General features: G+C 36.0%; 53 protein-coding genes and 1 other RNA gene (1 of these 54 running past the window's edge). 31 read left to right on the forward strand and 23 right to left on the reverse strand.

The window, feature by feature from the left end:
- Nucleotides 1-77 precede the first annotated feature (77 nt).
- The 6 genes from ACY2RS_RS11500 (at nucleotide 78) to ACY2RS_RS11525 (ending at nucleotide 5,907) form a co-directional block, all read left to right on the forward strand.
- Nucleotides 78-656 carry a hypothetical protein gene (locus tag ACY2RS_RS11500; protein ID WP_490098804.1) on the forward strand — a complete coding sequence of 193 codons (579 nt, stop codon included), beginning with the start codon at nucleotides 78-80 and terminating at the stop codon, nucleotides 654-656.
- Between the two features lie 135 nt (nucleotides 657-791).
- Nucleotides 792-1,310 carry a GNAT family N-acetyltransferase gene (locus ACY2RS_RS11505; protein ID WP_490098805.1) on the forward strand — a complete coding sequence of 173 codons (519 nt, stop codon included), beginning with the start codon at nucleotides 792-794 and terminating at the stop codon, nucleotides 1,308-1,310.
- 42 nt (nucleotides 1,311-1,352) lie between these two features.
- Nucleotides 1,353-1,760, forward strand: coding sequence for an MFS transporter (locus ACY2RS_RS11510; protein ID WP_490098806.1), 408 nt, complete (start codon nucleotides 1,353-1,355; stop codon nucleotides 1,758-1,760).
- Nucleotides 1,761-1,885: 125 nt separating this feature from the next.
- Nucleotides 1,886-3,715: a PLP-dependent aminotransferase family protein gene (locus ACY2RS_RS11515; protein ID WP_490098807.1), complete on the forward strand. Its 1,830-nt coding sequence runs from the start codon at nucleotides 1,886-1,888 to the stop codon at nucleotides 3,713-3,715.
- 115 nt (nucleotides 3,716-3,830) lie between these two features.
- Nucleotides 3,831-5,447: a class I SAM-dependent methyltransferase gene (locus ACY2RS_RS11520; RefSeq protein ID WP_490098808.1), complete on the forward strand. Its 1,617-nt coding sequence runs from the start codon at nucleotides 3,831-3,833 to the stop codon at nucleotides 5,445-5,447.
- Nucleotides 5,448-5,559: 112 nt separating this feature from the next.
- On the forward strand, nucleotides 5,560-5,907 hold the full coding sequence (locus ACY2RS_RS11525) for a hypothetical protein (RefSeq protein ID WP_490098809.1): 348 nt from the start codon (nucleotides 5,560-5,562) through the stop codon (nucleotides 5,905-5,907).
- A gap of 52 nt (nucleotides 5,908-5,959) precedes the next feature.
- On the opposite strand, the gene ACY2RS_RS11530 is transcribed toward ACY2RS_RS11525, so the two are convergent.
- Complete coding sequence (locus ACY2RS_RS11530) at nucleotides 5,960-6,439, reverse strand: hypothetical protein (protein WP_490098810.1); 480 nt, start codon at nucleotides 6,437-6,439, stop codon at nucleotides 5,960-5,962.
- 344 nt (nucleotides 6,440-6,783) lie between these two features.
- On the opposite strand from ACY2RS_RS11530, the gene ACY2RS_RS11535 reads away from it, so the two are divergent.
- Complete coding sequence (locus tag ACY2RS_RS11535; RefSeq protein WP_490098811.1) at nucleotides 6,784-8,334, forward strand: NAD(P)H-hydrate dehydratase; 1,551 nt, start codon at nucleotides 6,784-6,786, stop codon at nucleotides 8,332-8,334.
- Between the two features lie 91 nt (nucleotides 8,335-8,425).
- Here the strand turns inward: ACY2RS_RS11535 and ACY2RS_RS11540 are convergent, their stop codons facing one another.
- A complete protein-coding gene (locus ACY2RS_RS11540; protein ID WP_490098812.1) occupies nucleotides 8,426-9,454 on the reverse strand; it encodes a TlpA family protein disulfide reductase in 1,029 nt (342 codons plus the stop codon).
- A gap of 115 nt (nucleotides 9,455-9,569) precedes the next feature.
- Here ACY2RS_RS11540 and hutH point away from each other — a divergent pair, with 115 nt between their 5' ends.
- Nucleotides 9,570-11,075, forward strand: a complete 1,506-nt coding sequence (gene hutH, locus ACY2RS_RS11545) for a histidine ammonia-lyase (protein ID WP_490098813.1) — start codon at nucleotides 9,570-9,572, stop codon at nucleotides 11,073-11,075.
- A 339-nt stretch (nucleotides 11,076-11,414) separates the two neighbouring features.
- Here hutH and ACY2RS_RS11550 read toward each other — a convergent pair whose 3' ends face one another.
- From ACY2RS_RS11550 to ACY2RS_RS11565, 4 genes are all read right to left on the reverse strand, one after another.
- Complete coding sequence (locus ACY2RS_RS11550) at nucleotides 11,415-11,783, reverse strand: hypothetical protein (protein ID WP_490098814.1); 369 nt, start codon at nucleotides 11,781-11,783, stop codon at nucleotides 11,415-11,417.
- Nucleotides 11,784-11,869: 86 nt separating this feature from the next.
- Entirely contained in the window at nucleotides 11,870-12,193 is a 324-nt protein-coding gene (locus ACY2RS_RS11555; protein ID WP_490098815.1) for a TraR/DksA family transcriptional regulator, read from the reverse strand.
- Nucleotides 12,186-12,578 (reverse strand): hypothetical protein, encoded by a 393-nt coding sequence (locus tag ACY2RS_RS11560; protein ID WP_490098816.1) that lies wholly within the window; start codon nucleotides 12,576-12,578, stop codon nucleotides 12,186-12,188. The genes ACY2RS_RS11555 and ACY2RS_RS11560 overlap by 8 nt, the downstream gene beginning before the upstream one ends.
- 87 nt (nucleotides 12,579-12,665) lie before the next feature.
- On the reverse strand, nucleotides 12,666-15,221 hold the full coding sequence (locus ACY2RS_RS11565; RefSeq protein ID WP_490098817.1) for an ATP-dependent Clp protease ATP-binding subunit: 2,556 nt from the start codon (nucleotides 15,219-15,221) through the stop codon (nucleotides 12,666-12,668).
- 261 nt (nucleotides 15,222-15,482) lie between these two features.
- Here ACY2RS_RS11565 and gyrA point away from each other — a divergent pair, with 261 nt between their 5' ends.
- Both gyrA and ACY2RS_RS11575 read left to right on the forward strand, forming a co-directional pair.
- The gene (gene gyrA / locus ACY2RS_RS11570) at nucleotides 15,483-18,029 is read left to right on the forward strand and encodes a DNA gyrase subunit A (protein ID WP_490098818.1); all 2,547 of its coding nucleotides are present in this window, start codon (nucleotides 15,483-15,485) and stop codon (nucleotides 18,027-18,029) included.
- Between the two features lie 67 nt (nucleotides 18,030-18,096).
- Complete coding sequence (locus ACY2RS_RS11575; protein ID WP_490098819.1) at nucleotides 18,097-19,362, forward strand: tetratricopeptide repeat protein; 1,266 nt, start codon at nucleotides 18,097-18,099, stop codon at nucleotides 19,360-19,362.
- Nucleotides 19,363-19,432: 70 nt separating this feature from the next.
- Here ACY2RS_RS11575 and ACY2RS_RS11580 read toward each other — a convergent pair whose 3' ends face one another.
- A complete protein-coding gene (locus ACY2RS_RS11580) occupies nucleotides 19,433-20,182 on the reverse strand; it encodes a C40 family peptidase (protein WP_490098820.1) in 750 nt (249 codons plus the stop codon).
- 14 nt (nucleotides 20,183-20,196) lie between these two features.
- Nucleotides 20,197-21,375, reverse strand: coding sequence for an acetyl-CoA C-acyltransferase (locus ACY2RS_RS11585; RefSeq protein ID WP_490098821.1), 1,179 nt, complete (start codon nucleotides 21,373-21,375; stop codon nucleotides 20,197-20,199).
- A gap of 154 nt (nucleotides 21,376-21,529) precedes the next feature.
- On the opposite strand from ACY2RS_RS11585, the gene ACY2RS_RS11590 reads away from it, so the two are divergent.
- From ACY2RS_RS11590 to ACY2RS_RS11630, 9 genes are all read left to right on the forward strand, one after another.
- Nucleotides 21,530-23,575: an HD family phosphohydrolase gene (locus tag ACY2RS_RS11590; RefSeq protein ID WP_490098822.1), complete on the forward strand. Its 2,046-nt coding sequence runs from the start codon at nucleotides 21,530-21,532 to the stop codon at nucleotides 23,573-23,575.
- Between the two features lie 95 nt (nucleotides 23,576-23,670).
- The gene (gene pyrR, locus ACY2RS_RS11595) at nucleotides 23,671-24,216 is read left to right on the forward strand and encodes a bifunctional pyr operon transcriptional regulator/uracil phosphoribosyltransferase PyrR (RefSeq protein ID WP_490098823.1); all 546 of its coding nucleotides are present in this window, start codon (nucleotides 23,671-23,673) and stop codon (nucleotides 24,214-24,216) included.
- 1 nt (nucleotide 24,217) lies between these two features.
- Nucleotides 24,218-25,156: an aspartate carbamoyltransferase catalytic subunit gene (locus ACY2RS_RS11600; protein ID WP_490098824.1), complete on the forward strand. Its 939-nt coding sequence runs from the start codon at nucleotides 24,218-24,220 to the stop codon at nucleotides 25,154-25,156.
- On the forward strand, nucleotides 25,146-25,481 hold the full coding sequence (locus tag ACY2RS_RS11605; protein WP_490098825.1) for a ribonuclease Z: 336 nt from the start codon (nucleotides 25,146-25,148) through the stop codon (nucleotides 25,479-25,481). Before ACY2RS_RS11600 ends, ACY2RS_RS11605 begins: the two co-directional genes overlap by 11 nt.
- 174 nt (nucleotides 25,482-25,655) lie before the next feature.
- Complete coding sequence (locus ACY2RS_RS11610) at nucleotides 25,656-26,561, forward strand: ribonuclease Z (protein WP_490098826.1); 906 nt, start codon at nucleotides 25,656-25,658, stop codon at nucleotides 26,559-26,561.
- Between the two features lie 145 nt (nucleotides 26,562-26,706).
- The gene (gene pdxH / locus ACY2RS_RS11615) at nucleotides 26,707-27,351 is read left to right on the forward strand and encodes a pyridoxamine 5'-phosphate oxidase (protein ID WP_490098827.1); all 645 of its coding nucleotides are present in this window, start codon (nucleotides 26,707-26,709) and stop codon (nucleotides 27,349-27,351) included.
- A 23-nt stretch (nucleotides 27,352-27,374) separates the two neighbouring features.
- Nucleotides 27,375-27,860 carry a SixA phosphatase family protein gene (locus ACY2RS_RS11620; protein ID WP_490098828.1) on the forward strand — a complete coding sequence of 162 codons (486 nt, stop codon included), beginning with the start codon at nucleotides 27,375-27,377 and terminating at the stop codon, nucleotides 27,858-27,860.
- 4 nt (nucleotides 27,861-27,864) lie between these two features.
- Complete coding sequence (ppk1, locus tag ACY2RS_RS11625) at nucleotides 27,865-29,955, forward strand: polyphosphate kinase 1 (protein WP_490098829.1); 2,091 nt, start codon at nucleotides 27,865-27,867, stop codon at nucleotides 29,953-29,955.
- 1 nt (nucleotide 29,956) lies between these two features.
- Complete coding sequence (locus tag ACY2RS_RS11630) at nucleotides 29,957-30,868, forward strand: Ppx/GppA phosphatase family protein (protein ID WP_490098830.1); 912 nt, start codon at nucleotides 29,957-29,959, stop codon at nucleotides 30,866-30,868.
- Between the two features lie 66 nt (nucleotides 30,869-30,934).
- Here ACY2RS_RS11630 and ACY2RS_RS11635 read toward each other — a convergent pair whose 3' ends face one another.
- The gene (locus tag ACY2RS_RS11635) at nucleotides 30,935-31,516 is read right to left on the reverse strand and encodes a MiaE family protein (protein WP_490098910.1); all 582 of its coding nucleotides are present in this window, start codon (nucleotides 31,514-31,516) and stop codon (nucleotides 30,935-30,937) included.
- Between the two features lie 39 nt (nucleotides 31,517-31,555).
- A complete protein-coding gene (locus ACY2RS_RS11640) occupies nucleotides 31,556-33,427 on the reverse strand; it encodes a DNA polymerase III subunit gamma/tau (protein ID WP_490098831.1) in 1,872 nt (623 codons plus the stop codon).
- Between the two features lie 93 nt (nucleotides 33,428-33,520).
- On the opposite strand from ACY2RS_RS11640, the gene rnpB reads away from it, so the two are divergent.
- Nucleotides 33,521-33,840: RNase P RNA component class A (rnpB, locus tag ACY2RS_RS11645), an RNA gene on the forward strand.
- On the opposite strand, the gene ACY2RS_RS11650 is transcribed toward rnpB, so the two are convergent.
- From ACY2RS_RS11650 to ACY2RS_RS11665, 4 genes are all read right to left on the reverse strand, one after another.
- Nucleotides 33,837-34,208, reverse strand: a complete 372-nt coding sequence (locus tag ACY2RS_RS11650; RefSeq protein WP_490098832.1) for a hypothetical protein — start codon at nucleotides 34,206-34,208, stop codon at nucleotides 33,837-33,839. The two genes, rnpB and ACY2RS_RS11650, sit on opposite strands and share 4 nt — an antisense overlap.
- A 94-nt stretch (nucleotides 34,209-34,302) precedes the next feature.
- On the reverse strand, nucleotides 34,303-34,836 hold the full coding sequence (locus tag ACY2RS_RS11655; RefSeq protein ID WP_490098833.1) for an RsmD family RNA methyltransferase: 534 nt from the start codon (nucleotides 34,834-34,836) through the stop codon (nucleotides 34,303-34,305).
- A 2-nt stretch (nucleotides 34,837-34,838) separates the two neighbouring features.
- Nucleotides 34,839-35,660: a DUF3822 family protein gene (locus ACY2RS_RS11660; protein ID WP_490098834.1), complete on the reverse strand. Its 822-nt coding sequence runs from the start codon at nucleotides 35,658-35,660 to the stop codon at nucleotides 34,839-34,841.
- Nucleotides 35,629-36,315: a hypothetical protein gene (locus ACY2RS_RS11665; RefSeq protein WP_490098835.1), complete on the reverse strand. Its 687-nt coding sequence runs from the start codon at nucleotides 36,313-36,315 to the stop codon at nucleotides 35,629-35,631. The genes ACY2RS_RS11660 and ACY2RS_RS11665 overlap by 32 nt, the downstream gene beginning before the upstream one ends.
- A 122-nt stretch (nucleotides 36,316-36,437) precedes the next feature.
- Here ACY2RS_RS11665 and ACY2RS_RS11670 point away from each other — a divergent pair, with 122 nt between their 5' ends.
- From ACY2RS_RS11670 to ACY2RS_RS11685, 4 genes are all read left to right on the forward strand, one after another.
- A complete protein-coding gene (locus tag ACY2RS_RS11670) occupies nucleotides 36,438-37,868 on the forward strand; it encodes an ATP-dependent DNA helicase (RefSeq protein WP_490098836.1) in 1,431 nt (476 codons plus the stop codon).
- Between the two features lie 594 nt (nucleotides 37,869-38,462).
- On the forward strand, nucleotides 38,463-39,206 hold the full coding sequence (gene kdsB, locus ACY2RS_RS11675) for a 3-deoxy-manno-octulosonate cytidylyltransferase (protein WP_490098837.1): 744 nt from the start codon (nucleotides 38,463-38,465) through the stop codon (nucleotides 39,204-39,206).
- Nucleotides 39,199-39,747, forward strand: a complete 549-nt coding sequence (locus tag ACY2RS_RS11680; RefSeq protein WP_490098838.1) for a GNAT family N-acetyltransferase — start codon at nucleotides 39,199-39,201, stop codon at nucleotides 39,745-39,747. Before kdsB ends, ACY2RS_RS11680 begins: the two co-directional genes overlap by 8 nt.
- A gap of 27 nt (nucleotides 39,748-39,774) precedes the next feature.
- Nucleotides 39,775-40,311 (forward strand): 1-acyl-sn-glycerol-3-phosphate acyltransferase, encoded by a 537-nt coding sequence (locus tag ACY2RS_RS11685; protein WP_490098839.1) that lies wholly within the window; start codon nucleotides 39,775-39,777, stop codon nucleotides 40,309-40,311.
- A gap of 130 nt (nucleotides 40,312-40,441) precedes the next feature.
- On the opposite strand, the gene ACY2RS_RS11690 is transcribed toward ACY2RS_RS11685, so the two are convergent.
- The gene (locus ACY2RS_RS11690; RefSeq protein WP_490098840.1) at nucleotides 40,442-41,158 is read right to left on the reverse strand and encodes a YebC/PmpR family DNA-binding transcriptional regulator; all 717 of its coding nucleotides are present in this window, start codon (nucleotides 41,156-41,158) and stop codon (nucleotides 40,442-40,444) included.
- Between the two features lie 236 nt (nucleotides 41,159-41,394).
- On the opposite strand from ACY2RS_RS11690, the gene ACY2RS_RS11695 reads away from it, so the two are divergent.
- Entirely contained in the window at nucleotides 41,395-42,948 is a 1,554-nt protein-coding gene (locus tag ACY2RS_RS11695; protein WP_490098911.1) for a DEAD/DEAH box helicase, read from the forward strand.
- 391 nt (nucleotides 42,949-43,339) lie between these two features.
- Here ACY2RS_RS11695 and xerD read toward each other — a convergent pair whose 3' ends face one another.
- Nucleotides 43,340-44,242: a site-specific tyrosine recombinase XerD gene (gene xerD, locus ACY2RS_RS11700; RefSeq protein ID WP_490098841.1), complete on the reverse strand. Its 903-nt coding sequence runs from the start codon at nucleotides 44,240-44,242 to the stop codon at nucleotides 43,340-43,342.
- Nucleotides 44,243-44,366: 124 nt separating this feature from the next.
- On the opposite strand from xerD, the gene ACY2RS_RS11705 reads away from it, so the two are divergent.
- From ACY2RS_RS11705 to aroQ, 3 genes are all read left to right on the forward strand, one after another.
- The gene (locus ACY2RS_RS11705) at nucleotides 44,367-44,969 is read left to right on the forward strand and encodes a porin family protein (protein ID WP_490098842.1); all 603 of its coding nucleotides are present in this window, start codon (nucleotides 44,367-44,369) and stop codon (nucleotides 44,967-44,969) included.
- 99 nt (nucleotides 44,970-45,068) lie between these two features.
- Nucleotides 45,069-45,578, forward strand: a complete 510-nt coding sequence (locus tag ACY2RS_RS11710; protein WP_490098843.1) for a hypothetical protein — start codon at nucleotides 45,069-45,071, stop codon at nucleotides 45,576-45,578.
- Between the two features lie 72 nt (nucleotides 45,579-45,650).
- On the forward strand, nucleotides 45,651-46,070 hold the full coding sequence (gene aroQ, locus ACY2RS_RS11715) for a type II 3-dehydroquinate dehydratase (RefSeq protein ID WP_490098844.1): 420 nt from the start codon (nucleotides 45,651-45,653) through the stop codon (nucleotides 46,068-46,070).
- Nucleotides 46,071-46,125: 55 nt separating this feature from the next.
- Here the strand turns inward: aroQ and ACY2RS_RS11720 are convergent, their stop codons facing one another.
- The gene (locus ACY2RS_RS11720) at nucleotides 46,126-46,569 is read right to left on the reverse strand and encodes a hypothetical protein (RefSeq protein WP_490098845.1); all 444 of its coding nucleotides are present in this window, start codon (nucleotides 46,567-46,569) and stop codon (nucleotides 46,126-46,128) included.
- A gap of 75 nt (nucleotides 46,570-46,644) precedes the next feature.
- On the opposite strand from ACY2RS_RS11720, the gene ACY2RS_RS11725 reads away from it, so the two are divergent.
- A complete protein-coding gene (locus tag ACY2RS_RS11725) occupies nucleotides 46,645-47,322 on the forward strand; it encodes a DUF2461 domain-containing protein (RefSeq protein ID WP_490098846.1) in 678 nt (225 codons plus the stop codon).
- Between the two features lie 53 nt (nucleotides 47,323-47,375).
- On the opposite strand, the gene ACY2RS_RS11730 is transcribed toward ACY2RS_RS11725, so the two are convergent.
- The 4 genes from ACY2RS_RS11730 to ACY2RS_RS11745 form a co-directional block, all read right to left on the reverse strand.
- Nucleotides 47,376-48,674, reverse strand: coding sequence for an OmpA family protein (locus ACY2RS_RS11730; RefSeq protein ID WP_490098847.1), 1,299 nt, complete (start codon nucleotides 48,672-48,674; stop codon nucleotides 47,376-47,378).
- 88 nt (nucleotides 48,675-48,762) lie between these two features.
- Nucleotides 48,763-49,167, reverse strand: coding sequence for a glyoxalase (locus tag ACY2RS_RS11735; RefSeq protein ID WP_490098848.1), 405 nt, complete (start codon nucleotides 49,165-49,167; stop codon nucleotides 48,763-48,765).
- Nucleotides 49,168-49,440: 273 nt separating this feature from the next.
- Entirely contained in the window at nucleotides 49,441-52,536 is a 3,096-nt protein-coding gene (locus tag ACY2RS_RS11740) for a WD40/YVTN/BNR-like repeat-containing protein (RefSeq protein WP_490098849.1), read from the reverse strand.
- A gap of 121 nt (nucleotides 52,537-52,657) precedes the next feature.
- Nucleotides 52,658-53,413 carry an outer membrane lipoprotein-sorting protein gene (locus ACY2RS_RS11745; RefSeq protein WP_490098850.1) on the reverse strand — a complete coding sequence of 252 codons (756 nt, stop codon included), beginning with the start codon at nucleotides 53,411-53,413 and terminating at the stop codon, nucleotides 52,658-52,660.
- 379 nt (nucleotides 53,414-53,792) lie between these two features.
- On the opposite strand from ACY2RS_RS11745, the gene ACY2RS_RS11750 reads away from it, so the two are divergent.
- On the forward strand, nucleotides 53,793-54,179 hold the full coding sequence (locus ACY2RS_RS11750) for an acyl-CoA thioesterase (RefSeq protein WP_490098851.1): 387 nt from the start codon (nucleotides 53,793-53,795) through the stop codon (nucleotides 54,177-54,179).
- Between the two features lie 101 nt (nucleotides 54,180-54,280).
- Nucleotides 54,281-55,168: a DUF72 domain-containing protein gene (locus ACY2RS_RS11755; RefSeq protein WP_490098852.1), complete on the forward strand. Its 888-nt coding sequence runs from the start codon at nucleotides 54,281-54,283 to the stop codon at nucleotides 55,166-55,168.
- A 251-nt stretch (nucleotides 55,169-55,419) separates the two neighbouring features.
- Here ACY2RS_RS11755 and ACY2RS_RS11760 read toward each other — a convergent pair whose 3' ends face one another.
- A complete protein-coding gene (locus tag ACY2RS_RS11760) occupies nucleotides 55,420-57,318 on the reverse strand; it encodes a RecQ family ATP-dependent DNA helicase (RefSeq protein ID WP_490098853.1) in 1,899 nt (632 codons plus the stop codon).
- On the reverse strand, nucleotides 57,318-57,671 hold the 3' portion of the coding sequence (locus ACY2RS_RS11765) for an AAA family ATPase (protein ID WP_490098854.1). It continues 186 nt past the right edge of the window; the window shows 354 of its 540 coding nt (coding positions 187-540); its start codon lies off the right edge, out of view — the gene reads right to left on this strand; it ends in the stop codon at nucleotides 57,318-57,320. The genes ACY2RS_RS11760 and ACY2RS_RS11765 overlap by 1 nt, the downstream gene beginning before the upstream one ends.

Genomic DNA, 57,671 nt, shown 5'->3' on the forward strand with positions numbered 1-57,671 from the left:
AAAACACCAAATATGGTATATAAATTAACAGCGTAAAATCAATTTTAACCTGTAGCCATATTTCAGGACAAGACATTATGAAGAAAATTGTATATCTTACTATTATAGTTTTATCAGTTCTATCTTGTTCTAAAAAACCAAAATATTGTTCACCTATTAAAGCTGTTGAACTCTTAAAAAATCACCCAAGAATTGTTGATTCTAGGACTGAAACAGGATATTATGAGATTTCTAACGAAGATGATAAATCAATATATTTAGGTTATAGAACACTAAACCTAAAATTGGAACGAACTTTAAACCCTTTTTATATTACTGATAAAGAAAAGTTTTATTCCATTCTTCAGAAAACTTCTGATATTGATATTTGGAAAGCAAAGTCTATTGTCAAAAATTGGTATTTAGAAAAATATCCTGAATTAAATTATGACTCTATAAAAACAAGTCAAACTATTAACATTAATTTTTTTCATAATAAAACTACTGATAAATATGATGCAAGATGTATTGGTTGGATAGATTTTTATTATCAAAAAATGGAAAAATCTACAGAACCGAGTATAGATAGTGTTATGAATAATTACAGCTTAAAAAAGTTAGACTATAAGTCTTTGATAAAAGATGGAAAAAATATTGATTGGATAAAAAGCGAATAAAAACTTCTGCTAACAAAGTAACGCTTCCAATATTTAGTGAATTATCGAGTAACATAGGTAGGATATTTCAGTTTTATTAAATAATACTAGGTCCAAGTATGTTGGCTTACTAAGTAGTTGATTTAAAGTATAACTATGGAAAACAAATTTCCAACACTAAAAACTGAGCGCATTTTATTACGCGAAATAACCAATGAAGACCTTGGACATATTTTCAACGGACTTTCTAACCCTAAGGTTATCCAACATTACGGAATTAGTTTTGACAGCCTAGAAGCTACAAAAGAACAAATGTGCTGGTATGCAGATAAAAAACAGATGTGGTGGGCCATTTGTGCTCTTGATAATAAAACCTTTTACGGAGCTGGCGGACTTAATGATATTGATACTACAGAAAAAAAAGCAGAAATTGGGCTTTGGCTATTACCAGATTTTTGGGGCATGGGAATCATGAACGAAGCAATGCCTTTGATATCAAATTATGGATTAAATCAATTCAACTTAGACCGAATTGAGGGATTTGTTGATACCAAAAACGACAAGTGTAAAAAAGCAATGTCTAAACTCGATTTTCAACTCGAAAAAACAATGAAAGACTGTGAAATTAAAAACGGAACATTAATCAGTGTCGATGTGTATGTAAAGACAAAATAAATTAAGAAAGGAAGTACGCACAACAAATAAACATTAAAAAAAATGACAGAAAAATTAAAAGCAATAAAAATAATACATCTTTCTATTGTTGCGGGAATGATTATCGTTTATGTACTACTCGGAGATTTAATTACCTTAGAATTTTTGCGTGTACCAGAAATAAAAACTTCGGATTTGATGTATATCATGCTACCTATTTTGGCTGTTATTATAGGAAATTTCATATATAAATATAATATTAAAAATGCGGATAAAGACCTAAGCCTTGAAGAGAAACTACCTGCATATCAAACCGCTACTATCATTCGTTTGGCCATTTTAGAAGGTGCCGCTTTTATCATTTTATTCTTACAACCAAAACTTGTCCTTTTAGGTATCTTACTTATTGGGTATATGATTTATGTAAGACCTACTGAGGATCAATTTAAAAGGGATTTTGAAAAAATGTAATACGAAACCTTTACTTTTCTCCACACTAAAAATTTACAAAAGGCACTCAGATCTCTTCCGTTAAAAAATCTAAAAATAGTATATTGCAAGCTCACTATTTTGGCAATTACAAATAAGAGATTACAATGCTACAGTACCTAACAGAAGTTTTAGAAAATATGCCAACAGGTTGGTTGAATGTCACCACCCATAGGCTTGATATTTATGATGAAAGTCAAGCCAAAAAGCAGTTTTTAGAACAGTTTGAAGATTTGTATGCTTCAAAAACAACGAGTACTGCTGCCTTAGATGCATTGCCCACTGCTTACGATTATATTCGGTTAGGGCATCCGCTTTCCTGTGTGTTAGAATGGAGCATTGCTAAATTGCAACAACTACAACCCGAAAATGTCATTAGCTTTTCATCGCAAACCATGCCTTTGTTGGCAATACTTAGAACAAATGTACTTGAAAATAGAAATACGAGATTACTCTATACAGATACATTGCCTCCCAACTTTGATGCTAGCATTGTAAAAGATGTATATGGATATCAATTTGAGTTAGAAAAAGTTGCGTCACTTGAGCAAGTTTCAGATTTTGAAGGCAGTACGGTTTATATCTCTCAACAGGATAAAGTGGAAGTAGTAGATTTTAATACTTCCATAGACTTCTACATTCAAACCTATACAGATTTAGGTAGTGTTTTAATGATACAGGACACCGTTGCGAGTCATTATATTTCAGCAATACAACACGTGCGAAGACGAGAGACCATTGCCATGACACCAGCCAACTGTTTGGTAGCGCTGCAATCACTTATCAAAGAGGTTACAATTTTAGTGCATACTAACGATGTAGCATCGAACAAGACAGGTGTGTTAGCTTCTGTAAAAGAAATTACCCATACCATAACCAAACCTCTTGTGGGTTCTAGCGGACTCTCCATACAATACGCTATTATGATGGGCTTGGTGCACGATGCGCAGATACATCAGCCAGGAAAGGCCATTAAATTCGTGGTACCGTCCAATTGTTATGGAGGAACAAACGATCAAGCACGACGTGTTGCGGCAGTTATGGAAAATGTTGCTGTGGTAGATTTGCTTGTAGATGGTGACAATGATATGGTGCAAAGTATCGATGTGGTATTAACAAAGATTGCAGACCAAGATGCTGTTCCGTTTATTATTGCCGAAATCCCAACCAACCCAAGAGTGGAGGTGCCTAACCTTCATGCCTTGAAAGAAACCCTTTCTAAAAAACGACACACAACTACAGGAACTCCTGCGATTGCACCCGTGTTTATTTTGGATCAAACTTTTTGTCCAAATATCAACTTTTTAGGAGTAGGCGCTATTTTATCTGAAGTGAAGGCCTTGTCGTATGCTAGTGGATCTAAATTTCCTAGCGGCGGTAAATGTACAGCGGGCTATGTGGTGGCTAATGAGAAAGCTGCCAACGTAATGCCAGCAATAGAAATGCATCTCACACTTTGCGACAATGAGGCCACAGGGTTACAATATGAAATTTTAGCACAACAATTGCCATCGATGAATCAACGTATTGCTGCGGCCTATAAAAACACTCGCGAGTTTGTGAATTTCATAGAAGCAATATTGCCAGAAGCAAAGATTAATTTTGTTTCTGAAGCATTGGCAGCAGAAGGATTTACACCTTCGGTATTTTCGTTAGATCTTCCTTCTAAAGGCGCAACTGCCCAAGAGAAGGAAACTCATAAGAGAGCTTTAAATCATAAACTCATCAATGCTATGATTACTAACATACCCAATGAGAGTAAGTATTGTGTGAGTTATGGTCAATTAAAAGGCTGTTATTGGACCATTCCTGCAACGTCAACACAAGGAACTACCAAAGAAGGCGATAAAGATTATATTGCGCGCGTTTCCCTTTCTGGTGTAATGGATCTAGCACTTCATAAAAAAGTCTTTTCAGATTTTGTGGCAAGCATGTAGGTCTTTTTATTCTGAAATTTTTTTGGCATGGTACATTGGTTAAATTATACTAACTTAGTAAGCACGTTTCAGTTACCTTAGAAAATTTTAAACTGAGACTTCTTATTTTGTTTGTATGAATGTAAACCAAAAAGCAGCCTTACGAAGTACCTTGTTTCGTCATTTAGACGGTATTGTCATTGCACCAACTGCATATACTTTAAAAAAACACGGTGTTACCGATTATATTCTCGAACATAAAAAAGTAACCTTACAGGACCTTGCTGAGAAGTTTAATGCCAATGACGGTTATTTAAATGTTGGCTTACGCGGGCTCTGTTCTCAAGGATGGTTGATACAACATGTAAATAATAAAACCAGTGCTGTTAGCTACCAAATTAATGAGGCTTCACCTATTGCCTTTGGCTACTTTGACTTGTATAAAGATGTCGTTGAATTGCTTCAGCTCTCTGAAAAATACCATCCAAGAAAATTCGAAATGGAGCCCTTTCTGGTTTTGGAGGGAATTTATAAAAAATATAAAAACCACTACGGAATTACCTTTTCTGAAAACAAATTTCAAAGCAATATTGAAAAACAGATTTTAGCCCATATAGAAGGGGTGATACTAGGTCCTACTATTGTTCATTTGGGGATTACGGGAATGTTTCATAAATACTTTATGGAATCTAGATTTAGATCTGAGGAGTTTCATATCAACCATAAAGAATTTGATAGATTATTGAACATGTTAGCCGAGATGGGTTGGTTTACCATTAAAAAAGGAGCCTATCAGTTTACCGATCTTGGTTTGTTTTTTGCCAAAAGAGCAAGTGCCTATGGGGTAACGGTATCGTATATTCCTACCCTCAGAAAATTAGACGACCTAGTTTTTGGCAATCCTTTAGTGCTAAGAAATGGTGCCGAAGGCGCAGATGAAAAGCACGTAGATCGCGAAATGAATATCTGGGGTAGTGGAGGAGCGCATAGTTCTTATTTTAAAGTAGTAGATAAAATTATTATCGATTTGTTTAACAAGCCTATCGACGAGCAGCCTAAAGGAATATTAGATATGGGATGCGGGAATGGTGCCTTTTTGCAGCATTTGTTTTCAGTGATTGAGAATCAAACCTATCGAGGAACAGTTTTAGATGAATATCCATTACAAATTATTGGAGTAGATTACAATAAAGCTGCTTTAAAAGTATCCAGAGCCAATTTGATTCAGGCAGATATTTGGGCCAAGATCATTTGGGGAGATATTGGAGATCCAGAACGACTCGCCAAAGACTTGAATGAAAATTACGATATCGAGTTAGAAGATGTACTTAATGTACGAACTTTTTTAGATCATAATAGAATATGGAAAGCCCCTGCAGGTATGGAATCCAGAGTAAGTAACGCAACAGGTGCTTATGCTTCTCTCGGTAAAAAATTAGATAATAATTTGGTGGCTGCATCTTTTAAAGAACATATGGAGCAATGGAGTCCGTATGTTGGGAAATTTGGACTCCTGCTTATTGAATTGCATACCGTGAAGCCAGCATTGATTGCTGAAAATTTAGGAAAAACGGCTGCTACTGCTTATGATTTAACTCATGGATATTCCGATCAGTACATACTAGAATTGGACGCTTTTTTAAGTCTTGTTCAAGAAGCTGGATTAACAGCCGATATGGCACAATTCAGGAAATTTCCGAATACAGCATTTGCCACGGTATCTATTAGTTTATTGAAATCCAATAAAGCCTAAACCAAACAAATTTAGAGTACCTTCGCTAGGGAATTGAAATCGAAATTGAAACTGAAATTGATCCCGAAGCTTCGGGAGAAATCGAAATCTAATTAAAGGTAACAGCAAAAACATGGACCAAGCAACATTTTTAGAGGAGCACGTATTCAAAGGCTTAAAAAATCAAAATACTGGGGATAATGCAGCAACCTTACATTATTTCACAGAATCTGATTTTGAAATCGTTTTAAAACGACTCGAACACTTTGGAATTGCAATGTATGTGATGGCGCCCTTGCAGGATGGAAACGCCGAAACCGTTGCTACTCATACCGATCATAATAAAAAAGCAACCGATGCACGCTGGTACAAAAAAGCGTTTTTAACGTATAGAATGCGACAGCCTGGATTACTGTATGCAGCTACCTATAAAGTATCCAACAAATTATTGGCGCGAGAAGAACCCAAGAAAGAATACTAATAAATAAATCTTGCAAAGAGGCTCAACGTATATGTTGTGCCTCTTTGTAATTTTAATTTGCTTGTAAAGCAGCAAGAATATAAGCACATAAAGTTACTGGTGTAAGAAGTCCTGGAATAGCAACGTATGCAAGGGTAAAGTGTACGCCCTTCCCTTTGTCAACAGCCTTAAAACGAATTTCTCCTAATATAGCAGCAGTGGCAACAATTGGTGCTAAAGCAGCAGGGGGACCCATTGAGGCAAATGCAGCAGCAATAGCTCCTGCGTATTTAGGAATGTTTTGTGATACTTCATGACTAAAATAAATTGTTACCGACCAAAAACCATGTGTTTTAAACCAGATATCTTTCCCCCCACTAGCGACTGTTGGAATTGCTGCTAAACTATCAGAATAGTCTGACATATCAGTTATTTGTTCGTCTGTGAAACCAATAGATTTTAAGTTGCCTTCAATATCTTTGGCGTAATTATTTTCACCTACTTTTTTGATGATTTCATCAAACGTAAGATTGTTTGGTTCTGTTTTTTTCATAATAATAGAAATTAATTAAGTGATACCTACTCTTTTTTTAGGGATTTTCGGTATGCTCCCTTTGCTCTCTTTTTAATATTTAGAAAGGAGCGAACCATATGCAACTTATAAAATAAATCAAAATGCTATATCCGTATAAATACTTGATTAATTGTTTTTTAAGGTATTTTGTTGTTTGTAAATCAGTTTCTGAATAAAGTTTTCACCACTATATGAACAATGGAGTGTTCTCAAGTTGAATGTGGTCTTAATCTTGAAGAGTAAGTAAAGTTCTGTTCCAACAAGAGTATTTCATATTACAGTAAAATTCTTGTTACCTTTATCAAAAAAAGAAAGACAAAATAATGAAGATATTATCCTCTCAACAGTTATACGAAGCAGATAAAATAACCACAGCAAAGCAAGGAATTACTTCTGTAGATTTGATGGAGCGCGCTGCTACTCAAATTTTTAATTGGTTGCATCAACGTATGCAAGGGGCTCAAGTTCCTATTCATATTTTTTGTGGTATTGGAAATAATGGAGGAGATGGCTTAGCTTTAGGACGTTTATTGATTAAAAATGGTTATGTGGTTAAAAGTTATGTCGCCAATTTTAGTGATAAACGCTCTCCAAGTTTTTTAACCAATTACGATCGGTATAAAAATGTCACGAAAGATTGGCCGACTTTAATGACCTGTGCAGAGGATTTTCCACAAATAGCTCCAGAAGACATTATTATAGATGCTTTGTTTGGTATTGGTATCAATAGACCTCCAGAGGGTTGGGTAAAGGAATTGATACAGTTTATGAATGGACATAGAGCGTTTACACTTTCTATCGATATGCCCAGTGGTTTGTATCCTGAAAAACCCATCGAGGATCCTGAGGCGATCATAAAACCTAATCATACCCTAACATTTCAAACCCCAAAATTATCCTTCTTTTTGCCAGAATCGGGTCCGTATGTTACTTTTTTTGAAATGTTAGACATCGGTTTAGATCCCGAATACATGCATACTGTGCCCGCGTTAGCAGATTTAATTGCAAAGCCTGAAGCACAGCAATTTTACAAACAACGAAATAAGTATGCGCACAAAGGAAATTTCGGACATGCCTTAGTCGTGGCTGGAAGTTACGGTATGATGGGAGCTGCTGTATTAAGTGCCAAAGCGACCCTACGCATTGGAGCAGGGAGAGTGACTTCTTTTATACCAGAATGTGGCTATACTATTATGCAAACAACAGTGCCAGAAGCTATGGTGTTAACCGATGAAAATCCAAAAACTATTACCAAGATTAGTTATGATTTTATGCCCGACGCCATGGCAGTTGGAATGGGAATGGGAAGCGGTAAAGAAGCAGTTGCTGCCTTACGCGGACTTTTAAAACAAGTCGCTTGTCCTATTTTATTGGATGCAGATGCATTAAATTGTATTGCAAAGACAAAGACCTTATTAAAACTCATACCACAAAGTGCTATTTTAACACCACATCCAGGAGAATTGGAGCGTTTGATAGGCGCTTGGGATAATGACTACGATAAAATTGAAAAAACCAAAGCCTTTTCTAAAAAATACAATGTGATTATCATTATTAAAGGCGCCAATACCATTACCATTTCTGGAGATGAGATGTATGTAAATACAACAGGAAATCCGGGTATGGCAACTGCTGGTAGTGGCGATGTTTTAAGTGGTATTATTACTGGATTGGTTTCTCAGGGGTACGACCCTTTAATGGCTTCTGTGTTTGGAATTTATATCCACGGAAGCGCTGGTAATATCGCGTCTACTCAATTAGGTTTTGAGGCGATGATGGCAAGTGACTTGCTAGATTATCTAGGAGATGCCTTTTTGGAGTTATTCAGAAAAGAAGAAGTTCCACCTGCGAAAGCGCAGGAAAGTGCTCAGTAGGCAGTTGCAGTGAGCATTATATGAAAAAAGCCCTTTCGTTAGTAACGAAAGGGCTTTTGTGTAGTTACCAACTACTACTGAGCACTGCTCACTAAATAAGCGCGTCAATAGCAGCACGTACACCATCGTCACTTGGTCTTGGTGCGCTTGCATCTACAATGTTTCCGTCTTTATCAATTAAGATGAAACGAGGAATTCCTTTAATTCTATAGTCTTGTACAAACTTAGTTTGCCACCCTTTTGGAGCATAAATCTGAATACCACCTAATTCCATGTCATGTACCATTGCTTTCCAGTCTTCTTTGGCTTTATCCCATGATCCGCCATGTGTTCTGTCGTCATCAATTGACATGCTCACAAAGGCGATGTCTTTTCCGTGATAGTCTTTTTCTAATTGCTTTAATGCTGGAATTTCAGCTTTACATGGCGCACACCAGGTGGCCCAAACATCGATATACACATTTTTACCTTTAAAGTCAGCCAAAGAGGTTTTGCTTCCATCTATATTTTCGAAATCTGTAAAAGTTGGAGAAGGTGCGCCTTTTGGCATGTCTATTCTTAGAGAAATCATTTCTCCATAGTAGCCTTTAAAAGATTCCATCATGCCGCTAAGGTTTTCTTTTTCGCTAGCAATTAATTCAGGATCAATTCCTTTTTGACCATCAATGAACTCGTTCATTTTTAGGGTCATTTCAGAAATCTTTGTTTCTAATTCGGCCATCCCTAAACTTTCAAAATCTTGATCGAATAATTTTTCTTCAAATAAAGTTTTTGCTGCTAAGTACCTGCTGTTTTGAGAACCATTTCCTTTGTATGAAACAGATTCGTCAAAGGCTTCTGTATCTAAAGACATATCTATTGTATATCCATTTTTAAGATACATAGGAGTTGCTTCTTTTCCAGTGTCAAAATAATAAACCCCATCAGCTACTTTTAAAGTGTCTTTAAACGTACCATCTTTATTCACTGCAATGCTTTTGGAGTAGTTTCTGTTTACAACTTTTATAGAGTCTACAGTGTTGTTTGTAATTTTTCCTGAGAAGCTTACAAAATCTTTGGGTGTTTCTTCTTGGCAAGCTACGAGAATTGCTGCTGCTGCAAGAATACCTATTTTTTTCATTTTCATAGTTTTTTAAGTTGTGAAATATACGCATAAATATATATAATTTAGGGTGTATTTCTTTTAGTAATACAACGACTTAAATTGTATTTTTGTTGCAAACAACTCAATAATCATGACCGAAAAACATTACATAAGTAGTTCTTTGTTAGACCTAGCTGTTATTAAAGATATTATTGATACACATAAATTACTTGCGCTTTCTGAAGAAGCCATAGGTAATATTAATAAATCATTTGAATTCCTATCGCAAAAGATTAAAAACAATGATACACCTATTTATGGTATTAATACTGGTTTCGGGTCTTTGTGTAATGTTAAAATTTCCGCAGAAAATCTTTCTAAACTTCAAGAAAATTTAGTGATGTCTCATGCATGTGGAACGGGTGAATTTGTTCCTAAAACTATTGTAAAATTGATGCTATTGCTTAAAATTCAATCTTTGAGTTATGGCTACAGTGGAGTACAATTACAAACGGTAGAACGTTTGGTGGCTATGTATAATAATGACGTGATACCTGTGGTGTACACACAAGGGAGTCTAGGAGCTTCTGGAGATTTAGCACCATTAGCGCACATGTCATTGCCTTTGTTAGGAAAAGGAGATGTTTGGATAGGAGAGGAGATCGTTGCTGCCTCAGAAGTGATGAGAACCCACCAATGGGAGCCAATTACCTTACAAGCAAAAGAAGGATTGGCTTTGCTTAATGGTACACAATTTATGAGTGCTTATGGGGTGCATATTTTATTGAAATCTTATAAATACTCCTATTTGGCAGATGTGATTAGCTCGGTTTCTATCGATGCATTCGATTGTAATATGAGTCCGTTTAATGCACTTGTACACTTAGTAAGACCTCATAGAGGACAGGTGAAAACTGCAGAACGTATCAATGAAATTTTAACAGATAGTGAATTAGGAAAGGGCGAAAAGAAAAATGTACAAGATCCGTATTCGTTTAGATGCATCCCGCAAGTGCATGGTGCTTCCAAAGATACCATAGGCTTTGTGCACAAAACGTTTAAAACAGAAATCAATTCGGTAACCGATAACCCCAATATTTTTATCGAAGATGATTTAATTATTTCTGGCGGAAATTTTCATGGCCAACCTCTTGCATTAGCGCTAGATTATATGGGAATTGCCATGAGTGAATTAGGTAACATTTCAGAAAGAAGAACCTATCAATTAGTGTCTGGTTTACGAGATTTACCAGCTTTTTTAGTTAACAATCCTGGATTAAATAGTGGATTTATGATTCCTCAATATACAGCAGCTAGTATTGTGAGTCAAAACAAGCAATTGGCTTCTCCAGCCTCTGTGGATTCTATTGTATCTTCAAATGGGCAAGAAGATCATGTGAGTATGGGTGCTAATGGCGCAACTAAATGCTTGCGTATTATTGATAATCTAGAGACAATATTAGCTATTGAGTTGATGAATGCATCTCAAGCGCTTGCTTTTAGAGATAAAAAGTCATCTCCTTTTATAGAATCTTTAATTTCTAGTTATAGAGAAGTAGTTCCTTTTGTCGAAGAAGATAGATTACTAGCAGACGACATCCACGCTACTGTAGCCTTTTTGCAAAGCTTCTCTGTAGATAGTGATTTAATTTTTTAGGAAATATTCTTAATTTCCTAAATGGCCTATCGAAAAGATATCGTCAAATTTGAATAGCGGATATCGTCAAATTTTAATCTGTTTGAGCTACACGTAGTTTTGATGCAGGATGCTTTTTAATGCGAGTTATTAAAATTTAGATTCCGATAGATAAATTTAGATATGTTTTCGTTAGCCTAGATTTTTTTGGTTCGTTTTTTCATCAATGGAAAAAATGAACTGCTAAATACTATGAAATCTCACAATTTTTTCGGCGTTAACAAGTTCCATAAAAAGTCATTTATAAAAACCATTCACACCACAGTAGCATTCTTACAATGCTTCTTTGGAAACAATGATTTAATTTTTTAACAAACTCTCAATCCAAGTTACGGCTTGGTCTATTTCTTTAAAACCTTGAATAGGTTTTTTTAAGAATTTCTTTTCAAGAGATATAGAGTCTAGTTTTTTAGTGTCTTCTGATACTACAGCAAATCCTGCTAGGTTTTCAATTTTTGAAGTTTGAAAGTAAATACTAGGATCTACCGAGTATGAATTTTTACGGTGTGTAATATATCCAAATGGTTTGTTAGGGAAATAAGTGTCTCTAACCTTGATAAGTTCATCGTTAAATTCAGATGTTACCGTAATACCTTCATTCATCGTTGCGATGATATAGTCTTCAAAAACAAGTACTTGTCCGAAGTCAAATTCTAGTGTGTTAATCATAAGTAGTTTTTCAATGGGGCGGCAAAAGTACTGTTTTATTTAGCATTTGGCTGCACGAAAAAACTTACATTAATGTTAAATAAAACCTAAGGTGAACAATGAACGCAAGTAACGGCTTGAGGTAGTAAGATAATTCTACCTTCTGGAATGGGTATATTGCATTTTCTGCATACTCCAAAGGAAGGGTATTCTATATTAGATAATGCTACTTTTAGGTTGTTGAGCTTTTGTTTAGCTTTACGTAATGCAGCTTCATTTACAGATTTGTTATTTATCGCATCCATTCTCGAAACTCTGCCAATAGCATTTTCTGGAGCAATAGGTTTGGTAAGCTCTTGATACGTATTGATAGCTATTTTTGTTTTAGCGATTTCTTCAATCATTCTAACTTTAATAGTTGCTTTATCCATTCTTCTTTTTATCTTCAATTACAGTATGTACCCATTGAATAGCTTCGCTCAGGGTTGGGAAAATCTCAAAAGTATTTGCATAAAATGTACGCTCGTATTCAGCACTTTTTTTAAACATTTCATTCTGTGTTACAATTGCAACAGCAATCAAATTTTTTATTTTGATATGTGCATCAATATAAATAATTGGATCTACCGTGTATGACATGAGTCGATTTGAAATATACACCATAGGCTTCTCTCCAAAATGTTTTTGAATTAATTCTTGCAAAAGATCAGATTGCTCTTTAGTTATTGTAGCACCTTCTTTAATTTGATTCACTAAAAACTCATCAAAAATAAATGTCTCACAATAGCCAAAATCGTAATGATAAAACATACTCATAGGGAACTTCTTTTAAATTAATCCCTATAAAAATACAGCCAATTGATTAGAAATCAATTGGCTGTGATAAAAAAAAATAAAAAATTCTTACGATTCAGTAGTTTTCTTTTGTTTTTTAATTTTAATAGTCAATTCATTGGTTTTTGAATCCAAGTCCATGGTTATAGCATCTCCTTCAGTAAGTTTGCTATTAATGATTTCTTCTGCCAATGCATCTTCTATGTATTTCTGAATCGCTCTTTTTAATGGTCTTGCTCCATAATCTTTATCAAAACCTTTATCAGCGATGTAATCTTTAGCTTTATCGGTTAAGGTAAGATCATACCCAAGGTCTTTGATTCGTAGAAAAAGCTTTTCTAGTTCAATATCAATAATTTTGTGAATGTCTTCACGCTCAAGAGCATTAAAGACCATCACATCATCTACACGATTTAAAAATTCTGGTGCAAAAGCTTTTTTCAACGCATTTTCAATAATGCCTTTAGCGTTTGCATCGGCCTGACTTGCTTTCGCAGCAGTTCCAAACCCAACTCCTTGACCAAAATCTTTTAACCTACGGGCTCCAATATTTGAAGTCATAATAATGATGGTATTTCTGAAATCAATCTTACGTCCTAAACTATCTGTTAAATGACCGTCATCTAATACTTGTAACAGCATATTAAAAACATCTGGGTGTGCTTTTTCAATCTCATCTAAAAGGACAACAGCATAAGGCTTACGTCTTATTTTCTCTGTTAACTGACCACCTTCTTCGTATCCTACGTATCCTGGAGGTGCACCTACTAATCTCGAGATGGCAAATTTCTCCATGTATTCACTCATATCAATACGTACCAATGCAGTTTCACTATCAAAAAGCTCTTTGGCAAGCACTTTTGCTAATTGCGTTTTCCCAACTCCCGTTTGTCCTAAAAAGATAAAAGATCCAATAGGTTTGTTAGGGTCTTTAAGTCCGGCACGGTTTCGTTGTATTGCTTTTACCACTTTGCTTACCGCGTCGTCTTGTCCAATTACTTTTCCTTTGATAAGTTCAGGCAATTCTGCAAGTTTATTGATTTCAGTTTGCGCAATTCTGTTGACAGGAATTCCCGTCATCATAGAAACTACTTCAGCTACATTTTCTTCATTAACAGTCTCGCGATGTAATTTAGAATCGTTTTCCCAAATTTCTTGTTCGGTCACCAATTCTTTTTCAAGATTCTTTTCATCATCTCTCAATTTGGCAGCCTCTTCGTACTTTTGTTTTTTAACAACAGTATTTTTAAGCTCTCTAACTTCTTCAAGTTTTTGTTCGATTTCCAAAATTTTCTTAGGTACATTGATATTGGTAATATGTACTCGAGAACCAGCTTCATCTAGGGCATCAATCGCTTTGTCTGGCAAGAACCTATCGGTCATATATCTATTCGTTAACTTCACACAAGCCTCAAGCGCTTCTGGTGTGTAGGTAACATTATGATGTGTTTCGTACTTTTCTTTGATGTTTTGCAGAATTTCTACTGTTTCCTCTACCGAAGTAGGTTCTACTAATACTTTCTGAAATCTTCGTTCCAAAGCACCATCCTTTTCTATATACTGTCGGTATTCATCTAAAGTAGTTGCTCCAACGCATTGAATTTCTCCTCTAGCCAATGCAGGCTTAAACATATTACTTGCGTCAAGTGAACCTGTGGCGCCACCAGCACCTACTATGGTGTGAATTTCATCAATAAAAAGAATAATATCATCATTCTTTTCTAGTTCATTCATGACAGCTTTCATACGCTCTTCGAACTGACCACGGTATTTGGTGCCAGCAACAAGGCTTGCTAAGTCAAGTGTTACTACACGCTTGTCGTATAAAATACGAGATACTTTTCGCTGTACGATACGAAGTGCCAAACCTTCGGCGATAGCAGATTTACCAACACCAGGCTCTCCAATGAGTAGTGGGTTGTTCTTTTTGCGTCTACTTAAAATTTGTGATACCCTTTGTATTTCAGCTTCACGGCCAACAACAGGATCTAATTTTCCTTCTTCTGCCATGGCAGTTAGATCTCTACCAAAATTATCTAAGACTGGTGTCTTTGATTTTTTATTTGATTTTGCAGCAGTGCTACCAAATAAATTTTCTTTTGCGCCCTCATCTTGGGCGTTTTCATCATCATTTGGAAACGACTCAGCCGATGGACTATCGATATAGTCATCATCGTCATTAGCGAGCAATACTTTAAATTGCTCTTTTACCTTATCATAATCTACTTTCATTTTGTGTAGTAGTTTGGTAGTGGGATCGTTTTCATTTCTTAAAATGCACAATAATAAATGCGCAGTGTTTATAGAGGTGCTCTGAAACAATTTTGCTTCTAAGAAAGTTGTTTTTAAAGCACGCTCTGCCTGTCGTGTAAGGTGTAAATTCTTTTTGTCATTACCTACCATTCCTGTACCAGGGTTGGCAGGACTTAATATTTCGACTTTACGTCGTAAGTGATTTAAATCTACATCTAGGGCATTTAAGATAGTAACAGCTTTGCCATTTCCATCTCGTAAAAGACCTAACATTAAGTGCTCGGTCCCAATAAAATCGTGACCTAGGCGTAATGCTTCTTCTTTGCTAAATGCAATTACATCTTTTACTCTGGGGGAAAAATTATCATCCATACGCTCAATTCCTTTTCGTCTAAAATTACTAAAAATTACTGTTATCTAGTCAAAAACTATTCCTGTTTCTAAGTAGGAAGAGTAAATTGACAAAAAATGACAGAGATATAAAAGTGAAACCCCTTATAGTTATTAACGAAGTAGGGTTAATTTTTTGTTAATAAAATCGTGAATAACCCCCTTGTTTTTACCTATTAAAAATGCCGAAATACCGTATCTTGCTTGTTTAGTAGAAAAACATAAATATAATATAAAATAACTATGGCTGAAGGCGAAAAATTGATCCCCATCAACATTGAAGATGAAATGAAATCGGCTTACATCGATTATTCGATGTCTGTAATTGTGTCACGTGCACTGCCAGATGTTCGTGATGGAATGAAGCCAGTACACAGACGTGTATTGTTTGGAATGCATGAATTGGGAATTAGAGCTACAGGCGCTCATAAAAAATCTGCAAGAATTGTAGGAGAAGTTTTAGGTAAGTATCACCCACATGGCGATACCTCAGTATACGATGCAATGGTGCGTATGGCACAAGAGTGGAGTTTACGATATTTATTAGTAGATGGTCAAGGTAACTTTGGATCTGTAGATGGCGATAGTCCTGCAGCAATGCGTTATACCGAGGCAAGAATGCAGCGTATTAGTGAAGATATGCTGGCAGATATAGATAAAGAGACAGTAGATCATCAACTTAACTTTGATGACACCTTAAAAGAGCCTACAGTGCTTCCTACTAGAATTCCTGGATTGTTAATCAACGGAGCTTCTGGTATCGCAGTAGGTATGGCTACCAATATGCCACCTCATAACTTAACAGAAGTTGTAGATGGAATTCAAGCATACATCGATAATCCAGAAATTGATATTGACGGATTAATGCAGTATGTAAAAGCACCAGATTTTCCAACGGGTGGTGTTATTTATGGTTATGATGGTGTAAAAGATGCTTTTCATACAGGACGTGGACGTATTGTAATGCGTGCCAAGGCTAGATTTGAAGAAGTAAATGGTAGAGAGTGTATTATAGTTTCTGAAATTCCCTACCAAGTAAACAAGGCAGACATGATTAAAAAGACTGCCGACCTTATCAACGACAAGAAAATAGAAGGTATTTCTAATATACGTGATGAGTCTGATAGAAAAGGGATGCGTATCGTATATATCCTAAAAAGAGATGCAATTCCTAATATTGTATTAAATACCTTATATAAATACACAGCCTTACAATCAAGCTTTAGTGTAAATAATATTGCCCTTGTAAAAGGGAGACCACAAATGCTGAATCTAAAAGACCTGATTCATTATTTTGTAGAGCACCGTCACGAAGTTGTTGTTAGAAGAACTGAATACCTATTAAAGAAAGCTAAAGAGAGAGCGCATATTTTAGAAGGTCTCATCATTGCTTCCGATAATATTGACGAAGTGATTCGTCTTATCCGTGCTTCTGCCAATGCAGATGAAGCGAGAGCTGCTTTGATAAAGGCATTTAAGCTTACAGAAATCCAAGCAAAAGCTATCGTAGAAATGCGTCTGCGTCAATTAACAGGACTGGAGCAAGATAAATTGCGCTCTGAGTACGACGAATTGATGAAAACAATTGAAGATTATGAAGACATTCTTGCTAACAAAGAGCGAAGAATGGCGATCATCAAAGAAGAATTGGACGAAGTAAGAACAAAATATGGAGATGAGCGTCGCTCTGTTATTGAATATGCAGGAGGCGATGTAAGCATCACAGATTTAATTCCAGATGAGCAAGTGGTGTTAACCATTTCGCATGCTGGATATATCAAACGTACTTCTTTGGCGGAATACAAAACCCAAAACAGAGGTGGTGTAGGGCAAAAGGCATCTGCTACTCGTAATGAAGATTTCCTAGAACATTTATTTGTAGGGACCAATCACCAATACATGTTGTTCTTTACTCAAAAAGGAAAATGTTTCTGGATGCGCGTATTTGAAATTCCTGAAGGATCTAAAACATCAAAAGGACGTGCAATACAAAACCTCATTAACATTGAGCCAGATGATAAAGTAATGGCATTTATTTGTACGCAGGATCTTAAAGATGATGAGTACGTAAATAGCCGTTATGTGATCATGGCAACCAAAAAAGGACAAGTGAAGAAAACACCTTTAGAACAATATTCTAGACCTAGAACTAATGGTATCAATGCAATTACCATCAAAGAAGGTGATGAGCTATTAGAAGCAAAATTAACCCGTGGAGATAGTCAAGTAATGTTGGCTGTTAAAAGTGGAAAAGCCATTCGTTTTGAAGAAGAGAAAACAAGACCTATGGGTAGAAATGCTTCTGGTGTTCGTGGAATTAGATTAGCAGACAACAATGATGAAGTAGTAGGAATGATTGCTATTAATGATACTGCTTCGGAAATATTAGTAGTTTCTGAAAATGGGTACGGAAAACGATCTAGCATCGAAGATTACCGTATTACCAATAGAGGTGGAAAAGGTGTAAAGACTATTAGTGTTACCGAAAAAACCGGACAGTTGGTAGCTATTAAAAATGTAGTAGATACAGATGATTTGATGATTATCAATAAATCTGGAATTGCTATTAGAATGGCAGTAGATAGTTTACGTGTGATGGGTCGTGCGACGCAAGGGGTGCGCTTAATAAAAGTACGTGAAGATGATTCTATCGCAGCTGTAGCTAAGGTGATGAAAGAAGATGAAGAAGAATTGGACGAAACAATGTTAGATGGCGATGGTACAAAACCAGCTGTTGAAACTGGAGCTAAAGAAAGTGGCACGCCAATTGCTAATAGCGAAGAAGAATAAACCTAATTGATTGTATTAATATTTCAGAAGAACCTAAACCATCCTTCTGATCGTAATTTTTAAAAAGATGAAAAAACCATTATTAGTGACAGCTGCACTCCTCATTTCAGTAGCGTCATTTGGACAAAAAAAAGAAGTAAAAAAAGCGCAAAAAGCTTTTGTAAAAGGTGATGTTGAAGCTGCCAAAGAATATCTTGGTGTAGCAGAAGCTAAACTTGGTGAAGCAGATGCAGATACAAAAATCAACTATTACATAGCAAAAGGGGAAATTACACTAGCCGACGCTGGAAAGACAGATTACCCTAAAATGAAAGAAGCTGCAACTGCTTTTATGAAAGCGCAAGAGTTGGATACAAGTAATGAATTTGAAGGGCTTATTGAAAATGGTGTGACCAATACCAGAGTTGCTTTGGTAAATAGTGCTGTAAAAGATCAAAATGCTAAGAATTATTCCTTGGCAAGTGAAAAGTTAAATTTAAGTTATCAAGTTAAAAAAGATACTTCTGATTTGTATTACGCCGCTGGTAATGCTGTAAATGCTAAAGATTATGACAAAGGTCTTGAGTATTACTTGCAATTATTAGATATGGGGTATACAGGTATTAAAAAAGAGTATACTGCATTGCGTATAGAAGATAACAAAACGGTAACGTTTGCTTCTGAAGCAGATCGTAATTCTGAAATGATTTCAGGAAAATATACGAAGCCAGGTGAGCGCATGTCTGAATCTGCTAAAGGTGACATGCTTCGTAGTGTTGTACTTATTTATTCAAGTAAAGGTGAAAATGATAAAGCAATTGCTTTAATGAAAGAAGCAAGAGCAGAAAACCCTAACGATATGTCTTTGGTTCGTGCCGAGGCAGATATGGTATATAGAATGGGAGATACAGTTCGTTACAATGAACTAATGCAAGAAGTCTTAGCATCAGACCCTGATAATCCAGAATTATACTATAATCTTGGAGTTGCAACTGCTTCAAATGGAAATACCGCTAAGGCTATTGAGTATTATAAAAAAGCAATTGAGTTGCAGCCAGAATATCCAGCGGCTCAAATAAATATAGCAGCTATCATGTTGGGACAAGAAAAAGACATTGTTACCGAGATGAATGGTCTAGGAATGTCTAAAGCTGATACAAAAAGATATGATGAATTATCTGCAAAGCGTGATGGATTATATACTGGAGCGTTACCATATCTAGAATCTGCAATGAAATCAAGAGGTGATAATGTAGAATTAGTGAGAACCCTAATGAATATTTATGGACAACTTGGTATGGATACTAAGTTCGCTGAAATGAAATCAAAGCTTGCTTCCATGGAAGGAAACTAGATGGCTCTTAATAAACTTATCAAAAAAACCCGCTATAGAAGAAATAGCGGGTTTTTTATATACCATAATATTAAACAATACGTTTTATCACTCTTAACTTGTGTGTGTGTGTATTGGTATCTAAATTGAAGATTCCTGTATGATCTAGCCTATCAATTCTAACTTTACCATGGGCGTGAATGATATAATGATCCTCCATAATGATACCTACATGAATAATGTTTCCTTCGGCATTATCAAAGAAGGCCAAATCACCAGGTTCACTTTCTTCAATAAAACTCAAGGCTTCTCCTTGCGTTGCTTGCTCGCTAGCATCACGTTTTAGCGCATGCCCATTTAGTTTATATACCATTTGTGTAAAACCACTACAGTCTATACCAAAGGGTGTTTTACCTCCCCACAAATAGGGTGTGTTAAGGTATAACAATGCAGTCTCCACTATATGTTCTTTTGGAAACTTTTTGTCAATAGTGCGTCCTTCAAAGCTATGTTCTAGGAGCGTTTGTGTATTCATTGAACTCCCCATGACAATAGATAACATTTGGTTGTTGTGTATCGAAACCATGTCAACCAAATCTTCCGATAGAATAGGGGTTTGTTTTAAAATATCCTTGTAGTGTTCTTCTTCAGTGAAGACAAATTGTTTGTTGTCTATCCAACCTTCATAACGGTCAAAGTCTAAACGAATTCTACTCCACTTTTTTCGAGACTCTAATACTTTAAAGATTTCTCCATACAGTACCTGCGTAACAAGCTCGCTACTATCAGCAGCTTCAGCTCTAAGAGGGACGACACTAAGGTTGCAAATACCGTATTTCATAAATATGTTTGGGGTTAGGCTCTTTCTAATACCATAGCAGAAGCACCTCCACCACCGTTACAAATAGCAGCTGCGCCTAATTTTGCATTGTTCTGCTCTAAGACACTTAATAGAGTAATTAAAATACGAACACCACTGCATCCTAATGGGTGTCCTAAAGAAACCGCTCCACCATTTACATTTACATTGGCATCTGTAAGGCCTAATATTTTCATGTTCGCAAGTCCTACTACAGAAAATGCTTCATTAAATTCAAAAAAGTCTATTTGGTCTTGAGTTACACCAGCTTTAGCAAGTGCTTTTGGTAATGCTTTTGATGGTGCAGTTGTAAACCACTCTGGTTCGTGTGCAGCATCTGCATACCCTGTTACTGTTGCAAGTATCTTTAATCCGAGTTCGTTTGCTTTTTCTTCGCTCATTAAAATCATAGCTCCTGCACCATCGTTTATTGTAGAGGCATTGGCAGCTGTAACTGTACCTTCTTTTGTGAAAGCAGGACGTAACGCTGGAATTTTTTCCATTTTTACGTTTTTAAATTCTTCATCTTCACTAATAATAAGATCATCACCTCTTCGCTGCGGTACAGCAACCGGAATGACTTCATTAGCAAATTTACCTTCGCTCCAAGCCTTTGCAGAACGCTCGTAAGATTGAATCGCAAATGCATCTTGATCTTCTCTAGAGAAGTGATGCTCTGTCGCACATGCATCGGCACATACACCCATGGCATTTTGATCGTAAGCATCTACTAAACCATCTTTTTGCATTCCATCTACTAAGGTGGTAGGACCAAATTTTACTCCTTTACGCATGTGTACGTAATGTGGAATATTACTCATGCTTTCCATACCTCCAGCAACCACAACATCTGCATCTCCTAGGGCAATGGCTTGAGCAGCATTCATTACAGCTTTCATACCAGATGCACACACTTTGTTTACGGTAGTACAAGGTACTGTATCTGGAATTCCTGCTCCTAAAGCAGCTTGTCTTGCAGGTGCTTGACCTACGCCAGCTTGTACAACATTTCCCATATATACTTCTTCAACATTAGCAGCATCTAGATTAATTTTATCTAAAGCCCCTTTTATAGCGAAACTTCCTAATTGGGCAGCTGTTAAAGAAGATAAACCTCCCATAAAGCTTCCTATTGGTGTACGTACTGCAGAAACAACAACAACTTTTTTACTCATAATCGTTTGTTAAAATGGTTTAATTCAGCTACGATGCTGAATCGTAAATAGTGGCAACGAAATTACGTATTTCTATGGAAATTATCAATCTTTACAGACATAGGTTTTGTGATTCCTTTTACCAATAGGTATCTTTACCCTGAATATCAATTATATGAAAAATACCTTAAGCATTGTATCAAGAAATCAAGCGCTTATCTATCGCTCCTTTCTTTTTATCGTTGCTACCTTTTTGGTTATATATCTTTTCCCAAAAGGTGGGCAATTTAAATATGATTTTCAGAAAGGAAAACCCTGGCAATATGAAAACTTATATGCTCCATTTAGTTTCACCATTAAAAAAGATGCTGAAACCTTAGCTACAGAAGAAGAGCAAATTATAAATAATGCGGTTCCATATTTTGATGTCGATGCAAGTATTGTTGATGCTGTTTCTAATGAGTTTTCAAGATTGTTAGATGAAACCTATGTAGACTCTTTGTTTTCTATTTCCGAAGCAAGTATTAAAAGGCGTGGTGAAACCATAATTGCTAAAATTTATAAGCATGGGGTGACCAATCAAATACACTTGTATGATGGTGATAAGTTGGTGTATCTTAAATCGGGAAATGAAATAGATGAAATTAACTTTCATCAAATTGTAAAGCAAGATGAGGTTGCCTCTTTGCTAAAATCTCCTAGTGTTGCTGCAGATCTCTCACAGTCTAGTGTATTAATTGAAAAAATACTAAATCGGGTCATTCAACCCAATGTGTTTTTAAATACAAAACTTACCCAAGCTGCTATCGATGATGAGGTAAATGCAATTAACCCTAACCGTGGTATTATCGAAAAAAGCGGTCGTATTATTGCCAAGGGTGAAGTGGTAGAAGGAGATACCTATCAAATTTTAGAATCTTTAAAATCTGAATACCAATCACAAGTATGGACTAAATCCAATTACTTGTGGCTGTTGGTTGGCTATGCATTGTTGGTGATGCTGGTGCTATTAATGCTTTTCTTGTTTCTGAAGAAATACAGAACAGAAATCTATAACAACAACACCAAAGTTACCTTTATACTATTTAATGTATTGCTCATGGTATTCCTTACTACAATTGTAGTAAAGTTAGATGCCAAATATGTGTATGTAGTGCCGCTTTGTATATTACCACTTATCCTCAAGGCTTTCTTCGATCCAAGACTCGGACTCTTTGTACACGTCCTTACTATTTTATTGCTAGGTTTTATTGTACCCAACAGTTTTGAGTATTTGTTTTTACAAATCATAGCTGGGATTGTGACCATCTTAACGGTTTCTGAACTCTACAAAAGAGCCAACCTATTCATTTCGGTAGGACAAATTACCTTAATCTACATCATTGGTTATTTTGCTTTTGTATTGATTCAAGAAGGGAATATTCATGAATTTGAATGGGAGATTTTTGGCTATTTTGTGCTCTGTGGTTTGGCTACCTTATTTGCGCACCCACTTATTTATTTTTACGAAAAAGTATTTGGATTGGTGTCTGATGTATCACTTTTAGAGTTGAGCGATACCAATTCTAAATTATTAAAAGAACTCTCCAACAAAGCACCTGGGACTTTTCACCATTCGTTAAATGTAGCAAACCTTGCAGAGGCTGCTGCCCAAGAAATTGGAGCCAACTCTATGTTGGTGCGTGTGGGGGCTTTGTACCACGATATTGGCAAGATGGCAAGCCCTACCTATTTTACAGAAAACCAATTAAGTGGTGTAAATACACATGACGAATTAGATCCTAAAGAAAGTGCAGAGATCATCATTGGGCATGTTATAGATGGTATTGAGATTGCGCGTAAAAATAAATTACCCGATAGAATCATCGATTTTATACGTACCCATCATGGTACCAGTATGGTCTATTATTTCTACAAAAAAGAACTAGACAAACAAGGGGCTGCAAATGAATCCGACTTTCGATATCCGGGCCCCATGCCATTTTCTAAAGAAACTGCAATACTAATGATGGCCGATAGTGTAGAAGCTGCAAGTAAAAGTTTAAAAGAACCAACATCAACCAAAATTGATGCATTTGTAGAAAAGATTATCGATGGTCAAATGGAACAAGGGCAGTTTTTAAATGCCAATGTTACTTTTAAAGAGATCCAGCTCATTAAAAAAGTACTTAAGAAAAAACTTAATAACATCTATCATTTACGTGTAGAATACCCAGAGTAATCTGTGTTATTTTTTCTTCGGAAATAGGATTTGCTATATACATTTGTTAAAAAGTAGTACTTTTGTATTCTGAATACGTTTCAGAACACTTCCTTATGAGCCAAAAAACACTATTAAACGCAACAGAGATTCACATCGCTTTGCATCGTTTGGCTTGTCAGTTAATAGAAAATCACGACGACTTTACAGCAACAGTACTTATAGGTATTCAACCTAGAGGAGGCTTTTTGGCCAAACGTTTGGTGACCCTTCTAGAAAACGATTACAAGATTAAAAATGTACAACTAGGCTTACTAGACATTACATTTTATCGTGACGATTTTAGAAGAGGCGAAAAACCGCTAGAAGCCAATGAAACTGCCATAGATTTTGTAGTAGAAAATAAAAAAGTGGTTTTTATAGATGATGTTTTATACACAGGAAGGAGTATACGTAGCGCTTTAACAGCCATTCAAGATTTTGGCCGTCCCACCGAAATAGAACTACTCACCCTAATCGATAGAAGGTTTAGTAGACATTTACCCATACAACCCGATTATAGAGGAAGACAGGTAGATGCTATTGGTGGCGAAAAAGTGAAAGTATGTTGGCAAGAAAATGAAGGAGAAGACGCAGTATATTTAATAAAAGAACAAGAGTAAGATGAGCGAACTTAGCGTAAATCACTTATTAGGTATTAAATACATCACAGAAGAGGACATACAACTCATCTTTGAAACCGCAGATCATTTTAAAGAAGTGATTAACAGACCTATTAAAAAAGTGCCTTCGCTACGTGATATTACCATCGCGAACTTATTTTTTGAAAACAGTACCCGAACTAGACTTTCTTTTGAGCTTGCTGAAAAAAGACTTTCTGCAGATGTGGTAAACTTCTCTGCGGGATCTTCCTCTGTAAAAAAAGGAGAGACTTTAGTTGATACGGTCAACAATATATTGTCTATGAAAGTAGACATGGTAGTGATGCGCCACCCCAATCCTGGAGCAGGTGTATTCTTATCAAAGCATATCAACGCTAGTATTATTAATGCTGGTGATGGTGCACATGAGCATCCAACCCAAGCATTATTAGATAGCTACTCTATTCGAGAAAAGCTAGGAGGTGTGGCTGGTAAAAAAGTAGTGATTGTTGGTGATATCTTACATTCGCGTGTTGCATTGTCTAACATCTTTGCACTGCAAAAACTAGGCGCTACTGTAAAAGTATGTGGTCCAAAAACATTAATGCCGAGATATATAGAGTCTTTAGGAGTTCAATTTGAACCTAATTTAATAAAGGCTTTACAATGGTGTGATGTAGCAAACATGCTTCGTGTTCAAAACGAACGAATGGATATTAGTTACTTTCCATCTACCAGAGAATATACCCAACAGTTTGGTCTTAACAAAAGCATCCTAGATTCACTAGATAAAGAGATTGTAGTCATGCACCCAGGGCCTATCAATCGTGGAGTAGAAATCACCAGCGACGTGGCAGATAGCAAACAAGCCATTATTTTAGATCAAGTGCAAAATGGTGTGGCAGTGCGCATGGCGGTTTTGTATTTATTGGCATCAAAAATTAAGAGAAATGATAGTTAAAAAGTTAGATACCCATACACTATTAGAAGACGAGCGAGACGATGTTAAAGACTTTGCTTCCTATCTTACACATAAAATTCCAGCATCATTTTCTGAACAACATATTTTGTTAGATCTCTTAAAATACGAGAAATTAACATTAGAAGAATTGTTATTATTCATGGAAGTATCTACTAATCATAGAGAAACCTCCCATTCTTTTGTGATTATTAATAATGCCATCGATCCAGATCTTTTTCCAGATGAGCTAGTGGTCGTGCCTACCCTTCAAGAAGGTGAAGATATTCTTGAAATGGAAGCAATAGAGAGAGATTTAGGGTTTTAAGGAACTCTTTGTTTATTAAATGTTAAAAATCAATTCACGTAAACTAGCTGTCACCCTGAGCTTGTCGAAGGGCGTTCACATAATTGATATAAATTCTTACTCTTCCGCTAAAGCTTTAGCGACACGCGGGCGGAAATTTTAGACAACTAGAACTATTTTTTAAAAACAAATACTTTGAAACTAACCATTCTCGGCTGCCATTCTGCTACTCCTCGTTGGGATGCGAATCCAACCGCTCAAGTATTGGAAGTAAAAGGGCATCTTTTTTTAATAGATTGCGCCGAGGGAACACAGGTTCAGTTACGAAGGTTTAAAGTGAAATTTGCTAGAATTAAGCATATCTTTATTTCGCATCTACACGGTGATCATTTTTTTGGATTGGTAGGACTTATCTCTACGTTTCGATTGTTAGGACGTGAAGCTGACTTGCACATCTATGGTCCCAAAGGCATTAAAGAAGCGGTGTTATTGCAATTAGAGTTAGGAAAGAGCTATACCAATTACGGCTTGTATTTTCATGAATTAGAAAGCACTTCACCTCAAGTATTGTTTGAAGATGAAAAGGTAACGGTCACTACAATTCCGCTAGACCATAGAATCTACACCAATGGTTTTTTATTTCAAGAGAAACCAACCGAACGCGTCTTGGATATTGAGAAAGCGAGAGCACTCGATGTAGAAATGAGTTACTTTCGTAAAATAAAACAAGGAGCAGATGGGGTCACAAAATCGGGTGAGATGGTTCCAAATGCTGATATTACTTTTGATCCGCCACCGCCCAAAAGCTATGCTTATTGCAGTGATACTTGCTACTTTCCTGCAATAGTTCCGCAAATAAAAAAGGCTAGTCTTTTGTATCATGAAGCTACATTTTTACAAGCCCAACATGATTTGGCTGTAAAAACCAAGCATAGTACTGCCAAAGAAGCGGCAATGATTGCTAAAGAAGCACAAGTAGGCACCTTAGTCTTAGGGCATTATTCTGGCCGTTATGGAGATTATGAAGCATTTCAAAAGGAAGCTCAGGCAGTTTTTCCAAGTTCAGAACTAGCGGCAGATGGAAAGGTTTTTGAGATCTAGTATTTCCGAAGTTATTAGGGTTTAGATATTTTTAATTTTTTCAACAAGGCTTCACGTTTTATGTCTTCTGAAATTTTACAAAATTTTAAAATAGCTACTATATGTTACATGCTGCAATCTTTGTAACTTGCAGGAAAGCAATTTTATGGATAAAAACCTTCACGATTATCGCAAGTCTTACGAAAAGGGAGCGCTTACTGAAGCTTCCATCGCTGCAAATGCGATGCATCAATTTAATGCCTGGTTTCAAGAAGCAGAAGCATCTGAGGCTGTTGATGAAGCAAACGCGATGACTTTAAGTACGGTAGACGCTTCAGGAATGCCAAGAGGCCGTGTTGTATTATTAAAGGAAATTAGTGCCGAAGGTTTTGTTTTTTATACAAATTACACAAGTGAAAAAGGACAAGCTATTGCAGCGAACCCAAACGTTTGTCTTTCTTTTTTCTGGCCTGGCCTAGAGCGTCAAATTATAATAAAAGGAACGGCATCTAAAATTTCCGAAGAGAAATCGATCGCCTATTTTAATAAAAGACCTCGTGCGAGTAAGCTAGGAGCCTTGGTGAGTGATCAATCTACAGCAATAGCAAACCGTAAAAGCTTGGAGGAAAAGTTGGAGGCTTTAGATGCAAAGTACAAAGATACTCCTGTACCAAAACCAGCAGATTGGGGAGGTTATTTGGTACGTCCTATCGAATTTGAATTTTGGCAAGGACGCAGTAGTAGATTGCACGATAGAATACAATACACAAAAAAGAACGAAAATTGGATTGTAACGAGATTACAACCTTAATTTGTTTATAAGAGGAATACTTTATGAAGACATTATATTTTACACGACATGCAAAATCTTCTTGGAAGCATGATGTGATTGATCATCAAAGACCCTTAAAAAATAGAGGCGAAACTGATGCAGCAATGGTAGCAGCGGCAGTGGCAAGTTCTATGCCTGCCCCAGATATTATGATTACTAGTGATGCTGTGAGAGCAGCTACTACGTCGGTATATTTTAAAAAGGCTTTTGCTTTGGATGCTTCAAAATATTTTAAAAATGCTGCTTTGTACGATTTTAGCGGTCAACAAGTAATGAAGGTTATCAAGGAGCTTGATAACAAATTTGATTGTGTGATGTTGTTTGGTCATAACCACGCATTTACATCCATTGTGAATATGCTAGGGAATACCTATATTGACAACCTACCTACCAGTGGATTTGTAGCCATTCAATTTAATGAAGATCAATGGAGTGCTTTAAGCACAGGAACTAACATTAAGACAATTTTTCCGAGAGATTTAAAATAAACCCATGACAGCAAGCAAACATAAAAATCCTCACGAAAATAAATATTTCAACAGAGAGTTAAGTTGGTTACAGTTTAATGCTAGAGTTCTACAAGAAGCAGAAGACACATCTACACCACTTATCGAACGGCTGCGCTTTATAGGAATTTTTTCAAATAATTTAGACGAGTTTTTTAAAGTACGTTATGCTACGATTAAGCGTATTGATGATGCTGGAAAGGGAGGTAAAAGTTTTTTAGGGGGTATTCCTGCTGCAAAGCTCATGGAAATGATTACTCAAATAGTTATCAAACAACAAAAGACGAGTCTCAAAATTCTAGGCAGCATTAAGGATGAATTAAAAAAAGAAAACATTTTCATCATCGATGAAACAGAGGTGTCTGAGTCGCAATCTAAATTTATTACCAATTATTTTACACAAATAGTGAGTCCAGCATTGGTAACTATCATGATAGGCCAACTAGAAACATTTCCCACACTTCAAGATAGTGCAGCTTATCTAGCTGTGAAAATGGAATTATCCAAAAATGATACGCTATTTGAATCAAAGAATACCTATGCATTAATTGAAATTCCGAAAAGTGTAGAACGCTTTGTAGAATTGCCAGAAGAAGATGGAAAGAAGTTTATTATCATCCTAGATGATTTGATTCGGTATTCTTTACATCAAATTTTTAGCATTTTTAAATACGACCGTATTTCTGCGCACATGATAAAAATAACTCGAGATGCAGAGCTTGACATAGAAAGTGACCTAAGTAAGAGTTTTATAGACAAAATTTCTGAATCTGTTAAAGACAGAAGTACAGGTGATCCTGTTCGATTTGTGTACGATAAAACCATCGATCAGGAAACGTTATCTTTTTTAATGCAAAAAATGGGTATTGATAACACCGATAGTATCATTCCAGGGGGAAGATATCACAACCGAAGAGATTACATTAAGTTTCCTAGTCTGGGTCGTGATGATTTACAGTATGAAAAAATAGTTCCTTTACGAATTCCTGGATTAAATCTAGAGGGAAGTTTACTTGATAAAATAGCAAAGAAGGATTATTTACTATATGCGCCGTATCAAACTTTTTCTTACGTAGTTCGATTTTTAAGAGAAGCAGCCTTGGATCCTAAGGTTAAAAGCATAAAAATTACTATTTATAGATTAGCAGAAGTATCTCATATTGCTAGTAGTTTGATTAATGCGGCAAAAAATGGGAAAGAAGTAACGGTGCAAATCGAGTTGCAAGCACGTTTTGATGAGCAAGCGAATATATATTACGCAGAGCAAATGCAAAGCGAGGGAGTACAACTTATTTTTGGAGTGGCTGGGTTAAAAGTACATTGTAAAACCTGTTTTGTACAGCGCGAAGAGGAAGGTAAATTAAAACGTTATGCATTTATTAGCACCGGGAATTTCAATGAATCCACTGCTAGAATTTATACAGATTATACCTTATTTACGGCCAATCAAAAGATTGGAAAAGAACTCAACAAAGTGTTTGATTTCTTTGAAGTAAATTATAAAATCACAAAATACAATCATTTAATTGTATCTCCGCATTACACTAGAAATGCAATATATAGCATGATTGAAACTGAAATTTTAAATAACATTCAAGGTAAGAAGAGCGGAATTAAATTAAAACTAAACAGTCTCTCAGATTATAAAATGATTGATAGGTTGTACGCCGCAAGTAGGGCTGGTGTAAAGATACAGCTTATCGTCCGCGGTATTTGTTGTTTAATTCCCGGTGTAAAAGGAATGAGCGAAAATATTGAAGTGATTAGTATTGTAGATAAATTTTTAGAACATCCTAGATTGTATATTTTCGAAAATGAAGGCAAACCCAAAGTGTATATATCTTCGGCAGACTTCATGGGTCGTAACCTTGATAATAGAGTGGAAGTATCTTGCCCTATTTATGATGATGCTATCAAACAAGAAATATTAGATACATTTGAGATCTGTTGGAGCGATAATGTAAAAGCACGTATCATTTCAGAAAACCAAGAAAATGCTTATAGAATTAATGAAAACCCTAAAGTAAGATCTCAATTTGCGTTGTATGAATACTTTAAAAATAAAATAGAAAGCTAATTTGTTACGAATAGAGAAATATGCAGCGATTGATATTGGCTCTAATGCCATTCGATTGCTCATTGCTACAGTTATTGAGAAAGAAGGCTTTGCACCACAGTTTAAGAAAACCTCTTTGGTGCGTATGCCGATACGCTTAGGTGCCGATGTATTTCTTGAAGGAGCTATAAGTGATATTAGTTACCAGCGCATGTTAGATGCCATGCAAGCATTTTCATTAATTATGAAGACTCACAAAGTGGTGAGTTATAGAGCCTGTGCTACTTCTGCAATGCGAGAAGCTTCGAATGGTCATGAAGTCGCAAAAAAATTAAAAGAAGCTACAGGAATTAATATCCAAATTATTGATGGGAATGATGAGGCAGCTATCATTGCATCCACAGATTTAAAACAACTTATTAGCGACAATAAAGTCTTTTTGTATGTAGATGTGGGTGGTGGAAGTACCGAGTTTACAGTATTTGCAAATGGTAAAAGTGTATGTTCAAAATCATTTAAGTTGGGAACCGTTCGTATTATCAATGATATGGTAAAAGAATCTATTTGGGATGAGGTAAAAGATTGGATTCATGAAAATACCGAACTATATCCAAAAATAGATGTGATAGGTTCTGGCGGAAATATTAACAGTATCTATCGCTTTAGTGAGAAAAAAGTTGGCAAACCATTGAGCTATTTTTTCATGGCAGATTTCTATAAAAAAATTAGAGAGTACAATTATCATGAAAGAGTGTTCGAGTTAAATATGAACCCTGATAGAGCAGACGTCATTATCCCAGCAACCCGAATATATCTATCGGCTATGAAATGGTCAAGGGCTAAAGTTATCTACGTCCCAAAAATTGGTTTGGCTGATGGTATTGTAAAGCAGTTGTATAATGAACGTAGGGCGAAGGAGTTTAAAGTGGAATAGTTGGCAGGCTGCTCAGTGGCAGTTGGCAGTGGGATATAATAAATTTTCAAAGTATTGCATTATTATCTATCCATGAATACTCTCCCCAGTACTCAAATCTTTCATCACTTGAGCTTCAAAGTCTAAAAGGGCTTGCCATTTCTCATCCACTTCTTTGCGATCTCCATATTGTCTTGCAAAACCTAAAAACATGGTATAATGACTTGCTTCACTTACCATGAGTTTGTAATAGAAGTCGGCTAATTCTTTGTCTTCAAGTTGCTCACTTAATAAACGAAAACGCTCGCAACTTCTTGCTTCAATAAGGGCGGCGTATAATAATCTGTGTACGAGTTGTGTGGTGCGGCTTCCTCCTTTGGGGAAGAACTTCATAATAGCAATTACATACTCGTCTTTACGATCTCTACCCATGGTCCAACCGCGTGCGATGATTTTGTCGTGTACTAGTTTAAAGTGACTAATTTCTTCTTTAACTAGTGCCACCATTTCTTGAACTAGTTCTGTATATTCTGGAAACGAAACAATAAGAGAGATGGCAGTAGAAGCAGCTTTTTGCTCGCAATAGGCGTGGTCTGTTAAAATTTCTTCTACATTTTTCTCGACAATATTTACCCAGCGAGGATCTGTAGGTAATTTAAGCCCTAACATTTGTATTGGATGGTCTTGCTTAGTTTTCATAATACTCTTTTAAATATCCAAATCAAAAGCCTTGCGGAGTTCTTCTAGGTTTGGATTTATTTCTCGCATTTTTTCGTACTTCTCTTTGGTGGTGTAGGCGTATCGTTTTACTTCTGTTTCATTTACTTCAATCACCAAATCGATATCGTAGTTTTGTAATTCTCTACGCAAATAGCCGAGCAAATCATATTTGTCTCTTTCTACTTCTACTTTAATGGTTTCGTTAGGGAAAACAAGGTGAATCATTCCATCTTTAAGCACAGGAACATTCATAGTAAGGTGCGAAAGAAGGTTGTATTTTCCTTTATTTTTGATCACTTCTGTATATGCATTCCAGTGTTTAATCATTGCTTCTTCCGTAAAATCTTCTGCAGGAAGGTTTTCTTGATCGGGTGCATTTGCAATGAGTTCTTTGGCAAGCTCGTGCTTTTTCTGAATACTTTTTAATGATAATGCAGAAACTCTCTTTTTTAAGGGAGGTGGAGCTATTTGAGTTTTTTGTGCCTCCGCTAAAGCTTCAGGCGACACGCGGTCTGAAATGTTAGTTTCATTTGTAATAGTTTCGGCAACTTTAGGAGTTTCGTTTTCCTCTTCAATATTTTTCTCAATAGTATCAGGTACTACATCATTTTGTGTTTCAGAAACTTTTATGATTTCCTCTTGAACCTTTTCAACTTCAACTTCGTCCCGAAAGCTTTCGGGATCAGGTTCACTGGAAAGTTTTGGGGCATCTAAAATTTCCGAGGGTGATATAGGCGCAGTAGTAAAATGGGATGGAGGTAAAACAAAACGTTTTCCTACATTATTGGAGTTTTTTTTTTCTCCCTGCGCAGTGAGAGAAGCTAATTGCATTAAACACAATTCTACTAATAAACGTTGGTTACGACTTGTTTTGTATTTGAGGTCGCAGGTGTTGGCAATGTCAATACCTGCTAGTAAAAAAGGATGCGATGTTTGCTGAGATTGCTCTAAATACATGGTTTTTACTTGCTCACCTACTTCTAGCAATGCGATGGTCTCTTGGTTTTTGCAAACCATTAGATCTCTAAAGTGTGATGCAAGTCCCATGATAAAATGATGACCATCAAAGCCTTTGCTTAGTATATCGTTGTAGCTAAGTAGAAGCTGCGGAATATTGTTTTGTAAGAGTAAGTCTGTAATGCTAAAGTAATAGGTGTAATCTAGTACGTTTAGATTTTCGGTAACAGCTTCTCTTGTTAGGTTGGCACCAGAAAAACTAACAACACGGTCAAAAATAGAAAGGGCATCTCTAAGTGCGCCATCTGCTTTTTGAGCAATGACGTGCAAGGCATCGTCTTCTGCTGTAATGTTTTCTTGTAGTGCTACAGTGGCTAGGTGTCCTTTGATGTCTTGAACGGTGATGCGTCTAAAATCGAAAATCTGACATCTAGATAAGATGGTAGGTATTATTTTATGCTTCTCTGTGGTAGCCAATATAAAAATGGCATGTTTTGGTGGCTCTTCAAGGGTTTTTAAAAAGGCATTGAAAGCAGCAGACGATAGCATGTGTACCTCGTCAATAATATATACTTTGTACTGTCCTACTTGTGGAGGAATACGAACTTGGTCTATCAAATTACGGATATCGTCTACAGAGTTGTTAGAGGCAGCATCTAGCTCAAAAATATTAAATGCGAAATCTTCGTCCTCTTTGTGGGTGCCATCTTGGTTAATTTTTTTAGCCAAAATACGTGCACAAGTGGTTTTACCAACACCTCTCGGTCCTGTAAATAAAAGCGCTTGTGCTAAGTGGTTGTTTTGTATGGCATTTTCCAGGGTATTTGTAATAGCCTGTTGCCCTACAACATCTTTAAATGTAGTGGGTCTGTACTTTCGGGCTGATACAATAAATGGTTCCATACTATAAAAACAAATATACCTATGTACAGCATTTAATTAAAAAATAGCCCTGAGTATTTTACGGTATTTATTAACAATAATGATACTTTTGTCACAGCAGGTCGCCTTATCGCTTCAAACTAGTTTTGAGGAGGAAAGTCCGGGCACCATAGGGGCGCATAGCGGCTAACGGCCGTCACCCGCCATAGGCGAGGTAGGACCAGTGCAACAGAAAGAATGTACAGGTAATGCTGTAGTGAAACCAGGTAAACTCTATGCGGTGAAATGCCACGTATACCAGCGTTAAGGGTTCCCGCCCATGCTGGAGGGTAGGCAGATTGAATATAGGTGTAAATCTATATCTAGATAAATGATAAGGAATTTTTGGCACAAGCCAGATTGAACAGAACCCGGCTTATAGACCTGCTTTTTATAATTTACTTTCTATAAAGGAAATACATTCTTCTATTGTGTAAAAAGCCTCTATGTCTTTGTAGAATGCCTTTTCAAATGTTGCATTATTATAGTTAGCTTCATCAAAACAGAGAATGGCCATTCCTTTAAGACGTTCTAATTTTGCACATTCTAAATAGCAGGTAGGATTTACGGTATAATCATTTACTCTTTTGGCAATGAGTCCAAAATCTTTGCCCGGAAAATAACTATCAAATACTTCGTAAATAGTGGCTAGTTCTTTTACATCAAATACAACACCTTCTTTGGTGGTTGTAATGAGATAATCGGGGTATATTTCAATATGGACAAAGTCCAAATCAATGGTTTTGAGGAGTGAGGTTTGCATCAAATTAGGGTGTTTATTCTATAAGTATAGCAGGGTATAAGCACTTGCTATTTCTCAAAAATATGCTTTTTTTTGAATAAAAAAAATGGAACTGCTATTCAAAAAAACTGAAAACAGAACCACCATATCTTCTTGATTCTGTAAAGCGCTCAAAAGCAGAAACATCGGTGTGTTTTGTATGTTCTAAAATGAAGGTTCCTTCTTTTGATACGAGTCCGTTTTTAAACGAATTTTGGATTAATTCTTCCAATTGTTCTATTGTGAAGTCATAAGGCGGATCAGCAAAAATGATATCGAAAGATCTTGAGGCTACTTTGGTGTATTTAAAAACATCTCCCTTTATGGCATGAATATTAAAATCAAGTTCTTCGGAAATTTTAGATATGTACTTTACACAGCCAAAATGACCATCAACCGCTGTGATGTCTTTACAACCTCTAGAAGCAAACTCGTAACTAATATTTCCGGTACCCGAAAAAAGATCTAGTAATGATAGCTGACTAAAACTATATCGGTTGTTAAGGATGTTAAACAAACCTTCTTTGGCAAAATCTGTGGTTGGACGAACGGGTAAGGTTTTTGGTGCTGTTAGGCGTTTTCCTTTGTGTGTTCCAGAAATGATGCGCATGCTTATAGGTTTGAAATGATTTTGTGAATGTGTTTTGGTGTTTCTTCTATTTGAAGTCCTTTTTTATTTTCATCAAAATGAATGTGTCTTACATAGGTGAAAAGCTGCCCATATAAATCGTCATTTTCACGAATAGCACCACTTAGTATAATAGGATCTTTTTCTGGTTGTAAGCCAAGTTGCTCGTAGCAAAATAGAATGTAATAGATAAAGTCCTCTGGAGTTTTGTAGGTGTAACTATTGCACAATTGTAATTGGTTGTTTTTTGTTATAATGCACGTAAAATGATCTTTAAATACATGAAGGAAAATATTGCTTTCTAGTCCTGCATTTGATGAGTTTAAGATGCTCTTTAAAAGTTTTGTGGTTGCGTGGAAATAGGAGAAGCTACCAAATGTTTCAAAAAAGAAATTATTGATATTAACATAGGGAGTATACACAACACATAGTTCTTGTGTGTTGAGTTCATCGTGAGCAATAAAGTCTGTAGCTAGTATTTTAGAATTAAATTTTAAATACTCTGCTGCTTTTTGTTCGTCAAATAATGAAGTGGGAACTACCGTAGCAATATCATTGGCATGGATTAATACAATCTCATCAAATGAATCGTCTGCTATGTTGTTTTGGTGAAGTTCTTTTTTTAGAAGTTCTAATAATGATTGGGGAGTGGTTACGTGGTCAAAGGATGTTTCAGAAAAAAACAGTACTTCTTTGGTAACCGTATGGGTTATTAAAAAAGAATGTCCGGTCAATGAAATTTGAACGGACAGTCTTTTATGTGAGGGTAACCCCTTATTGTTGTTTTTTGGTTTCTTCAGCGTCATATATTTTTGGCCAGTTACCAGAAGTGTCAATATCTTCTAATGAACCTACAGTAATGTAAGCTCCATTTACTCCTTCTACAGAAACTACTTGCTCTTCTTGTTGTAATAAATCTTTATCAAGATCTCCTAACACTATTTTCTTCGCTACTCTTGCTTCGAAAGCAGAATAGGTTGTTTTGTTTTTTACAACTTCTCCAGCTTTTAACTCAATTTTTCCAGAGATGTTTTCTGCTTCTAATGGAAGGTTCATCATTGTTTTGTAACGATCACTACCTTTAAATAGAGAATCTTTTACTGGAGTGTATCCAAGTGTATCAATAATTACTTTTTCTAAAATATAACCACCTGTTTTTGGATCCAATCCGTACGCTTTATTTTTCTTCTCATCTGCAAAACTTGTATCACGACGTTGAATGTTAGCAAACTGAGCTGTATCGATAAAGCGAACCAAGCTATCAAAACTTCCAGTAAATTTTCCAGTAATCTCTTTATGTGCTAGTTCTGCAGCACGAATATCTTTTAAATTCTTAATTACTTTGGCATAACGTGCATCACGTTTTTCATTAAACTCAACAGGCCCAATAATAGAGCTATATAGTTTCCATCCTAAAAAGATAATAAGTAACCAAAGAACAAGTTGTAAGATTAATTTCATTATAAAGAAAATTTAGTTTTTATATATAATAAGGTCTATCGCAAATCTACAATTTTTTTTTGTTGGTAAAAGTATATTCTTAAAAATAATGGCATCTTTAAACCCTGAAAGAAACCTGTTTTATGGATGTATCACATTTTTATAGTTTGTTGAAAAGCGATTTCCCGCATAACACTACTGCAAAACAGGATATTGCGTTACAGTTGCTCTCTAAATTCGTTTTGAGTGATGCTAAAAATGAGGTATTTCTTTTAAAAGGATATGCTGGAACTGGAAAAACGACCACTACAGGTACACTTGTAAAAAATCTTTGGAAAGCAAAAATGTCGGCAGTATTGTTGGCTCCAACAGGTAGAGCTGCCAAGGTAATTAGCAATTATGCGAACCAGGAAGCCTTTACCATTCACAGAAAAATATACTACCCTAAACCAAAAAAAGGGGGAGGAGTCTCTTTTACACTTCAAAATAACAAGCATAGAAATACCATATTTATGGTAGATGAAGCTTCTATGATACCAGATATTAATCAGGATGCAAAGTTGTTTGAAAATGGTTCATTGTTAGATGATTTGCTACAATACATCTACAGCGGTCATAATTGTAAGTTGTTACTTATTGGAGACACAGCACAGTTGCCGCCGGTAAAATTAGATGTTAGCCCTGCATTAGATGCACGTACTTTAGAAAACCAGTTTAACAAAGAAGTGATCGAAATTGAGTTAGACGACGTAGTACGTCAACAACATGATAGCGGGATTTTGTGGAATGCTACAAAATTGAGAGAGACGCTTAATGAAGGTATTTTTGATCGGTTTAAATTTAGCAACCAAGAATTTCCAGATGTTGTTCGGCCACAAGATGGTATGGAGATTATGAATGCCCTTGAAGAGCATTATAATAGTGAAGACAATGATAATACTGTCTTAATTGTACGTTCTAATAAACGCGCAAACTTGTATAACCAAAGTATTCGAAGTCGGATATTATTTCAAGAAGATGAGCTGGCAACGGGAGATAGATTGATGGTGGTAAAAAATAATTACCACTGGGTATCTAGTGAAAGCGATGCCGGATTTATTGCTAATGGTGATATTATTCAGGTTTTAGAGATTTTTAGATTTGTAGAATTATACGGATTTCGCTTTGCGGAAGTAAAAGTACAACTAGCAGATTACCCAAGAATGAAGGCGTTTGAAACGGTATTATTGTTAGATACGTTAACCTCAGAAACCCCTTCATTAACCTATGAAGACTCCAACCGTTTGTATCAAGAAGTCATGAAAGATTACGAGCATGAAACGTCTAAGTTTAAAAAGTTTCAGGCCGTTAAGAAAAATCGATATTTCAATGCCTTGCAAATTAAGTTCTCCTATGCCATTACCTGTCATAAGAGTCAGGGTGGACAATGGCAAAACGTCTTTGTAGAACAACCTTATTTGCCAAATGGAGTTGATAAAGATTACCTGCGTTGGCTCTATACTGCGATAACAAGAGCGCAAGAAAAGTTATATTTGATTGGTTTTAAAGAAGATTTTTTTGAAGAAGATCTTTAGGGAATGTTGAATGTCTAATGAAGAATAATGAATGACGAATGACCGATGACCGATGAGGGAAAAAAGTATTCAGTGCTCAGTATCAGTTGGCAGTATTGTCTAATTTCAAAATTCAACTTTGCCTCTTTATAACTTTAAAACGAATGATGGATGACCGATGACCGATGATGGTTGAATTTAATTTTAAAATGAAATAATGGCAAAAAGCTTTGCTCCTTTTAGGGTTGGGGTATACAAAGCTTTTTGCGAATGATGAGTGTTGAATGTCAAATGACGAATGACGGGTGACGGATGATGGATGAGGAAAAATAAGTATTTAGTGCTCAGTGGCAGTTGGCAGTATTGTCTAATTTGAAAATTATTGACGAATAATGCAGTTAGAAAATTAATTTCATTTTTGCTAAAGGCTAAAGGCTAAAGGCTAAAGGCTAAAGGCTAAAGGCTAAAGGCTAAAGGCTAAAGGCAAAAGCTAAAGGCTAAAGGCTAAAGACTAAAAGTTGTACTTGTGGTTTCTTCGGAAATTTTAGTTTGAAGAAAGCTGTTTTAGAACATAACATTTCAGAAAAGAATATCTTTGTAAAGCGAAATACATTTATGAAAATAATAGCAATGATACCGGCGCGCTATGAAGCGTCTCGATTTCCAGGAAAACTTATGCAAGACTTAGGAGGCAAAACAGTTATTTTGCGTACCTATGAAGCTACCCTACAAACGCAGTTGTTTGATGACGTGTATGTGGTGACAGATAGCGACATTATTTTCCAAGAAATAACCCAACATGGCGGTAAAGCAATCATGAGTGTTAAAGAACATGAATGTGGTAGTGACCGTATTGCGGAAGCGATTGAAGATATGGATATCGATATCGTGGTGAATGTGCAAGGAGACGAGCCTTTTACCAATAAAAAAGTGTTGGAAGAAGTATTGGCAGTTTTTAAAGAGGAAGATGCAGAAAAAATTGATTTAGCTTCTTTAATGGTGCGCTTGTACGATCTTGAAGAAATTGAAAATCCTAATAATGTAAAGGTGATTGTGAACAAAGAAAACTTTGCGCAATACTTTTCTAGATCTCCCATTCCATATCCGCGAGAAAAAAATATGGAAATACCCTATTACAAGCATATTGGGATTTATGCCTTTAGAAAACAAGCCTTATTAGATTTTTACCATTTGCCTATGGGTACCCTTGAGGCTGCCGAGAAAATAGAATGCATTCGTTATCTTGAATACGGTAAAAACATAAAAATGGTACCTACCAAAGAGCAAAGTGTTGGGATAGACACTCCAGAAGATTTAGTGAAAGCCAATGCCATGATAAAGGAACAAAAAGATGTCTAAGCAAGGCATTATAGCCACAAAAAGAACCCGATTACGATACATCGATGCTAGTGACCTTAAATCCATTCATAGGTTACATGCCATTCCTGAAGTTGCGCGATACAATACCTTGGCAATTCCTAAAAGCCTGGAAGAAACAAAAGCAATTGTCGCTCCTCTACTTTTGGCTTTAGAAGCTAATCCAATAAAAAAGTACACCTTAGTAATTGAAGCTTTAGACTCAAATATGTTTGTGGGCTTGTTTGGTATTAATGTTGGAGATTCGAAATATGCTAGGGCAGAGATTTGGTATAAATTGCACCCAAAACATTGGAACCAAGGCTATGCTACAGAAATAGTAAAGGAAGTATTAGACTTTTGTTTCAAGACGCTGCAACTGCATAGAGTTGAGGCTGGATGCGCCGTTGAAAATCTAGGTTCTATTAGAGTGCTTGAAAAATCAGGATTTACAAGGGAGGGTCGATGTAGAGAAATACTTCCTTTGGCATCTGGATGGTCAGATAATTTTGAATATGCTATTTTGGAAACCGATCCTAGATAGGCTACCTTTACATAATAATAACATTTTATGGGGTTTGCAAAATTTATATACCACAACCTATTAGGTTGGAAAATAGACGGCGATTTTGATCGTTCGATAAAAAAATCGGTACTCATTGTAGCACCACATACAAGTTATGTAGATTTCATTTTGTCTATTCTTGCACGTCGCATCTTAAAGATACAAATCAATTTTGTTGGTAAGAAAGAATTGTTTAAACCTCCTTTTGGTTGGTATTTTAAATGGATGGGTGGTGCACCTTTAAATAGAGGAAAGGCAGAAAACAAAGTACAGGCCATTGCCAATGTTTTTGAAAGCCATGAAGAGTTTCGATTGGCCATTGCTCCAGAAGGGACTAGAGAAAAAGTGGATAGCTGGAAAACAGGGTATTACTATATTGCCACAACTGCAAAAGTGCCTATTATCTCAATACGATTTGATTACAAAAACAAAGTAATGGGCATAAGTGAAGCTTTTTACCCAACAGGAGATATCACAGTGGATGAGCCCATTTTAAAAGAGTACTATAAAGGTATTGTTGGTAAAGTACCTGAGTGGAGTTGAGTTTAAAAGATGCAAAGCCACAAAGTTTCAAAGGGACAAATAGTTTATAAGTTTATGTGTTTAAAAGTTTAGGGATTTATTAGTTTAAGAGATGCTCGGTTTATAATTTCACCAATCACCAATCACCAATCTACGCCGTTTCCTCCATGGTGTGATATACGTTTTGTACATCATCGTCTTCTTCGAGTTTTTCTAATAACTTTTCTACATCGGCTGCTTGTTCTTCAGTAAGTGCTTTGGTTACTTGCGGGATACGTTCAAAACCAGAAGATAAAATTTCAATAGCATTCGATTCTAGGAAGTTTTGAATATTTCCGAAGCTCTCAAAAGGAGCATAGATTAAAACACCATCTTCATCTTCAAATATTTCTTCTACACCAAAGTCAATCAATTCTAGTTCTAATTCTTCCAAATCCATGTCGCCAACATTTACTCTAAAATTACACACATGGTCAAACATAAATACTACAGAGCCTGAGGTACCTAAATTACCATCGGTTTTATTAAAGTACGAACGCACATTGGCTACCGTTCTGGTATTGTTATCTGTAGCAGTTTCTATAAGTACCGCAATACCGTGTTGCGCATACCCTTCAAATAGTACTTCTTTAAAATCACCTAAGCTTTTGTCACTAGCACGTTTTATGGCACGTTCTACATTGTCTTTAGGCATGTTTACAGCTTTTGCATTCTGTATTACAGCACGCAAACGAGAATTTGAATCTGGATCTGGACCACCTTCTTTAACTGCCATTACAATGTCTTTACCAATTCTAGTAAAGGCCTTGCTCATAGCAGACCAACGTTTCATTTTTCTTGCTTTTCTAAATTCAAAAGCTCTTCCCATAGTAGTGTTTTTAAGTAAAGTTCAAATATAAAAAATACCCGCTCTAAATACCAATGCTCCTATAAAAAGTTTTCTTGCTGAAATTTTAAAAGGGGATATTGCGTTAGGTATATAGTAGCTTTTGCAAGCAACCTTTTTTTATTTTAAAATTTCAGAAAAAAACTACGCAACTCTCATTGTATAAGTCACAAAAGAACGTAATTTTGCGACTTGCAAAAATTCTCATTATTTTGGCTATAGACACTTCAAATAGTATTGACGAAACGAAAACTGGTAAAGATTTATACGCCTATCAAAAGGGCGCTATAAGTAAGATTTTTAAAGCGTTTGATGATGCTGCAGAGGATTATCATTTGTTATACCAATTGCCAACAGGTGGAGGGAAAACTGTAATCTTTTCTGAAATTGTGAGGCAGTACCTCAAAAACCATAACAAACGTGTCTTGATCATGACACACCGTATTGAACTTTTAAAGCAAACCTCTAAAATGCTTACTGAGTTTGGTGTGATTAATAAAGTCGTTAACAGTACTGCAAACTTAGATGATCAGGATCAATATAGTTGCTTTGTGGCAATGGTTGAAACACTAAACAATAGATTACAAGATGACAAGCTCGATATTAGTGATGTAGGACTTGTTATTATTGATGAAGCACACTATAATTCATTTACCAAGCTCTTCAAATTTTTTGAGAAATCATTTATATTAGGGGTTACTGCAACTCCTTTAAGTTCGAATATCAAGTTGCCTATGAATGACAACTACGATGAGCTTATCGTAGGTGAAACTATTGAGGCTTTAATTGAAAATGAGTTTTTAGCTAGTGCCAATACCTTTAGTTATAATGTTGGACTAACCTCTCTTGAAGTTGGTGCAAATGGGGATTATACGGTAAAATCTTCAGAAGATTTATACACCACGAATGACATGCTTAGCAAGCTTATGCAAGCATACGAGGAGCGTTCTAAGGGTAAGAAAACGCTTATTTTTAATAATGGTATTAATACCTCCTTGCATGTGTATGATGCTTTTAGTTATGCAGGCTATCCTATCATGCACCTAGATAATACTGCCACAAAAAAGCAACGCAAAGAAATTTTAAATTGGTTTCATGAAACGCCAGATGCTATTTTAACATCGGTGAGTATTTTAACTACAGGTTTTGATGAGCCTACGGTAGAGTCTATTATCTTAAATAGAGCTACAAAATCATTAACGCTATACTACCAAATGATTGGTCGTGGGTCTCGTATCCTTAAAAATAAAACGACTTTTGATGTTATTGATTTAGGAAATAATTTCCATCGTTTTGGGCCCTGGGGAGCAGACTTAGATTGGCAACGTATTTTTAGGTCTCCAAATTATTATCTGGATAATTTGATGGATGATGAAGAGCTAGAAAGTTATTTCAGCTATGAAATGCCGGAGGCCTTACGTGAAGAGTTTTCGAAGACTGAAGATGTGAGTTTCGATATTAAAAAAGCCTATACCAATTCTGTAAAAGCCGGAGAGTCATCTAAAGTAATTTTAGAGCGTTCTATTGCACAGCATGCATACATCTGTACAGAAAATAGTGAAGATGTCTACGACGCATTAGATTTGGCTAAGAAATTAGGAGATGATATTGACTTTAGAATTGAGCGCTATTCAAAATGTATTAGTAAGAGTACCCATAACTTTATTAGTTGGCTTAAAAACGATTATCGTATAAAATTGCGTAGTCATTTAAGAACTAATTTTGATGAAATCTACGAGGGTATCCACGGACATCCGCCACCAGAAGATTGATTTTTTACCATTCGCTTTGCTCATTGAGAGAAAAAGTTTAGGTGTTTAGGAGTATGTTTTTAAACTTTCGTAATTCGTTATTCGTTATTGAGTTACTAAGGTATAAAGTAGCAAAGATTCAAAGTTTCTAATCTTCAAATCGTCACATTTTCATCCCGATAGCTATCGGGATTTCATCTGCCAACTGCAACTGAGCACTGCATACTTATTTTAGTCATTCGTCATTCGTTGTAAAGTTTCAAAGGAGCAAAGAGGCAAAGAGGCAAAGTAGCAAAGATGTAAAGAAGCAAAGAAGTTGAGAGCTGAGGGTGAATTTTCAAATTGTCCAATCTTCAAATCAAACAATACTGCCAACTGCTACTGACACTGCATACTTAATTTTCGACATTCTTCAATCGTTTTTCCTTGGATGAAATTTAGCAATAGTTTCTTGTAAAAAAGAGGTCTCAATATGGGTGTAAATTTCTGTGGTTGTAATGCTTTCGTGTCCTAGCATTTGTTGTATAGCACGTAAATCGGCTCCGTTTTCTAAGAGGTGGGTCGCAAATGAGTGTCTAAAGGTGTGTGGACTAATGGTTTTGTCAATACCTGCCTTTTCTGCTAACTGTTTAATGATGGTAAAAATCATAGCACGGGTTAGGCCATTTCCGCGTCTATTTAAAAACAAGGTGTCTTGTGCTTCGGGTTTTATTTTTTGATGTACCCGCACTTGTTTTCTGTACAATTCAATGTATTTAATAGTGGTGTCTCCAATGGGTACAAAGCGTTGCTTGTCTCCTTTTCCTGTAATTTTTATAAACCCTTCTTGGAAGAATAAATCTGAAATTTTAAGGGTAATCAATTCGGTGACACGTAAGCCACAGCCGTATAGGGTTTCGAGCATGGCTCTGTTACGTTCCCCTTGCGGACTGCTTAGATCGATGGCTTTAATAAGTTGATCAATTTCTTCAATGGCTAGTGTATCGGGTAGTTTCCTACCAATTTTTGGGCTCTCTATTAATTCTAGTGGGTTTGTAGTTCTATATTCTTCAAAAATGAGATAATTAAAAAAACCTTTCAAACCTGAGATGATTCTACTTTGCGATCTTGGGTTTACATCTTTAGCAATGGTGTAAATGAACTGTTGAAGTATTTCTGCAGAAATTTTATTTGGAGAGCTAGTGGTTTTAGTGTCTTCTAACCAGCAAATTAACTTCTTGATGTCTAACGAATAGTTTGCAATAGAATTTGCAGACAAGCCTCGCTCTATACGAAGATAATTTTGATAATCTTTAAGTGCTTGGTTCCATTTCACAGGTTAAAAATAGGCTAATTTTTGTATATTTAAATAATAATAAAGAATCCGACCCCAAATTTGTTAACCCTTTGTTGAGATCTACATTAACTAGACAAACAATAACAATTTTAAAACACACATTATGAAAAAATTAGTCGTATTTATTTGTTTCACTTTTTTATTTGCTACTTCTGCGATAGCACAGGATTTTAAGTTTGGTGTAAAAGCGGGTCTTAACGTTTCGAGTATTGGTGGAGATGCTTTTGTTGGTGCAACTTTTGATACCAGGATAGCCTATCATGTTGGAGTTTTTGCTCAGGTGCCTTTATTAGGTAAATTCTCGCTACAACCAGAAGTATTGTATTCTGCACAAGGTAGTAATTTTGGTGGAGTACTTGGGTTCTCTGAATTCGATAATCAATTATTGAACTATGTTAATGTGCCAATTTTAGCGAAGTATCGAATCATAAAGGGATTGTCTGCCGAGGCTGGACCAGTTGTTGGTGTTCTCGTATCTGCAAATGGTAATGTTTTTGACAGTAATGGTAATACTATAGATGGTAAAGACGCTTACAATACTCTAGATGCAGGATTTGCTATAGGAGCATCGTATGCAATGGATAGTGGTTTTGTATTTGGATTGCGATACAATAAAGGAATTACTAACATTAATAATGGAGATTTTTTAAATGGAAGTAACCAAAACAATGTATTTCAAATACATGCAGGGTATTCTTTCTTATAGAAATGTTTAACGTAAAATATGAAAAGTGGAAGCTGGTGCTTCCACTTTTTTATTGGGCTAAATAGTGTATTTTTGTGCTTTAATTATAAAATAAAAAGCATGAAAAAAGTATATATATTACTTTGTTTAATAGCAGGATTAGGAGTTTCTCAAGCCCAAGGTTTTAAAGCTGGTTTTGCCCCAGGATATGTTACTGAACTAGAATCTGTTACAGGAAGTGTTGATTTAATTTATGAATTTTCTGAAAAGTGGGGTCTAAGTAACACTACCATGTTTACGGTAAATGAGCTTGAAAATAATAATCGCCTAAAATGGCTTGGTTTTGATTTAAATGCACGCTATAAGGTATATGATGAATTTTACGGATTAGTAGGCGGACAGCTATTATTTGAATCACTTGTTGAGAAAACATTTGTCGGAGGCTTTGTCTCTGGAGAGAATACTGTAAATTCTTCCGAAATTGGTGCAAACATAGGTGTTGGTTATAAATATCATATCATTAGCAATGCAAATGTTTTTGCCGAAATAAAGTACACACTTATAGAATCTGTACCACTAGATAGTTCTGGGTATATCCACGCAAGACTGGGGATGGTATTTGATTTTTAAAAACACGATGCACATTATTTAAAAACGAAAGAAGTCAATTTCTTTCGTTTTTTTATTTTCTATATTTGATATATGAAACTGATCATCATTAATGGACCAAATTTAAACTTACTCGGTAAAAGAGAGCCCGAAATCTATGGAGCTACTTCTTTTGAAGCTTTTTTAAAGTCACTTCAAACTCAATATGCCAACCAAGAAATTTCTTATTTTCAAAGTAATATCGAAGGGGAGCTTATAGATAAATTGCAGGAAGTTGGATTTAGTTATGATGGAATCATTTTAAATGCAGGTGCCTATACACATACTTCTATTGGTATAGGTGATGCTGTTAAAGCAATTACAAGTCCAGTAGTAGAAGTCCATATTTCAAATACCTTCTCTAGAGAATCGTTTAGACATCAATCTTATATTTCTCCAGCAGCAGTAGGTGTGATCCTAGGGTTTGGGTTAAAAAGCTACCAATTGGCTATTGAGAGTTTCCTAAGTAAATAAAAAAGCCTATAAACTTATCGTTCATAGGCTTTTTAGTTATTATTGTTATTTAATGTTATACTAGCCATCCTTTTTGAGCTGCTCCTTTGCTATAGTAATACAAAAAGATGCAGATTATAATAACAATGATAGGCATGATAGCAGCTTGCATTCCCATAAGCTCAATGGTGTTCGTGCCTAAAAGCCAATAGCCTTGTACTACGAGTACTGTAATTAGAGAAATTAAAAATAGCGGTATTGCCATTTTTTTGCGCATTAATAAAGCAATGCATCCTAGTACTCCAGTAATGGTACAAATACCAAAAAATACATAATACCAACTAGGTGTATTGGTAAATAGCGCCATCTGTTCTTCGGTATACATTTCTTTGTATGTTTCAAGCATTGTATCTTGCATAAAAGTAGCAGCTACAAATTGAAAAAGGCCCATAATGTTCCAAACGAGTGCTACAATAGCAATCACCCAAAAGGCTGTTTTTGGTTTGTTTAGTGTGTTCATAATCGTTGGTTTTAAAAAGTTGTTGCCATAAATATATGAAAAATACATTATATTTAATTTTAAAAGGATAGGATAATGACTACGAATGTAACTAAGGCTTCTTTAGATTTTTTAAAACAACTTCATCAAAACAATCACAAAGATTGGATGCAAGAACATAAAAAGCAATACCAAGCAAGTGAGACTTCTTTAAAGGAATTGTATGCAGAAATTTTAAAGGGTTTGTCTGTTAGTGATGAAATAGAAAAACAAAAAATATTTAGAATCAATAGAGACATTCGTTTCAGTAAAAATAAAACGCCTTATAATAGTCATAGAAGTGTAAGTTGGAGTAGAGCAGGAGCTCATAGAAGAGGTGGCTACTATTTGCGTGTTGAGCCTGGGAAATGTGCAATAGCGGGTGGTTTCTTTAGCCCAGAGCCAAAAGATGTATTAAGAATTCGTAAAGAGTTTGAAATGGATAGTGAAGAAATTCGAAAAATATTGAGTACAAAAGAGTTTAAAAATTTCTTCGGAAATTTTAATCAAGAATATGCTGTTAAGACGGCACCAAAAGGTTTTAGTAAAGAGGACCCTAATATCGATTTAATTCGATTAAAAAGCTTTTTTGTAGTACATGAATTTACAGACAAAGAGGTTATGTCTTCTAATTTTTCAGCTAAAGTGGTAAAAGGATTTGAACTCTTACGACCTTATTTCGATTATATGAGTGATGTACTTACCACAGACCTCAATGGCGAATCTATTATATAAAAAAAAGCCGACTCTTTTAAAGAGTTGGCTTTTTTACTATTTGGTATTATTTTTTAGTTTAATTTAAAAGTTACTCTTCTAACAAGTTGTCTTGCTTCTTTTGAACCTTTATCTACACTTGCGTCTTCTCCATTACCTGTATGCGATAATCTGTTTCCGTTTACGCCAGAAGCTACTAAAATATCATATACTTTCTTTGCTCTTTTAGCAGATAAATTGCTATTATAGTTTGCATCTCCAAGTTCATCTGCATAACCAATTAGCTGAGCAGTTGCATTAGGATTTTGTTTCATATACGTTTTTAAGTAGTTAATTGCATTTAATGAGTACGATTGTGGTTGTGTACTATTAAATTTAAAGTAAACATTTACATATCCTTTTTCGATTAATCTCTTGATAAGATCTTTATCAGATAAAGTACTAGAGTTTCCTTTTGTGTAGTCAGACTCATTTACAAATCTCTTGTCGAGTGATGGCTCTATTTCATCTGGAATACCATTTTCGTTTTGATCGACTGCAATTCCTTTTGTGTTCACTGCTACACCTGAATATGTGTTTTGCTCTCTATCTAAGTAGTCTGCAACACCATCTTGATCTGTATCGATAAGATCTGTTTCAACTTTTGCAAGGCGTTCCTCTAATTCTTCAATTTTTGTTTTTAATTCGTCTGTTTTTTCTTCAACAAACCAATCAATGTGTCTGTCGTTTTCTCCAAGGTAGAAAGAAAAACCAGCAGACATGTTATATAATAATCCGTCGTCGATAGTTCTTGAAGCACTCGTAATTTCTTGAGTTCCATCCCAAGTATCGTTGGCTCCCATATGACCAATAAGTGTAAGGTCTAAGTTAAAAGAAAAACGATCTGTTATTCTTAACTGTGGTGTCAATCCAGCAGTAATGTTTACAGAATGATCTTGTGTACTGTCATCTAAAGGGGCTTTTCCATCTAAATTAGAATATCCAGCTCCTGTATGAAATAATAGTCCCATTCTATCTGAAAAATCTGAAAAACCTAACATGCTTCCTAGATTTACAACTCCTTCTATGGTTCCTCTGAAATATCCAACTTCAAAAGGTTGCGTACCATCATTTTCAGTAATGTTGTTGTATCCAAAAACAGCTCTCATACCAAACTTGTTATTGAACATGTGTCTAAGACCAATAGATCCCTGATAAAAACTTGGGTCAGTTCCATCAAATCCTGGGGCGTATGGTCTAGAAGCTATGTGCATACCAGCTCCGAAGTCTACCGACCATTTGTTAAAAGATTCTGTAGTTATTTCACTTTCTTGTGAAAATAATGTTCCTGTAAATAGTACAAAAGAGATAAGTACTAGTAAAATTTTTTTCATGGTTTGTTATTAAAATTCGGCTGCAAAACTAACATTAAATGTGTGTTAATCAAGCATTTTTTTGAATTTTATAAAAAATATGAAAAAACTACGCTGCTACAATTTCAAATTGCATGAGATTGCTCTTCAATCGTTCTTTTGTGATGTTCATCATACGTTTGTTTAGCGCAGACGAATTGGCAATATATTGTTCATACTCATTAGTAGTGAATTGTCCAATAAACATGCCTTTTAGTGCATTTCTAAACTTAATATCTTTTTGAATTGCAGTATCAATGTATTCCAATCGTTTGTCAATGGTTAGATTGTAAAATACATTTTTGTGTTTTCTTATATAGTTTTTGAAAACCAATACAAATAAGTCGTTTTGTAATTTTGCTATGGGTCTAATCGTAGCGTTTTGAAAGTATTCTTCACTAGACATACCATCTGTAATTCTAGCGTTAGGAAGTTGGGGTCTGTTTGCTAGTAATTGTGCATCTCGGGTTTCCATTATCATTCGGGTTTCTATAAAGATACACTTTGTTTCTCCTTGTTTTGTGCTTTGGAGCTCAAGTTATAAACAGCACTATCAACAACCTAATGCGTTTGAAGTGTTCCAATTTCCGAAGAAAAAAAGACTGTTATGTTATCGCCTTTATGTCTGTTCGAGCGGAGTCGAGAACTACCATTGAAAATCAATAATGTAGGTTTCGTCCCGAAGCTTCGGGAGCGCTCAACCCGACAGGGATATACAAAACAGTCTTAATTTGATTAATTTAATAAATTAGTCTTTTTTCAAGAATTCTTCTTTAGATTGCATGGTTGGCATTCCTAAGTTGTTTTTTTCAAGGACCTTCATGAATTTTTTTCCTTCTTTGTCCATGATTTTTTTGTAACGCGCTTTTTCTGTTTCAAATTCTTCACTAATAAGCTCATAGTTGCTTTTAAGCCTACCATCTACACGGTCGTAATTAGTGGCGACATTGCTGTACAATTCTCCCATACGCTCACGAAGTTCTGGTTCTGCACTTGCAACATAGTTATCACCCGTAGTAATTACCAAATCGGTGCGTAAAGCTTCTAAAGCATCCCAAACTTTTTGGGCTTCTTTAGTACCTTTTCCATCTGCATCAAGCACTTCTTTTGCTTTGCTTTGCGTTTGTCCAATTTCATACACCATATACGCTAAGTCTTCTACCATAGTAAACAAGGTTTGCGTTAGTGCTTCTTGTTCTTTACGCTCTGCTACTGTAGTAAGCGAATTTGGATCGTACTTGGTTTCTATGATATGCTCATACGTTTCTTTCCCTTTTTTGAGTACTACTTTGTATTGTCCTTCTGGGACACGAGGTGATGTAAATCCTCCAAAGGCTAATGTTTTTGCCTTTGCCATTTTTGGGTTACTGGTATTAAAATTCCAATTTACAACATTGATCCCTTTCGACTTTCCAGGACTTAGCGAGGTAATCTTGTTTCCTTGCATGTCTTGGATTTCCATCGTCATTTTACCAAATGTATGTCTCTTTTTTAAGTAGTATATAATTCGAGCTGCGGTAGATTTGTTGGGACCTACAAACTGTGTTTCCCCTCCAAATGAACCTGAAAAACCACTTTCTTCTACCATAGTAAAAGGCTCGGTTTTGAAGAAATGTACTTTCTCTGCAAGTACTTCTTGGCTCAGTTCACGTAGTGGGCTAATATCATCTAAAATGATAACACCTCTACCATGCGTACCCATAACGATATCATTGGTTTTCTTTTGCATGTCAATAAAATGAACTGCAACTGGAGGCATATTGTTGGTGAAATGTGACCAACCTTTTCCGCCATCAATAGTAACATAAAGTCCCATTTCGGTACCTAAAAATAATAAGTCTTCATTTACATAGTCTTCCTGAATATTACGTACAAATGCATTTTCTTGAATATCATTTGTGATAATATTCTTCCATGTTTTTCCATAGTCGGTAGTTTTCATGGCATACGGTTTCATGTCTCCGGTAGTGTGACCATCAAATACAGCATAAGCAGTTCCTTTTCCATGCACACTTGCTTCAATATGGTAAACCCAAGTGTTTGCTGGAATTCCGTTTAAGTTTTTGGTTACATTGCTCCAAGATTTTCCTCCGTTAGTGGTTACTTGAACATTACCATCGTCTGTACCTACCCAGATGATGTTTTCATCTAATGGTGATTCTGCAACAGTGAAAATTGTTGTGTGATTTTCTGCACCACTGTTGTCTACCGATAGTCCACCAGATTTAGACTGGTCTTGTTTGTTCTTATCGTTTGTGGTAAGATCTGGCGAAATAATTTTCCAGGTGTCTCCCATATCTTCACTTACATGAACAAACTGACTTGCCATATAAAAACGATCTGGTTGATGAACACTAACTGCCATAGGAGCATTCCAGTTAAAACGTAGTTCTGGATCTCCTTTTTTTGGTAAGGGCTGAATTGTTTTTGTTCTGTTGCGATCTACGTCGTAACGCCATACATTTTCGGCACCTTGCATTTCAGAATACACAATGTTTTTTGTAGGGTGTTTTAATACTCTAAAACCATCTCCATATCCAACACTATTCCAGTCTCTAGCATTTACACCTCCAGGAGAAGAAGAAGGACCATACCAAGAACCATTGTCTTGTAATCCTCCATATACATTATAAGGCTCTGCATCATCTACACTAATATGGTAGAACTGCGATAAAGGCAAATTCTCTACAATTTCAAAGGTAGTTCCTCCATTCCAAGAGCGGTAAACACCTCCATCTGTTCCAGAGAAAATCATATCGCTATCATTGATATGAAAGGCCAAATCATGAATATCACTGTGCATATTTCCTAAGTCCTTGAAGGTTTTTCCACCATCACGACTTATAGAGCCACTTAATCCACCTTTTAACACAATGTCTGGGTTTTTTGGGTCGATGACAATTCTAGAGAAATAGAAAGGGCGCACTACCAAACCAAAATCGTTATTAAGGTGTTCCCAAGATTGTCCTGCATTGGTAGATTTCCACAAACCGTTTTTACTTTTCTCTTCAGTTTCTAGTACTGCATACAAAATATTAGCATCACTTGGTGCTACAGCAATTGCTATTCTACCTAACTTGCCTGATGGAAAGCCTGTATGAATTTTATTCCAAGTTGTTCCTCCGTTAGTAGACTTGTATAAAGCACTGTTAAGTCCGCCAGAGTTAAATCCCCATCCAGAACGTCTAAATTGCCACATAGAGGCATATAGTACATTTGGATTGGTTGGATCCATGATCACATCACTAGCACCTGTAGAAGGTCCTACATATAATATTTTTTTCCAGGTAGCCCCGCCGTCTGTAGTTTTGTATACACCACGATCAGTACTATCACTCCATAGTGCTCCAAGAACACCTACATAAATTTCTTGATTGTTTTTTGGGTTGATCACTACAGATGTAATGCGCTCACTGTTTTCGAAACCAGGCACTTCTTTAAAGTTAGAACCTCCATCGGTAGACTTATATAAACCGTCACCAATAGAAACAGAGTTACGTGTCCAAGTTTCTCCAGTACCTACCCAGATGTTTTGATCTGGATTGGTAGGATCTAAGGTTACCACACCAATAGACTGGACATGATCATCAAATATAGGAGCAAAGGTAGCGCCACCATCATTCGATTTCCAGACACCACCTCCAGCTGTACCTGCGTACAAAATACGAGGATTGGTAGGGTGACTTTCTAGATCATTAATACGACCACTCATTAAAGCGGGTCCGATTTGACGTGCACGCATGTCGCCAAATAATTCTTTTCCTTTTAGAGAGATTTCTTCTTGTGCATTGCCCGTAAAAGAAAAAGCGATGGCTAACAAGAAAGGAACAAGTATTCTTTTCATAGTATAAGAGTTTGATTGAATTTAGTATACAGCATAAGTAGCGATTTTATAAAAATAGTTACAGTTTTGGGTATAAAAAAATCCCCACTAGTAGCGGGGATTTTTTTGAGTCTAAATATGTTTATTTTTTTTCTCCGTCAGCTGCAGCTTCTGGAAATGCAAAAAATGATGCATCTACTTCAGGGTTTAATACAATTTCTTTCATTGTAATGCCTTGACCTTGCATGCTGATTGAAAATGGGAAATATAAACCATCTACTTCTTGGTAATCACTAAAATTAGATTCTGCCATTTGTCCTTTCATTGGTCCAGATGGAACTGGGCTTTCAGACATGATTGGCACATAGTTTTCTGTGTCGAAGTAATGAAAAGAAACGTTTGGTTCTTCTTTACCATCTACCATAACAGGTTTCATTGTTAACTTTAATTTGAAAGTTTCTGTTCCTTCTTTGGTTTCTTTACCTAAATACTCTACCGTATACCCTTTGTCTTTATAGTTCAAAAAAGGAGATGGAAAATCACCTACATTTTTTTTCATATTTTCTGTAGCTTCTGCATCACTTTTTTCAGGAAGCATTGTCATGAAATTAGTAGTCCACATGGTTTCTCCATCAAATGCGTATTGGGTCATTTCTTGACCTTGAATGTTTATTTTAAGCAATTGTTTACCGTCTGCCATTTGGTACATCTCTACAGGAATTTCCATTCCTTGAGCATTTGCAGACCCTACCATTTTTGCACCTTGTAGTTTACTCCAAGCTTCCATTCCTCCTGTATTCTCGAAGTAGTTGTTTAAAATTTCATCGGCTGTTTGTGCAGACATAGGTACTGCAGCCATTACAATAAGTGCTACAAATAAAGTTCTTAGTGTTTTCATAATATTTTTATTCAGTGTTAACGTTATGTAAAAGTAAGTCTATCTTACTTTAATTATGTTACAAGCATCTTAAATTTTTTTATGCTTTCTGAAATACTAGTTTTCAAAAGTCTTGCCAAATGTTAAGTTTATGTGTTTTTTTTTTGGTGATTGGTGAAAAGTTTTAAAGAGTCAAAGGAGTCAAAGGATCAAAGGGACAAAGTAGCAAAGTATAAATGTTTAAGTGTTTAAAAGTTTATGAGTTTAGATGTTTATACGTTGAGTAGTGGGAGTGTTCATTAAAGTGTGTCATCGGTTAAAAATCTGTTTTCAAATTAATTTCATCCTATAAAATTTCCGAAGTGATTTTCCTGCGTATCTTTATAGTAAAATTATATTGATGAATTTTCATACAAGAAAATGGGTGAAACCCGAAGACTTAAATCCGAATGGATCTTTATTTGGTGGTCGAATTTTAGAGTGGATTGATGAAGAAGCTGCCTTATATGCTATTGTTCAATTAGAAAACCCTAAAACAGTAACCAAGTATATGAGTGAAATCAATTTTGTTAGCTCTGCTGTGAAAGGGGATATCATAGAGATTGGAATAGAAGTGAAAAAATTTGGTGTTTCTTCTTTAACATTGGCTTGTGAAGTGAGAAACATAATGACTCGTGAAATAATCATTACAATTGATACCATTGTGATGGTTAGCTTAGATGCGTCGGGAGTCCCAGTTCCGCATGGAAAAACAAGAATAGAATATGTAAAAGATCGATTAAAGTAAAAGCCACAACATGATTTTGCCTAAAGAATTTAACCCTCTAATATTTCCGAAGACATCTTTATTCATCTTATTATTCTTCTTGAACATTAACTTGTAAGCTTATGAAATTTGGAAACGTACCCAACCCTGGTGAAATAGATTTTACCTTGCCACCAGATCACCCACAAACAAAAAATATACTTGGTAAAAATGATGTTGCATCTATACCAAATCTATACGTAGGATGTGCCAAATGGAATCGGGCAGATTTAAAAGGGTTTTATCCGCGTGGTACCAAAGATGAGCTCACCTATTACGCCACTCAGTTTAATAGCATAGAACTCAATGCTACGTTTTATAGAATTTTTAATACTAGTGTGGTGCAAGGTTGGTATGAGAAAACTCCAGCTCATTTTAGATTCTTTCCAAAAATGTTTCAAGGCGTTACCCACTGGAAACGATTGAATGATTTTGAAGACTACCTAAATGAATACATTTTAGCGCTTTCTCACCTTAAAGAAAAACTCGAAATGCCTTTTGTACAAATGCACGGTACGTTTTCTCCAAAGAACATGGATCGTTTGGTTCCTTTCTTTGAAGCCATTCCAAAAGATATTAACATTGCAGTTGAGTTTAGGCACACCGATTGGTTTAACGACCCTGTGGTCGCCAATGAGTTGTATGATATCTTAGACACCCATCAAGTTACCAATGCCATTGTAGATGCCGCGGGGAGACGTGACTTGCTACACATGCGCATGACAACAGATACAGCTTTTATTCGATACAATGGAGCAAATCATGATAGTGACTACACTAGATTAGATGCTTGGTTAGATAGAATAGAAGATTGGATTGCGCAAGGAATCCAACACATCTACTTTTTTGTACATCAAAACATAGAAAAGGCTTCTCCTTTATTATCAGCTTATTTTATCGAGCGTGCGAATAAACGTTTTGGGACGTCTTTGCATATTCCACATTTGGATAAACCTCCTACGTTATTTTGAAGTTAGACTGCTTATACCTTCGCTAAAGCTTCTGTGTACAAGGTCGTTGATAGAGGATAGACCACTCGCTTCGTTCGTTGATAGCGCATAGACTATTTCTTGCAATGGCATTACACTTAAACAACATAACATCTAATAGTGAACGAAGTGTTCAGTCTATCAGCGAAGCGGTCTAATTTCTAACAGTGAACAAAGTGAACGGTCTAACAGCGACTTGTGCGCCGAGGCTTTTCAGCGGAGGAGCAAGCGGTCTACCTCCTAAAATACCTATTCTGTTCATCCAATCCAATACGTTTGTTTCCTAGGAGTAAGGCTAGAGTTTTTAAAATAGCTTCTTCACGATCTGGAATTGCTGCAATAAGGTCTCTAGAATTTTTAGGATTTGCTTCTAATGCTTCTAGGATGGTTTCACTGAGGCTTCGTAGTTCTTTTTTTGTTCCTTTTTTATTTTCTGAAGTACACACAGAACAAATACCACATGGAGTTTCTGTAACTTCTCCAAAATAAGCCACCAATTGTGTGCTATTACAGGTTTCTGTATTTGCTACATAATCCAATACATGCTGCACTTGTTGCTCTTTTTTAGCATTGTGAGCATTCACCTCTCTTGCAATAACATTTATGGTTTTGTCGTCTTCTCTGGGTTTTAGAAACGTAATGGAAGCATCTGTCGTGTTTAGATACAAATCAATGATTTTGGCTGCTTCTAGTTTTTTTAGGGTTTCGATAATGGTGGGTTGCGACTGACTCGTTTTAGATTGTAACAGCTCTAAGTTTATTGGGGTCATGGTTTCAAACACCCCTCCGTATAATCGTAAGATGCTTTTCCCAATAACAGCCGCTAGCATATCGTGCTTGAAATAGTCTAATGTCACATTAGTAGGAACTAAAAACTGTAATTTTGTCGTTCGGCCAAACTCTTTAGAGAGTTGTAAAACACTGAGTCTATCCAAGGTGTTTAAGCCATTAAATGCTTGTAAGGTATTTAGGCTGTATGTTTTGCAAAAATCTGAAAAGTTAAAGGCATGCGTGGTAAAAACGCCTTCTCCATAAGAGATTTGTAGATAATTATTTAGTTTTTTGTATAAAAACTTTAGCATGGTGACATCTGCTAAAGAGTCTATAAATTGTTTTTTTACAAGCGCTTTGTCATAGTCATTATAAAGTAGCGTAGCTTTAGCTGGTTTACCATCGCGTCCAGCGCGTCCAGCTTCTTGAAAATAGCTTTCTAAACTTTCGGGCAACTGTATGTGGATTACGTGTGCAACAGTGGCGAGGTCGATACCCATGCCAAATGCATTCGTAGCAACCATGGTAGGTGTTATTCCGTTTTTCCAAGCTTCTAATTTTTTAGTTTTTTCTTGGGGTGGAATACCTCCATGAAAGAAATCACTTTTTATACCTAGACTGTTTAAATGACTACTTGTTTCTACAGCGCTTCTTCTACTGCGAACATATACAATAGCAGCTTTAGTATTCGTCGCTAATAACTGTTCGATATGGTAGAGTTTATCTTCCACCTTTTTAGTGTTGTAAGCAAGGTTTGGACGCACAAAAGAATCTTGAAAAACCATGGGGAGTTCCATTTCTAATTCTTTTATGGTGTCTTTCAAAACTTCGGGTGTTGCGGTGGCTGTTACAGCAATAATGGGAACTAAAGGATGTAGTTTTCGAAGAATATTGATGTTTTTATACGCAGGTCTAAAATCGTTTCCCCACTGTGAAATGCAATGTGCTTCATCTACCGCAATGCAATTAACTGGCATGCGCTTTATGGTATTTTGAACCAACTCTTGCTGCAGTCTTTCTGGCGAGATGTACAGAAATTTAAAATTTCCGAAGCTAGCATTATCCAATAAAGTTTGTACGTCTCTAAATGAGGTGCCTCCTGTGATTGCTAAAGCTTTGATGCCTTTCTCCTTGAGATTTTTCACCTGATCTGTCATCAATGCAACCAAAGGAGAAATGACAATACAAATACCCTCTTGCGCCAAAGCAGGGATTTGAAAACATATAGATTTTCCTCCGCCCGTTGGAAGTAGGGCAATGGTATCTTTACCATCGAGTACCGATGAGATGATGCCTTCTTGTTTTGGTCTAAAAGAAGTATGTCCCCAATATTTTTGTAATATGTCTAGGGGAGTGCTCACTAGTTTTCTAGGGTGTTAAATATAAATTGAGTGCGTTCTTCTATGGTGCCCGTAGGCACTTCAATGACTTGGTAGCCGTATTTTTGATAGCCTTCTAATAGTGATGTGTAGATAATTTGTGCCTGTTCAAATGTTTCATACCGCTCATTGTCTTTGGTGTAAATGGCTTCCCATGGAGGGAGCAGGAAAACGGTGTCGTAGCGATGTTCAAAACACGGTGCTTCAAACGTTGGGGTATAAATCGAACCAATAAAGTCCATATATGCCGTTACATCTGGTGTGCCTCGGTCATAGAATACAAAAGGTCCATCTATATGTGTTGCCTCTTCGAATTGTTGTAACCTACTTTCTAA

This window comes from Patiriisocius sp. 208BN25-11, assembly GCF_058147145.1.

What these genes read in the sequence shown, in the direction of transcription:
- ACY2RS_RS11500 (WP_490098804.1), top strand. Translation starts at nt 78, where the DNA reads ATGAAGAAAATTGTATATCTTACTATTATAGTTTTATCAGTTCTATCT.
- ACY2RS_RS11505 (WP_490098805.1), top strand. Translation starts at nt 792, where the DNA reads ATGGAAAACAAATTTCCAACACTAAAAACTGAGCGCATTTTATTACGC.
- ACY2RS_RS11510 (WP_490098806.1), top strand. Translation starts at nt 1,353, where the DNA reads ATGACAGAAAAATTAAAAGCAATAAAAATAATACATCTTTCTATTGTT.
- ACY2RS_RS11515 (WP_490098807.1), top strand. Translation starts at nt 1,886, where the DNA reads ATGCTACAGTACCTAACAGAAGTTTTAGAAAATATGCCAACAGGTTGG.
- ACY2RS_RS11520 (WP_490098808.1), top strand. Translation starts at nt 3,831, where the DNA reads ATGAATGTAAACCAAAAAGCAGCCTTACGAAGTACCTTGTTTCGTCAT.
- ACY2RS_RS11525 (WP_490098809.1), top strand. Translation starts at nt 5,560, where the DNA reads ATGGACCAAGCAACATTTTTAGAGGAGCACGTATTCAAAGGCTTAAAA.
- ACY2RS_RS11530 (WP_490098810.1), bottom strand. Translation starts at nt 6,439, where the DNA reads ATGAAAAAAACAGAACCAAACAATCTTACGTTTGATGAAATCATCAAA.
- ACY2RS_RS11535 (WP_490098811.1), top strand. Translation starts at nt 6,784, where the DNA reads ATGAAGATATTATCCTCTCAACAGTTATACGAAGCAGATAAAATAACC.
- ACY2RS_RS11540 (WP_490098812.1), bottom strand. Translation starts at nt 9,454, where the DNA reads ATGAAAAAAATAGGTATTCTTGCAGCAGCAGCAATTCTCGTAGCTTGC.
- hutH (WP_490098813.1), top strand. Translation starts at nt 9,570, where the DNA reads ATGACCGAAAAACATTACATAAGTAGTTCTTTGTTAGACCTAGCTGTT.
- ACY2RS_RS11550 (WP_490098814.1), bottom strand. Translation starts at nt 11,783, where the DNA reads ATGATTAACACACTAGAATTTGACTTCGGACAAGTACTTGTTTTTGAA.
- ACY2RS_RS11555 (WP_490098815.1), bottom strand. Translation starts at nt 12,193, where the DNA reads ATGGATAAAGCAACTATTAAAGTTAGAATGATTGAAGAAATCGCTAAA.
- ACY2RS_RS11560 (WP_490098816.1), bottom strand. Translation starts at nt 12,578, where the DNA reads ATGAGTATGTTTTATCATTACGATTTTGGCTATTGTGAGACATTTATT.
- ACY2RS_RS11565 (WP_490098817.1), bottom strand. Translation starts at nt 15,221, where the DNA reads ATGGATGATAATTTTTCCCCCAGAGTAAAAGATGTAATTGCATTTAGC.
- gyrA (WP_490098818.1), top strand. Translation starts at nt 15,483, where the DNA reads ATGGCTGAAGGCGAAAAATTGATCCCCATCAACATTGAAGATGAAATG.
- ACY2RS_RS11575 (WP_490098819.1), top strand. Translation starts at nt 18,097, where the DNA reads ATGAAAAAACCATTATTAGTGACAGCTGCACTCCTCATTTCAGTAGCG.
- ACY2RS_RS11580 (WP_490098820.1), bottom strand. Translation starts at nt 20,182, where the DNA reads ATGAAATACGGTATTTGCAACCTTAGTGTCGTCCCTCTTAGAGCTGAA.
- ACY2RS_RS11585 (WP_490098821.1), bottom strand. Translation starts at nt 21,375, where the DNA reads ATGAGTAAAAAAGTTGTTGTTGTTTCTGCAGTACGTACACCAATAGGA.
- ACY2RS_RS11590 (WP_490098822.1), top strand. Translation starts at nt 21,530, where the DNA reads ATGAAAAATACCTTAAGCATTGTATCAAGAAATCAAGCGCTTATCTAT.
- pyrR (WP_490098823.1), top strand. Translation starts at nt 23,671, where the DNA reads ATGAGCCAAAAAACACTATTAAACGCAACAGAGATTCACATCGCTTTG.
- ACY2RS_RS11600 (WP_490098824.1), top strand. Translation starts at nt 24,218, where the DNA reads ATGAGCGAACTTAGCGTAAATCACTTATTAGGTATTAAATACATCACA.
- ACY2RS_RS11605 (WP_490098825.1), top strand. Translation starts at nt 25,146, where the DNA reads ATGATAGTTAAAAAGTTAGATACCCATACACTATTAGAAGACGAGCGA.
- pdxH (WP_490098827.1), top strand. Translation starts at nt 26,707, where the DNA reads ATGGATAAAAACCTTCACGATTATCGCAAGTCTTACGAAAAGGGAGCG.
- ACY2RS_RS11620 (WP_490098828.1), top strand. Translation starts at nt 27,375, where the DNA reads ATGAAGACATTATATTTTACACGACATGCAAAATCTTCTTGGAAGCAT.
- ppk1 (WP_490098829.1), top strand. Translation starts at nt 27,865, where the DNA reads ATGACAGCAAGCAAACATAAAAATCCTCACGAAAATAAATATTTCAAC.
- ACY2RS_RS11635 (WP_490098910.1), bottom strand. Translation starts at nt 31,516, where the DNA reads ATGTTAGGGCTTAAATTACCTACAGATCCTCGCTGGGTAAATATTGTC.
- ACY2RS_RS11640 (WP_490098831.1), bottom strand. Translation starts at nt 33,427, where the DNA reads ATGGAACCATTTATTGTATCAGCCCGAAAGTACAGACCCACTACATTT.
- ACY2RS_RS11650 (WP_490098832.1), bottom strand. Translation starts at nt 34,208, where the DNA reads ATGCAAACCTCACTCCTCAAAACCATTGATTTGGACTTTGTCCATATT.
- ACY2RS_RS11655 (WP_490098833.1), bottom strand. Translation starts at nt 34,836, where the DNA reads ATGCGCATCATTTCTGGAACACACAAAGGAAAACGCCTAACAGCACCA.
- ACY2RS_RS11660 (WP_490098834.1), bottom strand. Translation starts at nt 35,660, where the DNA reads ATGACGCTGAAGAAACCAAAAAACAACAATAAGGGGTTACCCTCACAT.
- ACY2RS_RS11665 (WP_490098835.1), bottom strand. Translation starts at nt 36,315, where the DNA reads ATGAAATTAATCTTACAACTTGTTCTTTGGTTACTTATTATCTTTTTA.
- ACY2RS_RS11670 (WP_490098836.1), top strand. Translation starts at nt 36,438, where the DNA reads ATGGATGTATCACATTTTTATAGTTTGTTGAAAAGCGATTTCCCGCAT.
- kdsB (WP_490098837.1), top strand. Translation starts at nt 38,463, where the DNA reads ATGAAAATAATAGCAATGATACCGGCGCGCTATGAAGCGTCTCGATTT.
- ACY2RS_RS11680 (WP_490098838.1), top strand. Translation starts at nt 39,199, where the DNA reads ATGTCTAAGCAAGGCATTATAGCCACAAAAAGAACCCGATTACGATAC.
- ACY2RS_RS11685 (WP_490098839.1), top strand. Translation starts at nt 39,775, where the DNA reads ATGGGGTTTGCAAAATTTATATACCACAACCTATTAGGTTGGAAAATA.
- ACY2RS_RS11690 (WP_490098840.1), bottom strand. Translation starts at nt 41,158, where the DNA reads ATGGGAAGAGCTTTTGAATTTAGAAAAGCAAGAAAAATGAAACGTTGG.
- ACY2RS_RS11705 (WP_490098842.1), top strand. Translation starts at nt 44,367, where the DNA reads ATGAAAAAATTAGTCGTATTTATTTGTTTCACTTTTTTATTTGCTACT.
- ACY2RS_RS11710 (WP_490098843.1), top strand. Translation starts at nt 45,069, where the DNA reads ATGAAAAAAGTATATATATTACTTTGTTTAATAGCAGGATTAGGAGTT.
- aroQ (WP_490098844.1), top strand. Translation starts at nt 45,651, where the DNA reads ATGAAACTGATCATCATTAATGGACCAAATTTAAACTTACTCGGTAAA.
- ACY2RS_RS11720 (WP_490098845.1), bottom strand. Translation starts at nt 46,569, where the DNA reads ATGAACACACTAAACAAACCAAAAACAGCCTTTTGGGTGATTGCTATT.
- ACY2RS_RS11725 (WP_490098846.1), top strand. Translation starts at nt 46,645, where the DNA reads ATGACTACGAATGTAACTAAGGCTTCTTTAGATTTTTTAAAACAACTT.
- ACY2RS_RS11730 (WP_490098847.1), bottom strand. Translation starts at nt 48,674, where the DNA reads ATGAAAAAAATTTTACTAGTACTTATCTCTTTTGTACTATTTACAGGA.
- ACY2RS_RS11735 (WP_490098848.1), bottom strand. Translation starts at nt 49,167, where the DNA reads ATGGAAACCCGAGATGCACAATTACTAGCAAACAGACCCCAACTTCCT.
- ACY2RS_RS11740 (WP_490098849.1), bottom strand. Translation starts at nt 52,536, where the DNA reads ATGAAAAGAATACTTGTTCCTTTCTTGTTAGCCATCGCTTTTTCTTTT.
- ACY2RS_RS11745 (WP_490098850.1), bottom strand. Translation starts at nt 53,413, where the DNA reads ATGAAAACACTAAGAACTTTATTTGTAGCACTTATTGTAATGGCTGCA.
- ACY2RS_RS11750 (WP_490098851.1), top strand. Translation starts at nt 53,793, where the DNA reads ATGAATTTTCATACAAGAAAATGGGTGAAACCCGAAGACTTAAATCCG.
- ACY2RS_RS11755 (WP_490098852.1), top strand. Translation starts at nt 54,281, where the DNA reads ATGAAATTTGGAAACGTACCCAACCCTGGTGAAATAGATTTTACCTTG.